This window comes from Halomonas garicola, assembly GCF_055382465.1.
In genome coordinates this window covers 1013746-1070359 of record NZ_AP043931.1, presented here as the reverse complement: position 1 = coordinate 1070359, position 56614 = coordinate 1013746, and the positions used below count along the sequence as shown (strand labels likewise).

Annotated in this window: 54 protein-coding genes and 1 tRNA gene (1 of these 55 cut by a window edge); 4 read left to right on the top strand and 51 right to left on the bottom strand. The window is 59.0% G+C overall.

Going from position 1 to position 56614, the window contains the following annotated elements; genetic code table 11:
- On the top strand, window positions 1-882 hold the 3' portion of the coding sequence (locus ACZ46Y_RS05390) for an SLC13 family permease (RefSeq protein ID WP_311957053.1). It extends 846 nt beyond the left edge of the window; 882 of the gene's 1728 nt are visible here — the last part of the coding sequence; its start codon lies off the left edge, out of view; its stop codon occupies window positions 880-882.
- A 104-nt stretch (window positions 883-986) separates the two neighbouring features.
- On the opposite strand, the gene ACZ46Y_RS05385 is transcribed toward ACZ46Y_RS05390, so the two are convergent.
- Window positions 987-1694 (bottom strand): phosphoadenylyl-sulfate reductase, encoded by a 708-nt coding sequence (locus ACZ46Y_RS05385; RefSeq protein ID WP_311950759.1) that lies wholly within the window; start codon window positions 1692-1694, stop codon window positions 987-989.
- 227 nt (window positions 1695-1921) lie between these two features.
- Here ACZ46Y_RS05385 and ACZ46Y_RS05380 point away from each other — a divergent pair, with 227 nt between their 5' ends.
- Window positions 1922-2218: a type II toxin-antitoxin system HigB family toxin gene (locus ACZ46Y_RS05380; protein ID WP_311957051.1), complete on the top strand. Its 297-nt coding sequence runs from the start codon at window positions 1922-1924 to the stop codon at window positions 2216-2218.
- Window positions 2215-2580 (top strand): helix-turn-helix domain-containing protein, encoded by a 366-nt coding sequence (locus tag ACZ46Y_RS05375; RefSeq protein WP_446497137.1) that lies wholly within the window; start codon window positions 2215-2217, stop codon window positions 2578-2580. The genes ACZ46Y_RS05380 and ACZ46Y_RS05375 overlap by 4 nt, the downstream gene beginning before the upstream one ends.
- Before the next feature lie 85 nt (window positions 2581-2665).
- On the opposite strand, the gene ACZ46Y_RS05370 is transcribed toward ACZ46Y_RS05375, so the two are convergent.
- From ACZ46Y_RS05370 to ACZ46Y_RS05175, 40 genes are all read right to left on the bottom strand, one after another.
- Complete coding sequence (locus tag ACZ46Y_RS05370; protein ID WP_311957049.1) at window positions 2666-3682, bottom strand: glycosyltransferase family protein; 1017 nt, start codon at window positions 3680-3682, stop codon at window positions 2666-2668.
- Window positions 3683-3753: 71 nt separating this feature from the next.
- Window positions 3754-6063: a glycosyltransferase family 2 protein gene (locus ACZ46Y_RS05365; RefSeq protein ID WP_311957048.1), complete on the bottom strand. Its 2310-nt coding sequence runs from the start codon at window positions 6061-6063 to the stop codon at window positions 3754-3756.
- Complete coding sequence (locus tag ACZ46Y_RS05360) at window positions 6060-7022, bottom strand: sulfotransferase family protein (protein WP_311957046.1); 963 nt, start codon at window positions 7020-7022, stop codon at window positions 6060-6062. Before ACZ46Y_RS05360 ends, ACZ46Y_RS05365 begins: the two co-directional genes overlap by 4 nt.
- 28 nt (window positions 7023-7050) lie before the next feature.
- Window positions 7051-7722, bottom strand: a complete 672-nt coding sequence (locus tag ACZ46Y_RS05355) for an HAD family hydrolase (protein ID WP_311957044.1) — start codon at window positions 7720-7722, stop codon at window positions 7051-7053.
- Window positions 7722-8423 carry an acylneuraminate cytidylyltransferase family protein gene (locus ACZ46Y_RS05350; RefSeq protein WP_311957042.1) on the bottom strand — a complete coding sequence of 234 codons (702 nt, stop codon included), beginning with the start codon at window positions 8421-8423 and terminating at the stop codon, window positions 7722-7724. Before ACZ46Y_RS05350 ends, ACZ46Y_RS05355 begins: the two co-directional genes overlap by 1 nt.
- Before the next feature lies 1 nt (window position 8424).
- Window positions 8425-10041: an aldolase catalytic domain-containing protein gene (locus ACZ46Y_RS05345; protein ID WP_311957040.1), complete on the bottom strand. Its 1617-nt coding sequence runs from the start codon at window positions 10039-10041 to the stop codon at window positions 8425-8427.
- Between the two features lie 30 nt (window positions 10042-10071).
- Window positions 10072-11643: a hypothetical protein gene (locus ACZ46Y_RS05340; RefSeq protein WP_311957037.1), complete on the bottom strand. Its 1572-nt coding sequence runs from the start codon at window positions 11641-11643 to the stop codon at window positions 10072-10074.
- A 337-nt stretch (window positions 11644-11980) separates the two neighbouring features.
- Window positions 11981-12937: a sulfotransferase family protein gene (locus ACZ46Y_RS05335; RefSeq protein WP_311957035.1), complete on the bottom strand. Its 957-nt coding sequence runs from the start codon at window positions 12935-12937 to the stop codon at window positions 11981-11983.
- Window positions 12938-12964: 27 nt separating this feature from the next.
- Window positions 12965-14053, bottom strand: coding sequence for a glycosyltransferase family 61 protein (locus tag ACZ46Y_RS05330; RefSeq protein ID WP_311957023.1), 1089 nt, complete (start codon window positions 14051-14053; stop codon window positions 12965-12967).
- The gene (locus tag ACZ46Y_RS05325) at window positions 14050-15003 is read right to left on the bottom strand and encodes a hypothetical protein (protein ID WP_460541375.1); all 954 of its coding nucleotides are present in this window, start codon (window positions 15001-15003) and stop codon (window positions 14050-14052) included. Before ACZ46Y_RS05325 ends, ACZ46Y_RS05330 begins: the two co-directional genes overlap by 4 nt.
- The gene (locus ACZ46Y_RS05320; protein ID WP_311957020.1) at window positions 15003-16943 is read right to left on the bottom strand and encodes a rhamnan synthesis F family protein; all 1941 of its coding nucleotides are present in this window, start codon (window positions 16941-16943) and stop codon (window positions 15003-15005) included. Before ACZ46Y_RS05320 ends, ACZ46Y_RS05325 begins: the two co-directional genes overlap by 1 nt.
- 12 nt (window positions 16944-16955) lie before the next feature.
- Window positions 16956-18002, bottom strand: a complete 1047-nt coding sequence (locus tag ACZ46Y_RS05315; protein ID WP_311957017.1) for a hypothetical protein — start codon at window positions 18000-18002, stop codon at window positions 16956-16958.
- 30 nt (window positions 18003-18032) lie between these two features.
- A complete protein-coding gene (gene rfbC, locus ACZ46Y_RS05310) occupies window positions 18033-18581 on the bottom strand; it encodes a dTDP-4-dehydrorhamnose 3,5-epimerase (RefSeq protein ID WP_311957015.1) in 549 nt (182 codons plus the stop codon).
- Window positions 18582-18708: 127 nt separating this feature from the next.
- Window positions 18709-20295 carry a phosphoglucomutase (alpha-D-glucose-1,6-bisphosphate-dependent) gene (gene pgm / locus ACZ46Y_RS05305; RefSeq protein ID WP_311957013.1) on the bottom strand — a complete coding sequence of 529 codons (1587 nt, stop codon included), beginning with the start codon at window positions 20293-20295 and terminating at the stop codon, window positions 18709-18711.
- Between the two features lie 134 nt (window positions 20296-20429).
- Entirely contained in the window at window positions 20430-21302 is an 873-nt protein-coding gene (rfbA, locus tag ACZ46Y_RS05300; RefSeq protein WP_311957011.1) for a glucose-1-phosphate thymidylyltransferase RfbA, read from the bottom strand.
- Between the two features lie 181 nt (window positions 21303-21483).
- Window positions 21484-22386 carry a dTDP-4-dehydrorhamnose reductase gene (gene rfbD, locus ACZ46Y_RS05295; protein WP_311957001.1) on the bottom strand — a complete coding sequence of 301 codons (903 nt, stop codon included), beginning with the start codon at window positions 22384-22386 and terminating at the stop codon, window positions 21484-21486.
- A complete protein-coding gene (gene rfbB / locus ACZ46Y_RS05290) occupies window positions 22383-23609 on the bottom strand; it encodes a dTDP-glucose 4,6-dehydratase (RefSeq protein ID WP_311956999.1) in 1227 nt (408 codons plus the stop codon). The genes rfbD and rfbB overlap by 4 nt, the downstream gene beginning before the upstream one ends.
- Window positions 23610-24047: 438 nt before the next feature.
- Window positions 24048-24797 (bottom strand): IS5 family transposase, encoded by a 750-nt coding sequence (locus ACZ46Y_RS05285; protein WP_311881913.1) that lies wholly within the window; start codon window positions 24795-24797, stop codon window positions 24048-24050.
- 81 nt (window positions 24798-24878) lie between these two features.
- Window positions 24879-25112: a hypothetical protein gene (locus ACZ46Y_RS05280; protein WP_311956992.1), complete on the bottom strand. Its 234-nt coding sequence runs from the start codon at window positions 25110-25112 to the stop codon at window positions 24879-24881.
- Window positions 25113-25147: 35 nt separating this feature from the next.
- Window positions 25148-25525 carry a hypothetical protein gene (locus ACZ46Y_RS05275; RefSeq protein ID WP_311956990.1) on the bottom strand — a complete coding sequence of 126 codons (378 nt, stop codon included), beginning with the start codon at window positions 25523-25525 and terminating at the stop codon, window positions 25148-25150.
- A gap of 169 nt (window positions 25526-25694) precedes the next feature.
- On the bottom strand, window positions 25695-25991 hold the full coding sequence (locus ACZ46Y_RS05270) for an addiction module antidote protein (RefSeq protein ID WP_311956988.1): 297 nt from the start codon (window positions 25989-25991) through the stop codon (window positions 25695-25697).
- Window positions 25988-26287, bottom strand: a complete 300-nt coding sequence (locus ACZ46Y_RS05265; protein WP_300274768.1) for a type II toxin-antitoxin system RelE/ParE family toxin — start codon at window positions 26285-26287, stop codon at window positions 25988-25990. Before ACZ46Y_RS05265 ends, ACZ46Y_RS05270 begins: the two co-directional genes overlap by 4 nt.
- A gap of 83 nt (window positions 26288-26370) precedes the next feature.
- A complete protein-coding gene (locus tag ACZ46Y_RS05260; RefSeq protein WP_311956985.1) occupies window positions 26371-26793 on the bottom strand; it encodes a glucose-6-phosphate isomerase in 423 nt (140 codons plus the stop codon).
- Between the two features lie 21 nt (window positions 26794-26814).
- Window positions 26815-27933, bottom strand: a complete 1119-nt coding sequence (locus tag ACZ46Y_RS05255) for an ISAs1 family transposase (protein WP_311956996.1) — start codon at window positions 27931-27933, stop codon at window positions 26815-26817.
- An 85-nt stretch (window positions 27934-28018) separates the two neighbouring features.
- Entirely contained in the window at window positions 28019-29101 is a 1083-nt protein-coding gene (locus tag ACZ46Y_RS05250; protein ID WP_311956994.1) for a glucose-6-phosphate isomerase, read from the bottom strand.
- Window positions 29102-29333: 232 nt separating this feature from the next.
- Window positions 29334-29513 (bottom strand): hypothetical protein, encoded by a 180-nt coding sequence (locus ACZ46Y_RS05245; RefSeq protein WP_311956982.1) that lies wholly within the window; start codon window positions 29511-29513, stop codon window positions 29334-29336.
- A gap of 30 nt (window positions 29514-29543) precedes the next feature.
- Complete coding sequence (locus tag ACZ46Y_RS05240) at window positions 29544-29798, bottom strand: hypothetical protein (protein WP_311956980.1); 255 nt, start codon at window positions 29796-29798, stop codon at window positions 29544-29546.
- A gap of 54 nt (window positions 29799-29852) precedes the next feature.
- Complete coding sequence (locus ACZ46Y_RS05235; protein WP_311956978.1) at window positions 29853-30005, bottom strand: hypothetical protein; 153 nt, start codon at window positions 30003-30005, stop codon at window positions 29853-29855.
- A gap of 24 nt (window positions 30006-30029) precedes the next feature.
- Window positions 30030-31307 carry a hypothetical protein gene (locus tag ACZ46Y_RS05230; RefSeq protein WP_311956976.1) on the bottom strand — a complete coding sequence of 426 codons (1278 nt, stop codon included), beginning with the start codon at window positions 31305-31307 and terminating at the stop codon, window positions 30030-30032.
- Window positions 31307-32584 carry a hypothetical protein gene (locus ACZ46Y_RS05225; RefSeq protein ID WP_311956974.1) on the bottom strand — a complete coding sequence of 426 codons (1278 nt, stop codon included), beginning with the start codon at window positions 32582-32584 and terminating at the stop codon, window positions 31307-31309. Before ACZ46Y_RS05225 ends, ACZ46Y_RS05230 begins: the two co-directional genes overlap by 1 nt.
- A complete protein-coding gene (locus ACZ46Y_RS05220; RefSeq protein WP_311956972.1) occupies window positions 32581-33603 on the bottom strand; it encodes a hypothetical protein in 1023 nt (340 codons plus the stop codon). The genes ACZ46Y_RS05225 and ACZ46Y_RS05220 overlap by 4 nt, the downstream gene beginning before the upstream one ends.
- Before the next feature lie 5 nt (window positions 33604-33608).
- The gene (locus ACZ46Y_RS05215; RefSeq protein ID WP_311956969.1) at window positions 33609-36440 is read right to left on the bottom strand and encodes a rhamnan synthesis F family protein; all 2832 of its coding nucleotides are present in this window, start codon (window positions 36438-36440) and stop codon (window positions 33609-33611) included.
- An 18-nt stretch (window positions 36441-36458) separates the two neighbouring features.
- A complete protein-coding gene (locus ACZ46Y_RS05210) occupies window positions 36459-37352 on the bottom strand; it encodes an NAD-dependent epimerase/dehydratase family protein (RefSeq protein ID WP_311956965.1) in 894 nt (297 codons plus the stop codon).
- Between the two features lie 163 nt (window positions 37353-37515).
- Entirely contained in the window at window positions 37516-38388 is an 873-nt protein-coding gene (gene rfbA / locus ACZ46Y_RS05205) for a glucose-1-phosphate thymidylyltransferase RfbA (RefSeq protein ID WP_311956956.1), read from the bottom strand.
- A gap of 34 nt (window positions 38389-38422) precedes the next feature.
- Window positions 38423-38740: a hypothetical protein gene (locus ACZ46Y_RS05200; RefSeq protein WP_311956945.1), complete on the bottom strand. Its 318-nt coding sequence runs from the start codon at window positions 38738-38740 to the stop codon at window positions 38423-38425.
- Window positions 38741-38862: 122 nt separating this feature from the next.
- On the bottom strand, window positions 38863-39945 hold the full coding sequence (locus tag ACZ46Y_RS05195) for a KpsE/RkpR family capsule polysaccharide export protein (protein WP_311956943.1): 1083 nt from the start codon (window positions 39943-39945) through the stop codon (window positions 38863-38865).
- Window positions 39946-40053: 108 nt separating this feature from the next.
- Window positions 40054-41085, bottom strand: coding sequence for an ABC transporter ATP-binding protein (locus tag ACZ46Y_RS05190; RefSeq protein WP_311956942.1), 1032 nt, complete (start codon window positions 41083-41085; stop codon window positions 40054-40056).
- A 182-nt stretch (window positions 41086-41267) separates the two neighbouring features.
- Window positions 41268-42071, bottom strand: coding sequence for an ABC transporter permease (locus ACZ46Y_RS05185; protein ID WP_311956940.1), 804 nt, complete (start codon window positions 42069-42071; stop codon window positions 41268-41270).
- Window positions 42072-42090: 19 nt separating this feature from the next.
- Window positions 42091-43896 (bottom strand): polysaccharide biosynthesis/export family protein, encoded by a 1806-nt coding sequence (locus ACZ46Y_RS05180; protein WP_311956938.1) that lies wholly within the window; start codon window positions 43894-43896, stop codon window positions 42091-42093.
- Window positions 43897-44328 carry a DVU3141 family protein gene (locus tag ACZ46Y_RS05175; protein ID WP_311956936.1) on the bottom strand — a complete coding sequence of 144 codons (432 nt, stop codon included), beginning with the start codon at window positions 44326-44328 and terminating at the stop codon, window positions 43897-43899.
- A 341-nt stretch (window positions 44329-44669) separates the two neighbouring features.
- Between ACZ46Y_RS05175 and glyA the strand changes: the two genes are divergently transcribed.
- Window positions 44670-45938 (top strand): serine hydroxymethyltransferase, encoded by a 1269-nt coding sequence (gene glyA / locus ACZ46Y_RS05170; RefSeq protein WP_311956934.1) that lies wholly within the window; start codon window positions 44670-44672, stop codon window positions 45936-45938.
- Between the two features lie 760 nt (window positions 45939-46698).
- Here glyA and ACZ46Y_RS05165 read toward each other — a convergent pair.
- The 10 genes from ACZ46Y_RS05165 to ACZ46Y_RS05120 form a co-directional block, all read right to left on the bottom strand.
- Window positions 46699-46775, bottom strand: a tRNA-Arg gene (locus ACZ46Y_RS05165).
- 76 nt (window positions 46776-46851) lie between these two features.
- Window positions 46852-47799 (bottom strand): AEC family transporter, encoded by a 948-nt coding sequence (locus ACZ46Y_RS05160; protein ID WP_311956932.1) that lies wholly within the window; start codon window positions 47797-47799, stop codon window positions 46852-46854.
- Window positions 47799-49754: a diguanylate cyclase gene (locus ACZ46Y_RS05155; protein ID WP_311956931.1), complete on the bottom strand. Its 1956-nt coding sequence runs from the start codon at window positions 49752-49754 to the stop codon at window positions 47799-47801. The genes ACZ46Y_RS05160 and ACZ46Y_RS05155 overlap by 1 nt, the downstream gene beginning before the upstream one ends.
- Window positions 49755-49857: 103 nt before the next feature.
- Window positions 49858-50892 carry a hypothetical protein gene (locus tag ACZ46Y_RS05150; RefSeq protein ID WP_311956929.1) on the bottom strand — a complete coding sequence of 345 codons (1035 nt, stop codon included), beginning with the start codon at window positions 50890-50892 and terminating at the stop codon, window positions 49858-49860.
- Window positions 50893-51059: 167 nt separating this feature from the next.
- On the bottom strand, window positions 51060-52211 hold the full coding sequence (locus tag ACZ46Y_RS05145; protein WP_311956928.1) for a porin: 1152 nt from the start codon (window positions 52209-52211) through the stop codon (window positions 51060-51062).
- A 276-nt stretch (window positions 52212-52487) separates the two neighbouring features.
- Window positions 52488-53315 carry a ProQ/FinO family protein gene (locus ACZ46Y_RS05140; RefSeq protein WP_311956927.1) on the bottom strand — a complete coding sequence of 276 codons (828 nt, stop codon included), beginning with the start codon at window positions 53313-53315 and terminating at the stop codon, window positions 52488-52490.
- Between the two features lie 119 nt (window positions 53316-53434).
- Window positions 53435-54013, bottom strand: a complete 579-nt coding sequence (locus ACZ46Y_RS05135; RefSeq protein ID WP_311956926.1) for a dihydrofolate reductase — start codon at window positions 54011-54013, stop codon at window positions 53435-53437.
- On the bottom strand, window positions 54010-54783 hold the full coding sequence (locus ACZ46Y_RS05130) for a thymidylate synthase (RefSeq protein WP_311956993.1): 774 nt from the start codon (window positions 54781-54783) through the stop codon (window positions 54010-54012). Before ACZ46Y_RS05130 ends, ACZ46Y_RS05135 begins: the two co-directional genes overlap by 4 nt.
- A 136-nt stretch (window positions 54784-54919) precedes the next feature.
- The gene (gene lgt, locus ACZ46Y_RS05125) at window positions 54920-55711 is read right to left on the bottom strand and encodes a prolipoprotein diacylglyceryl transferase (RefSeq protein WP_311956924.1); all 792 of its coding nucleotides are present in this window, start codon (window positions 55709-55711) and stop codon (window positions 54920-54922) included.
- A gap of 40 nt (window positions 55712-55751) precedes the next feature.
- Window positions 55752-56549 (bottom strand): sulfite exporter TauE/SafE family protein, encoded by a 798-nt coding sequence (locus tag ACZ46Y_RS05120; protein WP_311956923.1) that lies wholly within the window; start codon window positions 56547-56549, stop codon window positions 55752-55754.
- Window positions 56550-56614: the final 65 nt, after the last annotated feature.

Sequence of the window (56614 nt, the reverse complement as noted above, 5' to 3'; positions counted from 1 at the left end):
GGCCACCAGGCGAGCGACCTGCTGGCCACCAACCTGGTCGAGGTCGTGCTGTCGCACCAGTCGGAGCTCCCGGGCAAAACGCTGCAGGAAGTGGACTTTCGCAGCATGTTCAGCGCCGGCGTGGTAGGTATCAGAAGGGGGGAAAAACGCCTGGAAGGCCAGCTGGGGCATATCCCGCTGCGCGTGGGCGACTGCCTGCTGCTGGCCGTCAGCGCGGACTTCCGCCAGCACCGCAACCTTGATCGCAACTTCCATCTGCTAAGCGGTAGCTTTACTCGGCCGCAGCTTGGCCGGCGGCAAAGTCTCATGGCGCTGGGCGGCTTCGCCGGCGTCATCGGCTGCGCGAGCCTGGGGCTAGTGCCTCTGTTTCACGGCTTGCTTCTGCTGATGGCGGGGCTGCTCGCGACCCGCATTCTCACCGTGGACGAGCTCCGCCGGCGCTTTCCCTTTGCGCTATGGCTGATCATCGGCTCGGCGCTGGCCATGGCCCAGGCGCTGGAAAACTCCGGCGCCGCCGCCTTGCTGGCTCAGGGCATGCGGCAGCTATTCAGCGGCTACGGCGTGTATGCGGCCTTTGCCGGCTGCTATGTGTTTACCCTGCTGCTGACGGAAACCGTCACCAACAACGCCGCCGCCGCGCTGGCTTTTCCCGTTGCCTGGAGCACCGCCCAGGCCTTCGGCGCCGACCCGCTGCCGTTTACCCTGGCCGTGGCCTACGGCGCCAGCGCCTGCTTTTTCATTCCCTTCGGCTATCAGACGCACCTGATGGTGTACTCCCCCGGGCGCTATCGGATCAGCGACTTCCTCAGGACCGGCCTGCCGGTAAGCCTGACCTACTCCGCCGGGGTGCTGGTGCTCACGCCGCTGGTGTTTCCATTCTAGCCGGGTGAGCGCTTCGCTTGTGAATGGTTAGTAGTGAGCGCCGCTTCGCGGCTTGTGAATTGTTCTTCTCACCACTCACTATTCACCATTCACCATTCACCCCACTAAAGATGCAACCCACACTCCCGCTGCATGCCGAAGAAGCGGGTTTCTTCTTCGGTCATGCCGGGCTGCAGGGGCTGGCTGGTGTGCCAATCGCCGACCGAGGTGTAGCCCTGCTCCCACAGCGGGTGATAAGGCAGGTCATGCTCGGTGAGGTAGCGGTGTACGTCGCGGTTGTGCCAGTCGATCAGCGGATAGACCTTGTAGCGGCCATCGTCACGCTGCTCGACTACCGGGCGCTGCTCCCGGGTGCTGGACTGCTGACGGCGCAGCCCGGCAAACCAGGTGCCCACGCGAAGTTCATCCAACTTGCGCTCCATCGGCTCGACCTTCATCAGCCGGTTGTAGCGCGTCAGGCCTTCCTGGCCCTGTTCCCAGAGCCGGCCATGGCGCATCTCCAGGTGCCCCGGTGACAGCACCGGACGCGCCACCTTCAGGTTGAGGTTCAGCCGCTCGGCCAGCTCATCGACGAAACGGTAGGTCTCGGGAAACAGGTAGCCAGTATCCACCAGCAGCACCGGCATGTCCGGTACGATGCGTGTCGCCAGGTGCAGCAGCACGGCTGACTGGATACCGAAGCTGGAGCTGAGCACGAAGCTGCCGGGCAGGTTCTCCAGCGCCCACTCGACACGCGCCTCAGTCGGCAACGACTCAAGCAGTGCGCTCGCCTGGGCGGCGTCGATCTCACGCTGTAAGGCCGATAACGCCATAAGGGATTCCTTTCGAATACTGGGTATGGGCCTAGGGTAGCGTCGCAACTCAATATCCAAAAGGAATCAATATTTATCTTTTAATACTCGATTAATCTATGGTTGCCTCGGCGGCCACGCCCTCGCGAACTGAAACCGGGGCGCGGGACCGCGACTTCTCCTCACCTTCAAGCCACTTGACTCCCAAAACGGGAGAGGCCACACTTACCCCCAAACAGGGAGAATCCATGCGAGTCATTGCCAAGCGCACCTTGAGAGAGTTCTGGGAACAGGGTCACAGCGACGCCAGGACACCGCTCACCGAGTGGCACAACATGATGCTTAAAGCAGCATGGGCAACCCCGCAGGAACTGAAGGCCGAAATACGCACGGCCAGCATCCTCAAGGGTGGCCGAGTCGTGTTCAACATCGGAGGTAACAAGTACCGAGTTATCGTGGCCATCCGCTACACCCAGCAGATCGCTTGGGTGCGTTTCGTTGGTACACACGCGCAATACGATCACGTCGATGCGGAGACGATATGATGCACATCACACCCATTCACAACGAGGCTGACCTGCAGCGTGCATTCGCTCGACTGGAAGCGCTGTGGGCGGCAGAAGACGGCACCCCGGAAGCAGACGAAGTGGAAGTGCTCTCTATCCTGATCGAGAAATACGAGGACCAGCACTACCCCATCGGGCCTTCGGACCCGATTGAGGCCATCAAATTTCGCATGGAGCAGCAAAGCCTTTCACAGCGCGACCTGGAGCCCTTCATCGGCCCAAGCGGTCGCGTCTCCGAGGTGCTGAACCGCAAGCGCAAGCTCAGTCTACGGATGATAAGAAGGCTCCACGAAGGCCTCAAGATCCCCTATGAGAGCCTGATGAGTGAATCTGCTGCATGACAGCGGGCATCCAGGCGCCCGTGGATCCACGGCCCAAAGCGCGCTGGTGAATGCTCATCCCTCATCATCATTCACCATTCACTATTCACCATTCACACCTGACCACTCCCAGCCCCGCAGCCCGCTCGGCCGCAGCCTCCGCCATCCCCCGCGCCGCCTCGGGTTGCTCCAGCAGCCAGGTGATGCAGCGCTGCCAGTCGCCAGGGTCATCTTCGGCGAGCAGGCCGTTGACCCCATGCTCGACGATCTCGGTGTAGGGCGCGCGATTCGAATAGACCCCCACCCCGCCCATCGATGCGATATCCAGGAACTTGATGAATGACTTGCCCCGGTTGAATGGCGTATCCAGCAGTGGCGCCAGGCCGATATGCACCCGGTGGCGCGCTTGGTAGTCGCGAAACTTCGACCAGGACAGCGGCGCCGGGCAGTGGGTGCGCGGCAACTCGGCAAGCACGGGTGGCGCATGTTGGCCCAGCATCAGCTCCAGCTCGCTATCGTCACGCTCCCGCTGCAGCGCCTCAAGCGCCGGTGCGATCTGTTCAAGATCCGAAAGATGCGCTCGGGTACCATGAAAACCGAGCCGCCAGGGCTGCTCTGCCGAGGGGGCGGCAGCGAAATGGGTGAGATCCGGTAACGGTGCGATCAAGGGCGGTGTCATCACCCTGACGTTGCCATGGCACTTTCGCAACCGCTCGGCCAGCCCCGTGCTGCAGGCTACCACCTCATCGGCCAGCGCCAACAGCCGCGGCTGCTGCGCCGCCGCCCTGGCCATACGCGTCCGGTAGGCAGCAGGAAGCGTCTCGTCGGCTGCCGCGGCCGCCAGATCGTCATCGATCACATAAACGATTCGCCCGAAGGCGCCACACTCGCGCTCCAGCCAGCGCAGCGCCCCCTCCGGCAGGGTGCGGCACAGCACCAGGTTGGCCCCGGGCTGGCGCGACAGCACCCAGCGCGCCAGCCGCCACCGCCAACCACGCACATCCAGCCGGCCGCCATCGTGACCCTCACAACGCAAATGGGGCGCGACCGACTCGAGAAAGTAGATATCCTCGGTCGGCCGCGCCCCATCGCTCAGCACCAGCCAGCGCTCACGACTTACCATTCACAATTCACCATTCACCATTCACCATTCACCACTCACTACTCACCACTCCCCATTCACCAGCAAAGCACTCAGCGCAACGAAAAATCCTCATGCACCAACGTCAGGTTAGGGTTATAGGCTGGGTCGGTATCCAGCGCCCTGCCCCAGGTGCGGCGCATATACTCGGCCTCGCCGTTGGCGCGGGCTCGCTTGGCGGAACTGTCATCGGCCCCGCGCGAGACCGACTCATGGTGATAGAGCTCGGCGTAGGGGGTCCACAGGTTGCGGTAGCCCGCCTCGCGCACCTTCAGGCACAGGTCAACATCGTTGAAGGCGATCGATAGGTGCTCCTCGTTGAGCCCTCCGACCTCTTCAAATACTGACTTTCGCACCAGTAGGCAAGCACCGGTGACCGCCGACAGGTTGTGCGCCAAGTGCAGGCGGGTGAAATAGCCCGGCGCGTTGCGGTGGAAATACTTGTGGGCGTGGCCCGCCACACCGCCGATCCCCAGGATCACTCCCCCATGCTGCACGGTATCGTTGGGGTAGTAGAGCTTGGCCCCCACACAGCCGATCTCCGGGCGGCACGCCTGGCGCACCATCTCGTCCAGCCAGTCGGCATTGATCGGCTCGATATCATTGTTGACCAGCCCCAGGATCTCGCCACGGGCATACAGCGATCCATAGTTGTTGATCGCCGAATAGTTAAACGGCTCATTCCAGCGCAGCACCCGCACTCGATTATCGCGCTCGGAAACCTCGTGCATATAGTCCAGGGTAGCGCGGCACTGGCTCTGGTTATCGAGGATCAGCACTTCCAGGTGGGGATAGTGGGTGCGTTCGAGAATCGCATCCACACAAGGCTTGAGGATCTCCACCCGGTCGCGGGTCGGAATCAGCAGGCTGACCAGTGGCAGGCGCCGGGGTAGCGGCCAGTGCACCCGGTAGGTATTGGGGTAATGCCCCGCCTCGACCCGCGCACCGGGCACCCGCTCACGCAGATGATCGCGCACCGCCAGCAGGCCGGCATCGGTGGTGTAGCTTTTCTGCTCGCTACCCAATGCCGTGGAGCCCGCCGCGGCACGCCAGTGATAGAGTACATGGGGAATATGCACGATCTGCTCGGGCAGCAGGCGTGCCGTTACCCGCAGCACCAGGTCGTGATCCTGACTGCCCTCGGTGCCCTGACGAAACCCGCCCACCTCGCGTACCAACCCGGTACGATACACCCCCAGATGCGAGATATAGTTCTGGGCCAATAGCAGGTCGGGGTTCCACTGTGGCTTGAAGTGCGGATCGAAGCGCTCGCCCGCCTCGTTGAGCTTGTCTTCATCGCTATACAGCAGACCGGCATCCGGATGGCGGTGCAACGCCTGGGCCACGCGAAACAACGCACCCGGCGAGAGCGTATCGTCGTGATCCAGCAGCGCCACGAACTCACCCTCCACCAGCTCCAGGGCGCTATTGCTGGCCGCGCAGATATTGCCATTCTCCTCGCGAAACACCACCCGCACGCGCGCATCCCGTTCGGCATACTCGGCCAGTACCTGGCGCACCTCGGGATCGGTCGAGGCATCATCGACAATGCACAGCTGCCAGTGCGGGTAGGGCTGTGCCAGCACCGAATCCAGACACTCGCGTAACCACTCGAGGCGCGGATTGAAGACCGGCACCAGCACCGAGATCAGCGGCGTGTGCGGCAGCTGGTCGATCACCCGGCGTGCCCGCTCGGTCGTGAGCTCACGGCGCCCCTCCAGCCACTTACGGTAGCTATAGCGCGCGGTACGTCGCTCGAAGGTGGCTTCGTATTGCTCAAGGGCAAACTCGCGCCAGTGTCGCCCCGCCTCGCGCGCCTGGCGTTTCAGCAACGGCAGCACCTCGGCCTTGGTGACGCCGCGAAACTCGTGGTGCATATTGGCCAGGCGATGGGCCAGGCGATCGTGGGCAAACCCGGGGCTCAGCCAGGCAATACGCAGATGGGTGATGGTAAAGCGACCCTCGCACTCCATAGGATCGAAGCGCAGGCCCTTCAAGCGCCGCGGCACATAGAACAGCCGCTTGGTGACCCGCCCGCTCTTCAGCGGCAAATAGAAGCAGAGCTCCTCGTTTAACCCCTTGCCGGTATCCAGGTAGAGCTTGACCGCGGCGCTGGGCTGGTCGTGCTGCATGGCGACCTCCAGCATCTGCCAGCCCGGCAGCGGCAGTCCGCGCTTGAGCAGAAATTGGGGGTCGTCACCGGTCGCCTGCCACGCATAACGCGAACCCGGTGCGTCTACAGGTAGCAACTGGTGGTGAGGCGTGAGCCGATCAAGCGGAAAGCGCGCCAGAAAGGTTTCATTCAAGCCATGGGCCAGCCAGTGCGAGCTCTTGTCGAGGCGTTTGCGATTCCTTGCGTTCATCTTCCATCCGGTTTCGGTACCCGACGCGGCTTCAACGGAAACCACTGGCCAGTGAGGGAAACGCGGCATTGTACCTGATCACCGGGCTTGAGTTTTACCGGCAGATGAAAGCCCACATAGCCTCCCCGCGGCGGCAACAGCCGACACAAACCAGGGCGCAGCTCTACCGCGGTGACGGTATCCAGGTGCTTGCCGTTAGCCCATACCTCCACGACCACTGGCTCGTCACTCTCACCTTCCCACCATGCCCAGCCAGCGATACGCCCCGGCTTGACCTCCACCAGGCGCGCATGGGCCCAGGGCGAACCCTCTTGGTGCATCGTGTAACGCTGATCAAATAACGCTACGGCCTGCTCATACAGGCGGATATCGCGCTTGTTCAGCTGCTTCAGCTCGGCCTCGTCCTCGGCGGAGATCTCATGCACGGCATCCAGGCTTTTCTTGCCGCGATTATCTTCACGCTGCGGAATCGCGAGGCCATAGCGGGCGTTGAGCAGTTTCAGGCTATCGGTGTAGCGCTCGGTCAGTCCGACAAAGCCCACGGCCTCGACATCCACCCCATGCAGGATCTTGCTTTGCCGGTTATGCATTATCGGCCGTGAATAGAAATCGTGGAAGCTGCCCTTGTACTCGTAGTGACGCACGAAGTGGGCATATTCGGAAGCCATGCGCTGCAGGGGGTCGCGCAGGAACGTCAGCGTGTTACCTACACCGAAGAGGGAAACGAAGCGGCTGGCATTGACATGCCCCCCCACCATGGAAGCCCCTTGCTGGGCGCAGGCGCTCCTGAAACTCCAGAAATCTTTGGGTTCTGCATAGAGGGTATCAACGACCACCGGCGTGGTAGCGGGTGACTCCTTGCCGTAATCGTAAACAACGTTTTCGCGATTGAAGTAGCGCTCGGCACCAAGGCGAAAGCTGGTGCCGGCAGTCTTGGGAATATGGACAAAGGATAACAAGAAGGGCCACTCTACCTAGATTGAAAAATCAAACAATTTCACCGATATTCTCTGCCGTTGCAATCCCCAACTCGGCAGCCCACGCTTGCCAGCCCACCACCTCGCTCCAGCCGCTCAGAAACACGAAGTCCAGCCCGGCGGCGCTGGCCGCCTGATAATCGTACTTGCTGTCCCCCAGGAACAACGCCGGCTGCTGGATATTGGCAGAGGCCAGCTCTCGGGCCAGGATCTCGTCCTTGGTATCCGGGCTGCCGAAGATACCGCCATCGAACCACGCGGCGATGCCGCGTTGGGCGAATACGTCGCGCAGCTCGGCCTGGTCGCCACCGGAAACGATCAGCCAGCGAGCATTGGGAGTCTGTTTGCGCAGTGCTTCAAGCCCCGGGGCCACCTCGCAGCCCAAGAGCCCCTCACGCACATGGCCGGCATAGGCCTGCAGCAGCGCCTCCAGGTCGGGGCCCCGCTCGGCGGGATTCCGCTGCTCGGCGTAATTTGGTGAGGTGGTAGGTGCGATCTGTTCCAGGAAATGAGCAAACTTCCTGTAGCGCGACACCCCGCCGTTGGCGACATGGTGATCGACCATGGCCTGGGCGGCGGCTTCCCCGTAAGGCAAGGTGGCCCGGTAGAAGGCCTCGGTCTTGACCTTGTTGGAGTCCAAAACCACACCGTCGCAGTCGAAGATATAAGTGGCATATTTCATCAACTAATGACCATAGAACGAGCAATCACGCTTGCAAGACTGAAATCTTCTTCCCAATCTATGTCCAACTTTTTCAAACCTTCGCACTCATAAAGAAAAGGATTTACACCAATCCTGTCCTCCAACTCCAAATAGTTTTTTATGCTAGATATATAAAAAGAATGATTTATCTCATAAAGCGGATCCAAGTCTTGTGTGTTTGGCCAAGGGTTGATAGATCTATCAGTGTTGATAACTTTTTTTAGCTTATCACTCCACAAAAACTGCTGTACCTTATTGACAGACATCAGAGAATCATAACTTCCATTGATGACATTGTCGAAATACAATTCGATAGCTTGCTTATAGTCGGCGACAACCATAAAAGGAGAGGTCACATGCATCCAAAAAACATGATCTCCCTCTACCACGTTTGGAACATAGCTTATAAGATCCAAAACTTTCGTAGAGGAAGAGCAAAGCTTATCAGGCCTTTCATCAAGCTTGATGTTTTCTGAAAGGAAAGGTTGTGCTTGAGCTATAACCTGGGTGTCGTTTGTTGACACGACGACCTCATCGACAGCGCCAAGGTCAACAAGCTCTTTTATCTCTTTTATCTTGCACTCAAAAAGACTCTCCCCTGACTCCAAAAAAGGGCGCGTGTTTTTGTTTTTTACCCTTTGGCTTCCTGCCCGCATTGGAAGAAAAACAGAAACTCTCATTTCACACCTCGCCATAAACAGAAATCTTATTTACTGGATATCGAGTAGGCAAAATTGAGAAAAGCTCCAGACTATCTGCAGATTCTAAATATCCACCAAAAAGTTTTTCCAACTCATAATTCCTAGGGTCTCCGGCATCAAACCCATCAAACCCAGCCATCAGCACTCGGCTCGCTTGCCCACTTGTTGCCACCGCCAGGGCATAGGCCACTACCAGCGAGGTAGGCGCCGTACAGTGCGTCTCGGCAAACTCGAAACCATCCGCCTGCACGTTGAGGCCGAAGTCCAGCACCTGCTTTTCACCCAGAGAGTCACGCACATCCGCCGGCAGCATGGAATAGGGGGTGATCAGCGGCTGAGGTAGGCGCGTGTGGGCCTCGCAGTCCGCCAGCAGGCGCACGGGGTGGCAAGCCACGCGCAGGTCGATCAGCTCGGCATCGATGGCGCTCTGAGTGTTGAGAGCCAATACCAGCGGCTGATGGTCGCGAATATAGCGCTCCAGGGCATCCCGGTGGCGGGCCACGCCCGGCCCGGTTCCCAGCAGCAGCACCTCACGCCCGGCAAAGCGCTCCTTGGGTGACCACTGGCCGGTAGACTCGCCCCGGTAGAAGTGGCGTGCCGCATCCAGGGTGTTGAGGCTGAACTTCTTGCCGCCCTCCACCCGCAGGTGCTCGATCACCGCCAGCACGTCTTCCTCGCTGTAGCGGGAGTCGCTGAGCATTTCCTGGATATAGGTGGGGTGAATGCCGTACTTGCCGGCCAGGTAGTAGTAGGGGTTGGTGCCCCAGCCGTAGTGAGCCTGCATGGGCGTGAAGTGCTCGCGCAAGAGCACCATCAGCGGCACCATGTTGACCGGCTTGCCGCGGCGCTCGGCGATCTCGATGGCCAGCTCCTCGGTGCGGGCATTGCCCGGTCCGCGGCCCATGCCGGTGACGGTGGAGTCCACCCAGGTCACGCCCTCCTCCAGCGCCCGCAGGGTGTTGGAGAGTGCCAGGCCGAGGTTGTCGTGGGTGTGAATGCCCATGGCACCGGACCACTCGCTGCGGAACCACTGGATGATTTGCGCCGCCTGTTCCGGGTTCATGCTGCCCATGCTGTCGGCGAAATAGAGCGCATCCATCGGATAGGCCTTGGCCTGACGGGCGAGTGCCTTCACCTCCGCTTCGGTGCGATCCGCCACCTGCATCAGGTTGAAGCCGACCTGATAGCCACGCTCCTTCAGCCAGATGACCGCCGACAGCGCCTTCTCGAACTCATGCACGTGGCAGGCGATGCGTACCAGGTCCACAGGCGAGTCTGCTGCCGCATTGGGGAACAGCCGCTCAAGAGCCTCCTGCTGGGGCACTTCGCCCACCAGCTCGTTGCCGTTAACCATCACGCCAATCGTCAGCCCGGCCGGTATCATCAGGCTGCGGATAAACTCATCGGTGGTGAAGGCACAGGGCCCCTGGAAGCCCTGGTTCTTCAGTGTGCGGAAACCCAGTTCCACCACATCCACCCCGGCGGCCTGCATGGCGTCGAGATATTGGTGGATCAGCGCAGAAGAGAAATCCCAAGCGTTGTAGTAGCCGCCATCGCGGAGAGTACAGTCGAGAAAATTGGAAGATTTTAAATCCATAACTAACCACCGACCCCTAATAAAAATAAATTATTGAATTTTTAAAATTGATTTATATTCTTCTAATTTTTTCTTTATTACCGGACCATTCGGTCTAAGAACATAAGCCTTCTCCATCACCTTCATGGCAGTTTGAATATCACCTTCCGCCTCAAAGGCTAACGCCACTTCACGTAGAACAGCAGGTGAATTAGGTTTTTTCCCCAACCTAGCACTTAGATTAAAGAAATGCTGACTTGCAGACTCATGTTTCCTTTCAAAATTATTAAAACCATTTTTACCAACACTTTCAACAGGTGGAACATCCAGCTTGGGTATTGCCACATTTTTTATCTCACTCAGAACATCTGAAGCAAGATTAAATATATGCTGCCATGGGACATGGTAACTAATATTTTGCGCTGCAGAAGAGCTATCGCTATCAAAAAAATCTACAACATAATTTTTGCTAACCTTTTTTACGGATGAAGGGTATTCGTCAGGAAATGAAAACAGCTTGGTATTGCTATGCAGGACACCAGGCTTCCTTGCAAACCTTAACGGCACCATACAACCAGTGCCAGCATTGGCAATAAACAGATCAACAGAATCACAATAGAGAATTTTCTCTCTGTAATCCAAACCAATGAGAGAATTTATGGTTATTCCTTCAATGTCTAAAAGCCTCTTTCTTATCTCTTGAAATACTGCCTCATCCTCTTTATTTTTAATTCTTTTTCCCTGAATTGCAGTCATGCCATCCACGTAAAGAGAAACAGTATCAAAGTAAGGCTTAAGCAATTTCACAATACATATACAGCCTTCCACTTGATCTAACCAGCTTCTTTTCTGACCTGTCACACCAAACCAGAGGCAAACTGAGCTTCCCGATTCCCCTTTAGCAAACCCCTGACCTTTAAGCCTTATGGACTCTTTATAAACAAGTCTTTCCATAAGCCTATCTTTTTCTCTGGAAAGCAGAACCCCACTACCACTAATATGCAGGCTATTTATTGCATTAGGGTATAAAAAGACATGATCGCCTGGCTCAACTTTAGAAAGCTCTTCGGGAATAAAGAAAGAACCTCTATCGAGAACAGGCTTATCATGATCAAGAGCCGTTAAAACTTTCAATTGATCATAAAAATGATGGTATGGCCGGGGGTGAGAAAGAAGGAATCCAAACCCTCCTTTTTTCAAACTTATTTCAGAAGCATTAATGCTAGACAAATTTTTAATATGCGGAAATATTGGCTTTTCATTACTAAAAACACTTCTATATATATTTTTAAAAGTTATCGCCAAGTTGATCATTAAAGCACTTTGCGCCAACAGCCAAACATTCTTATTATTTTCATCTGCCATGAAAACAAAGTTCACCACACCATACTTTACATTATATAAAGCAGTTGTTTTTACACCAGTCTCTGGATGCGCCAACTCAAACTGATTGCTTCTGACCTTTTCTTGCCATAGATTAAAAAGACCTTTAAAATCACCTTTTTTTTGCATGCAAAAAATTTTAGCAGTATCGCTATATTCACCCTCTCCTTCATGGGTAATTATATTAAAACCATCTGCCCCGTTACCAAGGCATCTTAAAAAATCAGTGAGATTACTCATGAACACCTGAAAGAATTAATAAAAGAAGATTGGCTATAGATGTAAATGACGATTTTATGGTTCTTCGTCACTTCACGTGGATTTGGCCTGAAGCGCATGCAGCAGACTTACTTTCTACAGAATTTTCATGAACTAACCGAAGCTCAGGCAGGCCAACTTGGTGCTGGCGAAACGATGCAAGCTCAGAGTTAACGGGTCACTAGGACTTGGATCTACTCTACCAGCTTAAATAGGCATACTTTCAGTGAAATTAAGATGGTGAGAAACCCTCTTCGATGCGATAATAGATTTATCTTGAGGTTTTCTGCCACTCGGACGTTACCTTATCAGGAGCTATTTATTTCTTTTTGACAATACCATTCGCTAAGTACTGCCCAGATTCCGCCACGCGTGCAGACACGACATCACCAGGCTTTAATGGAAGGTTCTTACTAAAACCAACGTGTCCATTCTTTGGAGCACCGATCAAATGCAGGTCCTTTCTGTATTCCTTGGCTGGAAGGGAGCTTACAACTTCGCCGTTAACTAATACCTCAACAGCCACATGCTCAAGCCCCTGATGACTATCATTGAAGAACGCAAAGCCTTTGACTTTCCCTTCTTTAGATATCGTGACCTGGCCGTTGACTACAAAATGACCACCCCTAAAGGCCTTGAGCCTTTCCTTGAAGTAGGCTACTGCGGAATCATACAGGGTGATGTCTTGACGCTGTGTCTCTGTAGCAATTTTCCTTTCATCATCAGTAAGAGAGTATGCCGCACCTTTTTTACTGGTATTTTTATTTTCTTCTACACGATCAAGACTTACACCCTGCCAACCCTCAAACATCTCCAGACTCTCACTGTAAAACTCAGTAAGCCCTAAAAATCCAAAAGCCGGCCAGACTGCCCCCTTAAGGTGTCGAGACTGAACATTACAGAATTTTTTTACATTACAATAGTCTTCAAAACTCCCCTCAAACCTATCAAACGATCGCCTCTTCCTGTGACAATACTCCGAATAGACCCTTTGAATGGGGTCGCGAAAGAATGTACAGTATTCTGTAACACCATATATTGACTGGTAGCGAACGGCTGGATAATGCCCAGAAATAACACGAATCCCTTTAGAATCAGCCAACCTCTTTAGCGCCCACATATCATGTTGTTTATGAACATACTCCGCAATGGGCTCAGAGGTCTTCGAAAAGGTTAAGCTATAGTCATACCAAATCTTTTCGCTTCCATACTGGGAAGATAGCGCTTTCCCAAAGCTTGTTCCGGCAGTTTTCGGGATATGGACAAAAACAATCAAGCAATCACCTCTGGCATTGGGGATTAGTCATAAATGGCGCAACAAAGCTTCAATATCAACTCTATAATTATCCATACTTCCCGAGCCCGGAAAAACTGAAAACTCTACACCCGCAGCTCTCGCCACAGAGAGATGGCGAAGGTTAATGCGATCAGAACGCCCCCACATCATCACTTGGGTACCAGGCTGGCAAAATGCAATATTATGAAGCGCTGACCCATCTTCTCCAACAACAATCGAAGCCGTGGAGAAAATACGCGCCTGTTCAGCCAAGGAGTACTCCTGCGGATCGACAGATATGAAACCTATCTTCTCTAGTTTCTCTCCAAGCTCCCTTTGATTACTGGCGTATGGTGGCTTTCTTCTTACTATAAGAACCTTATCAAAGCAATTATCACCATATCTCTCCTTCATTCTTTTATATCTGGTAGCCGGCTGAGAGAAAAGATACTGTCTCAACTGGGAAAAAGCCTCAAACAATGCAGACTCTGAGTAGACTTCACCCTCTTTGGCTACCAAGGGAACAATAGCCTCTCCAAGGACGATACCTCTGTATTTATCATGCTCACTGATATCATTACGCAAGTTGAGAGCATCGATAAAAGGCCAAGCCCAGGGCGGTATTTTCCTCGTTATTATTGGAACTTTTTCCTCGGATCTATCAAGATACTTTTTTGCCAGCACCAACCTTGGCAGAAAATCAAGAAGCCAATGCCCATACACCCTGAACCCAGGAGCCGTCAAGACTATGCCACGCTCCAGGTAACATAGGTCAGATACCTTGGCGTGGGAGATCGAAGGGTCCGATAGATCACTTTCCAGCAAGGGAGCATGCCAGTTCACGGATGATCCCAAAATATATTGCCTTTCAGGAAGGCTATACATCGTAAACCGAGGACCAGTCAGCAATAACTGCTGCGCAATCAACAGCCGCTTAGGCCAGGCTTTGATATGAGCGCTACGGCCAAGTACCTTGTAATAGGCAGGAGCCCCAGGGCCGCTGCAACTAAGTTTTTCCTTATCGGCCCAAAGGTTATCGACTTCTTGGTAAAAAAGACTATCGGCCTTACCCCCTGCCTCTTTTTTAGCGTGGGATGAAATCTTAAGTGTGTTCATACTTTTTTCGCCGAAGCATTACTCATATGCTCTTCCAGCTTGATTCCTGGCGGCAAAACCTTCACGGGACGATATTCTTGACCTTGAAGAAAGCCAATATCGCCACCAAGGAACTCAGACAGCCTTGCATTATCACTCATGAAATAATCGTTCAACGCCTGTTGCTCTGGAACAGAGAAAATAACGAACTTATCATGAATATTGGGCACTTTCTCGGATAGCGCTAGGACTTCATCACGTATCCGTGAAAAACTCGCCGCATCGTTAGCCTTCCTTCCTCTCGCCTGCAGCACCGCCAGGCACCTTGTCGGGAGCGAGGGATTAACGATCCTTGGACCTGGTTCTGTCTCGGCAACATCTCGAACAGGAAGCCCGAACTTATCAAAGAAATCCTTCACCACGTTCTGGCTGTAAGGAATCACCATGATGTTTTCCCTGCCCACCACATCACTCCACTGCCTGATGTTCTGGTAGAAGTTCAGCCAGTGAATATTGCGCATGGCCAGGGTAAACAGCGAGGCGCCGTAGCGAACGTTGGGATCCTTCACCAGCTGGTTGAAGAGTGACAGCAGCAGCTCGGATTGGGCCCGAATGGTAAAGATCACTACCACTCGGCTGAAATGTTCACTCACGAAAGCGCTGAAGCGCGGGTTGTTGAAGTAGAAGGGAGACAACTCAGATGAAAGCAGCACGTTCTCGGCCGGGCTCGACACCATTTCCAGCCGGAGCTTCTCTAGGGCCTGCTCCGGGGTCATGTCGCTTTGATAGGCCCCGCTGCCCTTGAACGATAGCGCAAAGGGGTGGTGGGAGTGATCAGGCCACTGGAGGCTCTGAGGGTAGAGGATCCCCTTCTGCAACAAGTCGTCCTGCTGGAGCTGCAGCTGCAACTGGATGGCAGAGGTCCCCGTCTTGGACCAGCCAACGTGGAGATAAAGGGTGTCTTTTTTCATCATTCACCAATAAACGGATTACGGCCAACCTGGCTCACCAGCTTGCCCCACTTGAGAATCTGACCTTCATCCAGCGCATCGGGCCCTTGCAACACCTTGGGAAAGCCCAGGGCCTGCCACTTGTCCATGGGATGAAGGATATGGAAGGTCGTCAGCCCGAGATCACCGGGCAGCTGGGCATCGGCCACCACGTTGTCGCCGATGTGCAGGTAGCGGGTGATCCCCTCCTCCGCCAGGTCCTGCTTGACCATATGCCACATGGTGCCATTGTCCTTGCGTTTCTGTTCTGCGCTGGAGACGAGCAGCCGGTAGGGCACCGTGATGCCGGCCTTCTTGAGCATCAGGCCGACCTGCCCACGGGTATAGTAGGTATCGGAGATGATCCAGAGCTTGTGCCCCAGGCTGCCCAGGTTGTTGAACAGCTCCACCATTTCGTTCTTGGGCAGAATCATCTTGAGGTCGAGTTCGAACTCCTGTTGCATCCAGCGTTTGCCTTCCTCAGCAGTGACGTCAAGCTGCTTGGCCAGCTCGGCATAGATGTCGATTATCGACACATCACCCTTGAACTGGGCCCTCTTCCTCAAGGTGAACTCGGCTTCATTGCGCAGCTTGACGAAGGCTTCCGCCGACTCGACCTTCCCCGCCTCGGCAAGCTCCTGACCCAACTTCAGCTTGGCGTAGTCGGCCTCGGTATATTCACGGCGAACCAGGGTATCAAACACATCGAAGCTGATGCACTCATGGGCGCGGATGGCAGGCAGCTGCGCATCAATGCTGCTTCCCTGGTAGCTTGAGAATATATAGGTCTGGTCGCTGGTAAACTGCCCGGTGGGCGGATAGTAGTAAAACTCCCGGTAACCACGTGCTTCTGCCAGCTTGCCGATAATACGCTCCAGCGCATGTAACATGGAGCCATCATTGGGTAGCGGCTCTTCAGGGAAGTCCTCGTAGCGCCAGGAGGAAGCAAGCAGATCCTTGAGTGCGGCAGGGCGTGCCCAGAACATCCCCCCAGCCGGGTAGCTGAGAAAGCCCTTGCAGGGCTCGATGCCGTACCTATCTGACCACTCCTTCATGAAGCCCGTGTTCATGGTCGCATGATTCACCCAGGAGGGCATCATCCAGAAGGTCGTGGGGTAATAGACCCCAAGCTCATTATGCTCGGCAAACAGGTTCAGCACCCCACTGGCAACCGCTGGGTCACGGAGCAGATACTCCGTCAGATAGTCGGCCCACTGGGTCTGCTCACGCCCTGAGTAGAGCGACTTCTTGGAGTGGAGATGGCAGAAGAGGTCATACTGCTGAAGTTTCTCGGCATACTCCACCAGCCAGGGTGCAAAGTTTCGACCGCGATTGGGCACGACCCGAATCTCGACGTGCCTGACCCTGGGGTGCGCCTCGAAGACCTTCCGGGCAGTCGCAATATGCTCTTCCTTCGCAAGGGTCAGCAGTACATCCAGTTCGATGGGAAACTCGTTAAGTGCCTGAGCGAAGCGATGGATATAGTCTTCGTAGAAGATATGTAGGCAGGCAGCGATCTTGAGCTCTTGGGCAGCACCGGTAACCTGTCGCTGAGGCTCCAGGATCTGGCGCGGCGCCCAGCGTGGCTGATGCGGTGCGAACCCCCTGCCCTCTTCCCTGCCATGCATCAGGTAGTGCAGCAACGGGCTGAGTTGCCCATGGTACACATCCATATAGGTACGGTGATAGGTTTCACCATCGAAGGCCGGTGACGGATTGATGGGTGAAAAGGCAGACTTGCGAACATAGTCTCTGAAGGCATCGAGGTCGCTGTCGAACTCTCTGCCATATTGCACTGCATACCACTGCGGATCGAAAAGCCCTGAACGGATTGCCTCCTGGGAGAGGGCTTCATAGTCAATTCGTGGGCTCCCCGTCGCTCTCTTCAGACTTCTTTGCAGTGACTTAAGGCTATTGATCATGAAGGCACCTGTTTAGATTCCGAAGATTTGCAGCGGATTGACCATGCCGTTGCCGGTAATATCATCGTCGGCAGTAAACAGATGCCAGACCGCCTGAGGAATGGCGCCTGGGCGCGTCGCAAAGACCTCATAAAGCGCCTCGACCTCCTCGACGCTGTAGGTCACCTTATTGCGCAATGCTTCGGTCACGGCCTCTCTGGCGCCTTCCAGCACCGCCTCCAGGTTCTGATAGTAGCGCTGGCTGGAGGCCTCTCTGCCGTAGAAGAAGAGATAGTCGCCATCCTGGCTCTGCCGAATATCCACCACCTGGCCATGGGGCGCCGTCATCATGCATTCCAGCAGCAACGAACGCTCCAGCAGGGTATAGTCTTCCTTCCAGGCCACCCCTTCACGGAAAACCCCCTTCATGGTGGCCACCTGGTCGCCGAGAGACTGCTTGCCCGGCTTGGTGGCAACGAAATAGAGGCCCGCCGTATCGCGCTGGACAAAATGTGTGCAGAGCTTCTGGATGGAGCCGGCGTAGCCGACATCCAGCATTAACGGCATCACGCCATCTTCAGTCAGTCCCTGACTCTTGAAGTAGCCATAGGCAGCCTGACGAGTCGACGCGACCTGCTTCTGCAAACGTTCGGCATGCGGCCTCAGCCACTCCTGTACCTCATCCGCCTGTTCGGGAAGCGAGAGCTCGAAGCCAAGCACCTCGGCAGGCACTGACGCGAAGGCTTCATGCATCTGCAGGCCAAAGCGCTTCATCAGCAGCTCGAGAAGGGTGCCCTCGAACTCCATCTTCAGGGCAATATCCCAGGTCGCTGCCTCGCCCAGCATGGCCCGGAACAGCAGGGTACGCGACACCTTCAAATAAATGGGCGCCCTGTCCAGGTGAATCAGCCCCTCATCATAGAGGTGTGTGAGTAACTGGTGCAGCAGCCACCCTTCCCTGGCGAGGCATACCGGCAACTTGTCGTCCGCCTCCTGCTCAACCGCTCGTGCATACATCGTCAAGGCGGGTCCCAGGAAGGTGGCGCCAAACTCCCTCAGTGCCGTATAAGTCTCTTTCATGTTATCCCTTTCATAGAAAGAAGCTCGCTATTAGGCAAACTTCACCGCATCCACAAACGAGTCGCCCTGCCCATCCTTCTCGGAGACCCGTGGCGCCTTGTGGTCCACCAGTGGCCAAGCGATGGCAAGCGTCGGGTCATCCCAGCGGATGCAGTATTCGTCGCCGGGGTTGTAGTAGTCGGTGCACTTGTACTGGAACTCGGCCTCGTCACTGGTGACGTAGAAGGCGTGGGCGAAGCCGGGCGGTACCCACAGCAGCTGCTTGTTCTCGGCGCTCAGGGTGGCGCCGACCCACTGGCCGAAGGTGGGACTAGACTGGCGCAAGTCCACCGCCACATCGAATACCTCGCCACGGGTCACCCGCACCAGCTTGCCCTGGGGTTTCTCCAGCTGGTAATGCAGGCCGCGCAGGATGCCGTGGGCCGACAGGCTGTGGTTATCCTGAACGAAGGTGTAGTCGCCGCAGTGCTGCTCGAACTCGGACTGGCGGAAGATTTCCATGAAGAAGCCGCGTTCGTCGCCGAAGACTTTCGGGGTGAGCAGGACGACGTCGGGGATGGCGAGTTTTTCGTAAATCATAAGGACCTTAGCTGTAAGCTTTAAGCCGTAAGCTGTAAGTAAAAACCAACCGCTCGGCTCAGGTAAATGTGGGTAGTCTACGATTGATCGGGGACACCTGCGGCTATCGCGCAGCGGCACTGCGTTCCTACAGGGCGGTTTCGAGCAGGGCTTGGGCGTCGGCGATCAAGGCATCGAGGTGTTCCTCGCCCTGGAAGCTTTCGGCGTAGAGCTTGTAGAGCGCTTCGGTGCCGCTGGGGCGGGCGGCGAACCAACCGTTGGCGGTGGTGACCTTGAGCCCGCCGATGGAGGCGCCGTTGCCGGGGGCCTGGGTCATGATCTGCTCGATGGGGTCGCCGGCCAGGCTGCTGGCGGTTACGCTTTGGGCACTCAGCCCCTTGAACCCCGCCTTCTTCTCGGCGCCGCAGGGGGTATCGATGCGGCGGTAGTGCGGGGTGCCGAAGAGCTCGGTCAATCGAGCATAGTGCTGACTGGGTGACAGACCGGTGACGGCCATGATCTCGGCGGCCAGCAGGCACAGGGCGATGCCGTCCTTGTCGGTGGACCAGGGCGCGCCTTGCCGGGTCAGCAGGCTGGCCCCGGCGCTCTCCTCGCCGCCGAAGGCCAGCCAGCCCTGGTGCAGGCCTTCGACGAACCACTTGAAGCCCACCGGCACCTCGTGCAGCTCACGGTCATACGCTGCCACCACGCGGTCGATCATCGACGACGACACCAGCGTCTTGCCGATCTTGAGCTCCCGCGACCACTCGGGTCGATGCCCCAGCAGGTAGGCGATGGCCACGGCCAGGTAGTGGTTGGGGTTCATCAGCCCGCCGGCATCGACGATGCCGTGGCGGTCGGCGTCGGGGTCATTGCCGAAGGCCAGGTCGAAGCGATCCTCGATGGCCAGCAGGTTGGCCATGGCCGCGGGGCTGGAGCAGTCCATGCGGATCCTGCCGTCGTGATCCGGCGGCATAAAGGCGAAAGCGGGGTCGATCTCGGGATTCACGATCTCGAGATCGAGGCCATAGCGCTCGGCCACCCGCCGCCAGATCGGCAGCGCCGTGCCGCCCATGGGGTCCGCCCCCAGGTGCAGCCCGCTGGCCTGGATGGCGGCCATGTCCACCACCTCGCCCAGGCTCTCCACATAATGGCCAATCAGGTCCTGCTCGCGGGCCGCCTGGCGCGCCTGGACCAGCGGCAGGCGGGCGATGCCCTCCCCCTGCTCATCGTCCTGTGCCTCCAGGTAGCGATTGGCCCGCGCCTCCAGCCAGCCGGTGATCTCGGCCTCGGCCGGACCACCATGAGGCGGGTTGTACTTGATGCCACCATCTTCCGGCGGATTGTGGGACGGGGTGATGATCAGGCCATCGGCGCGCGGCGCCTCACTCTGCGCGTTATGGCGCAGGATGGCATGACTGATCACCGGCGTGGCCAGCACCTCATCGCCGGTGGCGATGACGACGTCGACGCCGTTGCCGGCCAGCACCTCCAGGGTGGTCTCCCAGGCGGGCCGGGAGAGCACATGGGTATCACGGCCCAGGAACAGCGGGCCGGTGATACCGGCCTCGCGGCGGTGATCCACCACCGCCTGGACGATGGCGGCGATATGCGCCTCGTTGAAGCTGCCGGCCAGCGAGCTGCCGCGATGGCCGGAGGTGCCGAAGCTCACCCGCTGAGCGGGGTCGTTGGGGTCTGGATGATCCGAATAGGCTTGAAGAAGAGGGTTGGGCATAGTTACCAGGATAAATTTCGCCCGATAAATCGGGCTCCTACGAGGTTGTGTGCCAGGCAGGCATTGTAGGAGCCGAATTTATTCGGCGATTGGAATGGGAACCTATCAAGGGTTATCGGCTGATAAATCGCGCGCTACGATTTCGCTATACGCAGCAGATACTCGCCATAGCCGGTCTTCTTCAACGCGATGCCGCAGGCCACCAGCTGCTCGGTGGTGATCCAGCCGTTATGCCAGGCGATCTCCTCCAGACAGGCGACCTTCAGGCCCTGGCGATGCTCGATGGTCTGAACGTACTGGGCGGCCTCGAGCAGGCTGTCGTGGGTACCGGTATCCAGCCAGGCGAAGCCGCGGCCCAGGCGCTCCACACGCAGATCGCCACGTTGCAGGTAGGCGTTGTTGATGCTGGTGATCTCCAGCTCGCCGCGTGCGCTGGGCTTGACCGCCTTGGCAATCTCGACCACATCGTTGTCGTAGAAGTAGAGGCCGGTGACCGCATAGGGTGACTTCGGCTCCTCCGGCTTCTCCTCGATGGAGATGGCTGTGCCCTGTTCGTCAAATTCCACCACGCCGAAGCGCTCGGGATCCTTGACCAGGTAGCCGAACACCGTGGCGCCGGAGGGCTGCGCGGCGGCGCGCTGGAGCTGGTCGCTGAAGTGCTGACCGTGGAAGATGTTATCGCCAAGCACCAAGCACACCGGATCGTCGCCGATAAACTCCTCGCCGATGATAAAGGCCTGGGCCAGGCCATCGGGGCTCGGTTGCACGGCATACTCGAAACGCACGCCGAAGTCCTCGCCGCTGCCCAGCAGGTTCTCGTACTGAGGCAGGTCTTCCGGAGTGGAGATGATCAGGATCTCGCGGATGCCGGCCAGCATCAGCACCGAGATGGGATAGTAGATCATCGGCTTGTCGTAGATCGGCAGTAACTGCTTGGAAACGCCGCGGGTAATGGGGTGCAGGCGAGTGCCGGAACCGCCGGCGAGGATGATGCCTTTACGTGCCATAAGAGTTTCTTCCTTGAGTGGTGCGTCGTAGGAGCCCGATTTATCGGTGGTCCGACATTTCGGCGATGGTAGCCTCATCGCGCGATAAATCGCGCTCCTACGGGGTGTGGTGGCAGCATTGCCAATGTAGGAGCCGGATTTATCCGGCGAGGGCAGTCTCTTCGCGCGATAAATCGCGCTTCTACCTGTCGAGGTGTTCGGCCAACGTCAGTCCCAGCTGCTCTTGCCAGCTGGGCAGGGTGATGCCTAGTACACGCTCCAGCTCCTGGCAGCAGAGCCGCGAGTTGAGCGGCCGGGTGGCCGGGGTCGGGTATTCCGCAGTAGGGATTGCGGCTACACCTTCGGGCGTAATGGCCAGCTCCTCGCCCAGCACTGCGGCCTGGCGGAAGATCTCCTGGGCGAAGCCATGCCAGCTGGTCTCGCCGGCGGGGGCCAGGTGGTAGATACCGGCTGGTGGCCTTGTAGGAGCCCGACTCTGTCGGGCGATGCCATCGGAGAGCGCCATTGCCGTGACCTGGGCGATCAGGCGGGCCGGGGTGGGGGCACCGACCTGGTCGCTGACCACCTTGAGCGCATCCCGCTCGCGGCCCAGGCGCAGCATGGTCTTCATGAAGTTGTTGCCACGAGCGCTATATACCCAGCTGGTGCGGAAGATCAGATGGTGACATCCACTGGCCTGCACCGCCTCGTCGCCCTCCAGCTTGGTCTGGCCGTAGACACTGAGCGGGCCGGTGGCGTCCTGCTCCCGCCACGGGGCCTCCCCACTGCCGGGGTAGACGTAATCACTGGAGTAGTGCACCAGCCACTGGCCGCGGGCGGCGCTGTACGCGGCCAGCTGTGCCGGCAGATCGGCATTCAGCCGCCGCGCCAGCGCGGGCTCCTCCTCGGCCTTGTCCACCGCGGTATAGGCCGCGGCATTGACGATCAGTGTGGGCTGGTGGGCTTCCAACCACTGTTCGACGGCTGATGCATCGGCCAGATCCAGCTTGGCCCGATCAGGCGCCAGCACCTCGCCGAGCAGACAGAGCTGACGCTTCAGCTCGAAGCCGACCTGCCCATTACCTCCCGTTACCAGAATCTTCATGCACCAACCCCCAGTCGCTCACCTTGATAGCTGCCGTCCAGCACGCGCTGCCACCAGCTCTCGTTGGTCAGATACCACTCCACGGTCTTGCGCAGACCGGTTTCGAAAGTTTCTGCAGGCACCCAGCCCAGCTCGCGTTCGATCTTGCCGGCGTCGATGGCGTAGCGCAGATCGTGGCCGGGGCGGTCTTGGACAAAGGTGATCAGGTCGCGGTAGTGCTCAAGCACTGAGCCATCCGCTGATCGCCCGATGAATCGGGCTCCTACAACATCATCGGAGTGGGTTGCCGTCGCCTTGTAGGAGCCGGATTTATCCGGCGATTCAGTATTGGCGGTGTCATCATGGGCAGGGAGAGGGCGTAGCTCCTGCAGAATCTCGCAGAGCGTCTCCACCACCTCGAGATTGGTCTTCTCGTTATGGCCACCGATGTTGTAGGTCTCGCCTACCTCGCCCTCGCTGGCGACCTTGATCAGCGCGCGGGCGTGATCGTCGACATAGAGCCAGTCGCGGATCTGCTGACCATCGCCATACACCGGCAGCGGCTTGCCGGCCAGGGCGTTGAGAATCATCAGCGGAATCAGCTTCTCGGGGAAGTGATAGGGCCCGTAGTTGTTGGAGCAGTTGGTGATCAGGGTGGGCAGGCCGAAGGTACGCTGCCAAGCGCGCACCAGGTGATCGGAGCCGGCCTTGCTGGCGGAGTAAGGCGAGCTGGGGGCGTAGGGGGTGTCCTCTGTAAACAGAGAGCTTGAAGCTTGAAGCTGGAAGCTGGAAGAAGCCCCCTCCTCCGCCAAATCTCCATACACCTCATCGGTGGAGATATGGTGGAAGCGGAAGCCGGCGGCCTTCTCGGGTTCACTCTCTTGCAGCGCCTTCCAGTAGCCCCGGGCGGCCTCCAGCAGCACCGAGGTGCCCACCACATTGGTCTGAATAAACTCGGCGGGGCCATCGATTGAGCGGTCCACATGGCTCTCCGCGGCCAGGTGCATCACCACATCGGGCTGATGCTCGGCGAAGGCGCGCTGCATGGCCGGCGCATCGCAGATATCGGCCTGAATAAAGCTATAGCGCGGGCTATCGGCTACCTCGGCCAGCGACTCCAAGTTGCCGGCATAGGTGAGCTTGTCGACGTTGACGACGCGGTGGTCGGTGTTCTTGATAAGCTCGCGCACCACCGCGGAGCCGATGAAGCCGGCGCCGCCGGTGATCAGAAAGGTCTTGGGCATGATCTGCTTCGTGATTGGTGAGTGGTGAGGGGTGAGGGGTGAGTCGTGTGCAGGCACGCTACCGCCGACCAAAGCCTCGATGAGCTTCGGCATAAGTGCCTTTGGGTGGCATGGTAACCCAGTCGACCCGGGCCCCGAACCCCACTGCGGCCTTGAGCATAATGTTCGGGCGCGTCAAGAGGAGATCGCCGACAGTGAAGGTAATCCGTTATAGCCGATGGAGAGGATCGCCCGGCCAGTCATGCACAAGCCCAGGCGGCTGCCTGGGCTTGTGTTGAGCTCCGCCGCTGGCGAAGCCATTCTCATAGTATCGAAACGATACTTGCTGCCGGCCGTCAGGCCTTCGGCTGTGCCGGGCGCAGGATCACGCGCTTGTTGCGCAGGATCTGGCCGTCCTTCTCACGCTCCACCTCGCGGATGTTAGGGCCTGTTGACGTTTCACATTGGTAGCCATAAAAAGCCGCATGCCAAGGCCACCATGCTTTCGTAATTTCGTTTGAGCTTATCGTAGCGCGTCGCAATGGCGCGATACGGTTTCAATCGAGCAAAGGCATTCTCAACCAGATGCCGGTAGCGATATAACCCTCTGTCCAGATTGGCATTTCCTTTTTTCGAGTTACGCCTGCGTGGAATGACGGCAGCCATTCCTTTGGCTTCGACCTGCTCACGGATACGTTCACTGTCATAGCCTTTGTCAGCCACCAGCGCGTCACCTGCCGGCAAACCGTCAATCAATGCCTGGGCTTCCGTGCTGTCGTGCACTTCACCCCCGGTTATTCTGAAGGCGATCGGCAACCCATAAGCATCCACGGCCAAGTGGATCTTGCTGGTATTGCCTGCACGACTTTTGCCAATGGCTTCTGCATCTTCCGTGGCAGCCCCAGTGCTATCTTGGTGAGCCTTGACGTAGGAACCATCAATAAATAGCCACTCGACATCAGGATCTTCCACCAGAGAGATGAAAATCCTCATCAGCTTTCCACTCGCTGACCAGGCGTTGAAGCGCTTGTAGACCGTGTTCCAGGGGCCAAACGCCTCCGGTAGGTCCCGCCACGGGCAGCCGGTTCGCATCCGATAAAGGATGCCTTCCACCGTGGTACGCAGATCGGTCTTGTCATAAATACCTTGTTGAAGCAGGATAGATTTCAGCTTCGGCCAGTGTTCATCCGTGAGCATTTGTCGGGGCATGGCAGGCTTGCAGTTTGTTGGCTTAGGAACCTTTATTCTGTGAGCTTGCCCCTATCCTGCCAATACCCCTGCCATGAAACGTCAACAGACCCTAATACGGCCAAAGCCGGGCACGCGCAGGCGGCCCGCCTCACGCTCGTTTACCTCGGCGGCCAGCGCCTGCAGGGTTCCGCGCACGAGGGCGGCCATGCGCTTGTCGTTCATCTTGCCGGCCAGGTCGGGGTTCTGCGCCTTCATGCGCTCCACCAGGTCGGCGGGCTTGAGGGTATCAATCTCGGTCGCTTGCCGGGTACCGACAGTTGTCTCGGTCATCATGGTCTCGTTCCTTGTCTGGGTCGTTGGGGTTGGCCTTACTCGAGAAGCCCACGCTGATTAAGAGTCCTGCGCAGCTGCTTGATGCTGCGCATCGTCTCCTCGGCCAGCACCCGCGCCGCTTCCTGGTTCTCCGCGCACTGCTGCTGCTCGAACCACTCCCGCGCCTGATCGATCTGCTCGGCCAGGGTCAGCGCCGCCAGCTCCTGCTTGAGCTGATGACTGCGGTGCTGAGTGGCCACCCAGGTATCGAACTCGGCGACCTCTTGCGCGGTCAGCTGCTCGCGCAGCTCGGCGGGCAATATAGGGCTCGCCAGCTTGACGCTACCCACCACCTGGGCCCGCCCCCGCTTGATAGCGGGGTCATATTTCATGCGGACCAGCTGGACGACCTGCTTGCGAACACGGAAATGCATGGGAGCTCCTCAAAGGCTTACACAGGCAATATATTGCCCGATCAAAAGGAGCGCAAGGTGTTTCACCCGCCAGCGCCGTGAGCTTGGAGCTGGAAGAGCGCCGCTGCGCGGCTGGAAGCTGAAAGAGAGGGCCGTGGGGAAAGAGCAACTTGCTGCGCGAATAGCGGTGTTACGCAGCCGGCTCATGCGGGCGAGCCGTCAGGTCAACGCCAAGGGCTCGCATCACGACCAGCATGGTTTTCAGCGTGGGGTTCCCCTGCTCGCTGAATGAGCGATACAGCTGCTCGCGGGAAAGCCCGGTTTCCCGGGCAAGCTCGCTCATGCCTTTGGCACGTGCTGCCACGCCCATCGCCTTGGCAATGTAGGCGGAGTCGCCCGTTTCCAACGCATCCGCCAGAAACACCGCAATCGCCTCCTCGCTTTCCAGGGCGGCTGCCGGATCGTAGTCAAAAATCTTATCGCTCATGACGCCTCCCACTCTGCTGCAAGCCGCTGTGCTGTCTCGATATCGCGCTGCTGCGTACTCTTGTCGCCACCGCAAAGAAGAATGACGATTTCGCTGCCGCGCTGCTTGAAATAGACACGATATCCAGGGCCATGATGAATGCGTAGCTCGCTGACACCCTGCCCTACGGGCTGAACATCGCCTGGCAAGCCATTGGCGAGACGGAAGACACGCGCCGCTATCAGCGCCTTGGCGCGTTGATCCCGCAACTTGCGCTCCCATTTCCGGTACGTGTCGGTCTGTTTGATATCGAGCATGATGCAAGTGTAGTTTATAAACTACAGCACCTCAATGGCTGCCTCGCTCCGGCTCGTTGGCCGCGCAGCCGGGCACTTTCCGCCTACGAATGCTTCAACAAATGCTCCACCATCGCGCGGGTAGCGGCATCATCAACCCAGTCGCCGGCGGCGTCGCCTTCCGCCAGGCTCTGCTCCAGGCCCTGGGCCAGGCGCTTACCCAGCTCCACCCCGGGCTGGTCGAAGGGATTGAGCCCCCACAGCAGCGATTGAACGAACACCTTGTGCTCATACATGGCGAGCAGGGCGCCCAGGTTCCAGGGCGTCAGCTCCTCCATCACGAGCACCGAGCAAGGCTGGTTACCGCGATAGCCGCGAGCCATATGGGCCTGCAGCGAGGCAGGTATGGCGTCGTCGCCCAGGGCCATCAGTTGCGCCTGGGCCAGGCAGTTGGCGAGGGTCAGACGCTGCTGCGCACTCAGGGTCTCCCGCAGGGCCTCGGGGGCTTGGGCATGGCGGCGCGCCACAGGGAAAACGCATGAAAGATCCTACACCGCGAGAATGTCTGCCAGATAGGTCTCATCCAGCGCCGCTTTCTTCTGTTTCCGCCGGATTCCGCCCTTGAAACGCTTCTCCCCTTTCAGGTAATTCAAAGCGATATGTCGGACCCTGGCGAGATTTTCTGCCGCCCGTCCGCGATGGATTTTGCAGGCATCCTCTCGCAGTGCCACGTCCAAGGACCAGTGGAGCTTCGCCTCAATATGCCAGTGCTGACGAGCCGCTTCGGCGAGCTTCTTGGCGCTCAGGTCGGCAGAGCTGATGTAGTAGCGGATCATCGGGGCTTCCGGCACCTCATCACCTTCCTGGCGGAAACTCATCACCACGCCTACCGATTTCAGGCCCGGCCATTCATAGCTAAGCTTCTGAAATTCTTCAGTAACCTCGCTGACAATATGGTATCTGGTCTCTTGCCGGCCTCGGTTCTTCTCATCCGTGACATAGGCGTCACCCTCGAAGCTGGCGACCTTGGCCATGGGGAATGCGGCCTCGAAGGCGTCAGCCAAGGCCGGCTGGTTGTCCTTCACGGACAGCAGGTAATCGGCGCCCTTCTGCAGGATCTGAGTGGCGATCTTCTTCTGGCACCCCATGGCATCGATCGTCACCAGACAGCCTTGCAGGTTGAGAAGCTTGAGCAGCTCGGGAATCGCCGTTATCTCGTTGGATTTCTCCGCCGTCTTGATCTGCCCCAGCACCACACCATTCGCCGCACTGAAAGCGCTGACCATGTGGATTGCCCCTTTGCCCTTCCCTCGGCAGTACGAGCCGCGCAGGGTCTTGCCATCGATGGCAACCACCGCCCCATCGGTGACGTCATGACAAGCCTTCATCCACTCGGCAAAGGCGGTTTGGACCTGCTTGGCATCCACCATCGCCATCACCCGGGCCAGGGTGTCATGGCTCGGTACGCCAGCCTCAAAATCACCGTACTGGCGAAGAAAATCCAGCTTTGCGTGGCCAAAATCCTCTATCTCGTCCCACCCCTCCGCACCACAGATCACTGCACAGACCGTCAGGAAGAGAATATCCGACAGCTGATGCTGCACTTTCCACGCCTGACGGAAGTCGGGAACGATCGATAGATGGTGCATAAGGGACGGCGTCAGCATCGGGTCATCCATGAGAAAAAGTCGTTAGATGACCACATTAGCTCCTACTGGTAAAGCGCTACGAAGCCCGTCGTAGAGCGGTTTTTCATGCGTTTTCCCTGCGGCGCGCCACGGCAATGAAGTCGGCGCTCACGGTATGGCTGCCCTGGTGCAGCAGCTGGTAGAAGGCGTGCTGACCGTTGGGCCCTACGTCGCCCCACAGGATCGGGCAGGTGGTGTGCTCGACGCTCTGCCCATCCCGGCCCACGCTCTTGCCGTTGGACTCCATCTCCAGCTGCTGCAGGTAACCGGGCAGGCTGGCGAGCCGACCATCGTAGGGAAGCACCGCATGGGAGGGGATGCCCAAAAACTGACTGTTCCAGGCGCCCACCACGGCCATCAGTACCGGCAGATTGCGTACGGTGGGCGCCTCGAGAAAGTGGCGATCCATGGTATGGGCACCGGCCAGCAGTTCATCGAAGGCCGGCATGCCGATCTGAACCGCCAGGCTGATACCAATGGTCGACCACAGCGAGAAGCGCCCGCCTACCCCCTCCGCAAAGGTCAGCCGGTGCGCCTCGGGAATGCCCAGGGCAGCCATCTTCTCCGGCCGGGCGGAAACGCCGATCAGCTGCTGGCGGCAGATCGCCTCACGGCTTGCCCCCAGCGCACTGCTCAGCCATGTCAGGGCCGTTTCCAGGTTGTAGCGAGTATCGGCGGTAGTGAACGACTTCGAGGCCATCACCAGCAACGTGGCCGCGGGGTCGAGTCTTTCGAACAGCACCACCAGCTGGCTGGCATCCATGGTGGAGACATAGTGCACCGAGGGGCCGCGGGTCGGGTGCGTCTCTTCCAGCGCCTCTGCCACCAGCCGCGGGCCGAGATCCGAGCCGCCCACGCCGATATGGATCACATGACGAATCGGCTGCCCCGTCACACCACGCCACTGCCCGGCACGCAGCCGTTCGACCAGCAGCGCCATACGCCGGCGCTGCTCGGCAGCAAAGGTCACCTCCGCCTCACTGCCCGCTACAGGCGGTGTTTCCTGTGGCCAGCGCAGGGCGGTATGCAGCGCCGGGCGTCCCTCGGAAGGGTTGACGATGCCCGCGGCGAACAGCGCCTGGCGCTGCTCGGCCAGGCCGCAAGCCTCGGCCCACTCGGCTAGATGCTCGAGCGTCTCCGGCTGCAGGCGCTGGCGAGAGAGATCCAGCCGCCAGTCACCGAACGAGACCTCGAGTCGCCGTTGACGCGCCTCGGCCTCTGGCTACCTGTCAGCAGGTCGGCCTGGCAGAGCGATGACAGGTGGCCGGCCTCCCCGTGCAGTTTGTCGATAGTGGCAGTGGTCGTCACCGCTGCTAACTCCTCTTCCTTGAAACGCATGCTGATATCCTCTCCGCTCTGCCCTGCTTGCGGGCGCGTTGTTACAGCTGCCGAGCTCTGAGCCGCTGCATCGTCAGGTGTGCACCGCGCCACATGCGATAGAACATGCCCGCGGCCTCGGCCAGGGCCTTTTCATGGCGCATGGCCTGCCGATGCGCCTCAAGTGCCTCGAGCCGCTCGCCGTTGGGCAGGGTATGCTCGATACGCTCCAGCAATTTCATCAGCTGTGGACGCAGGCGATACGCACCTCGCTACACATCGGGCAGCTCACGCATGAAAGCGACTCCCTCGACGTAGCCCTCTACCAGCTCGGTCGCCAGCTGCTCGGCGCTGCGTGGCGTGCGGCTGCAGCGGCCGGAGAAGTTGTACCTGGCCGCTCGCTCGAGATTTTGCGCATTCAGGTAGCCCGGCCCGGCGAAGTGGTCATAGATAAATACCGGCGTACGCGAGGCCAGGCAGTACGGCACCGTCTTGCCGATGGAGATGACGACATCGGCATCCAGCAACGCCCTTGGGCCAATGCGGCCATAGCTGTCGCCGCCACGCCCATGCCCCCACTGTCAAGCTAGTTGGAGTGTCAGCGGCTGGCCCACGAAGTTGGCGGTGATCACCACCTCGTGGCCGGCATGGATGAACAGCTCGGAAAACTCCTGGATCACCAGCTTGGAGCCGGCGATCTCCTGGAACTGGTTGGTGCCCAGCAGGATTCTCATAGAGTTGTTACCCTAAGCGACCTGTTACCCTTCAGGCCCACCACACAAACGGGCACTCAGTGCACGCAATCCCGCGACATCGGGCCGCAGTGCACTCGCAGCCTCTGCACAAAGGCAGGCCTGTTCACGGTGACCATTGCGCTCGAACGCTACCGCCAACTCCCGTAGCGCCGCGGCTGGGCCCATTTTCTGGCCGGTCAAGCGCTGCACCTGCTCCCGTGTAAAAAAGCTGCTTTCTGAGCACGGTGCCGGGGTGACACCATTGGAGGCTCTGCCGGTGACGGTGACGCGCAGTTTTTCCATCCAGTTGGCGATCTGCTGAGGGGTCGGCTCGACCGTATGCGCCTGCTCGCGGACGAAGACCTCCAATGCCTGTCGGGATTCCTTTGCCACATCCAGCAGATCCTGCTCACAGGTGATGGCATCGTCATCCGTCGATCCGGCATCTTGGAGTGGCTGCCCCAGGCGCGATTCGATCCATTCCAGGTCGGCTGCCTCACGTTCCAAAATCGGCCTAACCAGGGAATCGGCGAAACGCAGCTTGCGTTCGCCGAAGCCAGCGAGCATGTTCACCAGACGGTTGTTATCACTCGCCTTTCCAGGATAGGGCTGGTAGCACGGCCCCTCTTGGCGAAAGAAAAACAGCGCAGCCGTTGCCTCCAGGCTGAGGGATTCGTTGACCCGGCGGATTTCCGTGGGATCAATAGGGGCACCAAGGAACTGGAAGAAGTCCTGCACCACATCGCCGTCGGCCAGTTTTTTGTGATCGAATGGCCGCAGGGTGACATGCTCCCGGCCAAAGATCTGGTCAAACTTCTCAAGCTTTGCGCGATACCGAGGCCACAACTTGTTGAGATCCAGTCGTGATTGACCATGATTCTTGACCAACTGGACGAAGGCCGAAGCAATGAATGAAGCAGGCGGTCTGATGTAGCCGATAATCTCGACACGGTCGAAGGCCCTGCTAAACTCATCACGCAACCGCCTCAAGCCCTCTTCGCCAAGGTGATAAAGATCCTCGCCAGAGATGACCTGCTGCCCCCCTTGGGCCTTGATAGCAGAAACTTCCCGCCCAACAGCCTCGTTGAAGGCCTTTACCTGATCGGGCGCCCGTCCGGCAGCTCGATGACCGGGCCATTCATATGGATCAGTACTGAAATACGAACGTAGCTTGCCCCCTTGGTTAGCCACGCCCAGATCCGCGTAGCGGAAATCCACATGCCTGCCCTTGGCAAACAAAGTATCCTGGATAGAGGACGAACCCGTCTTGGGCATGCCAATATGAATGACCAATCGTGACATCAGCTAGCCCCCTTTGTGCTCGGATGCGTCGGTGCCAAGTTGCCGGCAACCACCTTGCGAGCCTGCGCTCTTGCCGGACCGATCAGGCGGCGAAAAGCGGTTGCGGCCTCCGGTTCACTCTGCGTGAACAGGCCTGCAGCTTGTTCTAAAATTGATACGGGATCTGCTTCACGAAAACCGCCTAAGACCTCGCTCGAATCAGCAGTACCTTGTTCCTGATAAACTAGTGCGTTTTGGGCAGTCAGCAAGCCCAAGCGATTGACCAATTCAGGTGTGGATGGCTCGCCGTTATGCTCTATCGCTTCGTCTTCCAGAAGCTGCCAGAGCGATCGCCCATTGGCTACCGCCACCTCCAGCAAATCCGCTTCGGTTCCAATACTGGCCTTTGCAACACGTGGAGCGTCCTCAATCGATTGGCCCAGTCGGTCATTAATCCAGTTAAGGTCAGCTTGGTGTGCCTGCAAAACCGGCTGAACCAGTTTCTGTGAGAAGACGAGCTTTTCCGAACCCAGCTGAGAGGCCGCCTCTACCAGGCGGTTGTTATCGGTTGTGTAGCCACCATACGGTGCGGCCTTTTGCAGCTTTCGCATTGCAAACAGGGAAGCACATGCCTCGAGAGAAATAGACTCATTAGTACGAACCAAGTCCTCTTCTGTTAATTCGACCCCTGCTCTCCGGGCAAAATCAAGCACCACATCACCTTGATATAGCGAGCCTGGCAGGAAAGGTACAAGGTCAACCTTCTCTTTTCCAAAGACTCGGTCCAGTGTCTGGAACCTCTTGCGGTAATGCGGCCAAAGTTTCTTCACATCCAGGCCGTACTGATCTCCACCTTTCAAACGTTGCTGAAATGCAGACTGCATATAAGCCACTGGAGGCCGAACATATCCGACAACCCGTACTGAGCAACAATAGCGCGAGAGTATGTTTTTTAGGCGGCCTAACATATTCTCAGTCATGCCAGGTGCACTTAGATCTTCGGCCGAAATAATAAGCACACGAGAATCAAATACAGAAAGAGCATACTCAAGATCTCGCTCAAATCGTTTTTGAATCTCTTTAGCCTCTTGTTTCGTTCGACCATTTAGCTTGTGAGCATGGTACTCCTCTGGCTTTTCAGACAGTAGAGTCATAAAAAAACCCGAGTGATTCGGGGAATTCAGCTTCAAGTAACCCGCCGGCGCACCAGGCTCCGAAGCAAGATTATGTAGGGTCGCCTGGATAGAGCTCGAACCGGTCTTATGCATCCCGACATGCACGATGGCCTCTTCGATCATTCCGTGTCGCCTTTTTTTTTCAACTGCGCCTTCAAGTCTTCAACCTCGTGCCACAAATGAGTGATGAGCTGCATCATCGCCCGGTTGGTATCCAGCGGCGTAGTGGTGTAATCCTTGAAGCGTGGCGTTGCCAGGTCGAAACCACTCTGCCCGCCTGTCGCGAACAGTGTGTTTATCCGTTCGATTTCATCGCGGTGTCTTTCGACGTACTCAGCCACCTCGGCTTCATCCGGAAGCAGGCGGTTGTAGGGCGGAGACTTCGGCATCTTCTCATAGAGCCCGGCCTGCTTGAGGAGCGGCTCCAGCTCGTCAGGAAGTACCGTCCCTTCGGTCATGGAGTTATGATAGGCGAACAAGGCCATGGCTGCTGGAGGCGGGGTGTCGTTTTCCCGCAGTGATGGGACCTCTTCTTCGCTTAGGCCGAGGGCGTCACGCACGAACTGAGCGCTAACGTCATTGATGTCATCGAAGTTGAAGAAACGAGCCTCGTCGGCAAGAGCCGCCCATTGCTCTGCCATTGGTGTCACGACATACGGCTTGTCCTGTACCCAGGCGCGGAAGGGCTTGAGCGGGCCTCGGTAGGCCTTGTGCTTGATGCCCCATTGCAGGTAGGCGGAGAGGATCCAGCTGTCAGGCCGCCGAATATAACCGATGACCCGGATGTCATAGCGATCACGCAGTGCATCGAGTGCCGGCTGCACGTCCTCGAACCGGTCGAAGAGGGATTCGTTAGACCAGATGAGAGTGTGGAGCTCGGTGGGCAACTGGTCATCGGCGTATTGAAGGGCATGGGCCAACTCAGAGTTAGCTTGCACACGCTCCTTGTTAGTGTACGCGAACCAGCCATCCACGACATGCCAATCGTATTGTGCGGTCGGTAGGTTAAGGTGTTCCAGCATCAGTCCGAGGTACTTGATGCCATGCCGCTCCAAGGTGGGCCGCGCCACCCGCAGCGTCTTCTGGATCGAGGAGCTGCCGGTCTTGCCCATTCCGACGTGGATGATCAGCTTACGCTTCATTATTATCACCAATGCGTTCCATGAGTGTAGACTCGGCGTACCTCATATTCGTTCTCCATCACCAGCTGCGGAAGAATACGTTCGAAGGCATGCAGGACACTGCCATCGTAAGGAACTGGCTCGTCTAGTGCAAAAATATCATCTTTCCATTCCAATAGGTCTTTCAGGGCAGAGGCACGGGCCCAGAACATCGTTCCTAGGGGAAAGTGTCGATAATGTGTCCAGCGCTGGTAGCCTAGTGGCTCAAGCAACTGCTCTATCCAGGGACCATTAGAGGCTTCGTCAACCAGATGGCTATCCTCAGCAAAGACAATCCCTACCTTGTCATCCTTAAATAAGCCAAGAACCTCATTGGCTGCTTCCTCTGAACCAATCAGATTGCCTAGCAAATAGCGGCGCCAACGGTCCCCTACCCCATCCGCATTATCGCTCGACTTCTTAGTATGAAAGTGACCTACAACATCGTAATTACCATATATTTCTTCAACAAACTGACGATGAAATGGATAAACATCCCGGCCACAATTATCAATCTTTCGTGTAAAGACCCGCCCAGTTACTGACTCTTCTAGCGCTTTCAAGGACCCTTCTGACAGCTCAACAACATGCGACACGAAGAGATCGACATCAAGGTGCTTCAAAGCTTTAAAGTAAGCACAATATTCAGGAATCAAGTCGGCAAAGAAAACATGAAACTGGAGAGCAACGCTTCCTGAATACTCGTGGACACCGCTACCCGTCAGTATTTTCACTGACATGCCAGGCACATCAGTACTCAACACGCCCCGCGTCAAGTCTTCGAAACTAATAGAAGTTTCTTCCAAAGAATCTAGAACTCGCTGTATATCTGAGCCAGGGAATGGTTTTGCAAGGGCAATACCTTTTCTTAGCAGATTGAGAAAATGACTCGCTTTATTTCCTTCTTCTGTGAAAGCTAACCCGTAAAAGCCCGTGTTGAATTTCACAAGAAACTCAGGGGAAAGCTCAGCCTCTCTCGTTTCGGCTCTGCGCAGCCTGGCCTCATCGATAGACTTGACAAGTCCATCGACATATTCATCGAAATCAAGATGCTGACGACAAATTTCCGAGTTTTTCCCATCCCTAGACTTGAGATTATCAAGATTGTCTGCCAGCAGCATACCAAGATGGTATGGATCACCGTAATCAGCAATCACAGCGCGAGCAGAATGCTTTTCAACGAAATCGGCGATGCCGCTTGAGTCTCTGAACACACCAATACCACAGTCTACATTCAGTGCATCAACAGCGACATTGGGAAATGGATCAAGCCGCGAGGTGAGCAGATAAATGTCGGCCTCACGTAACGCTGCCGACACATCCTTCACGGCTCCTGGAAAATGTACCTGATGTTTCATTCCTGTACGATTGATGTAAGCGTCTAGCCACACACTGACCACGGTATCATCTTGATGATACCCATTGCCGAGCCAAACGAATTGCAGTCGTTCGGCCACAGGGTCCTTCCTGTCAGAGAGAATCTGATAAAGATGATGGCAAGCTTCGAGAAACCAGTCGACGCCCTTACGGGGCTGCACATGACCGGCACCTGCGATGATCACCGAGTCTTCCTTTAGTGAAAGTGCTTTCCTGAGTGACCACTCGTGATCTTCATCTGATCGATAGCCGAGATAGCCTTGTGGCCGAATTCTTATATTATTGATTGAGTGCTTTACCCCAGCTTTCTCTCTCAGCTCATGAATCCCGGAACGAGCCAAGCTCTCTGCTGGGTAAATCACGATATCGGATGTCATCAGCATTCGGCCTATCTTGCCGACCGGCCTTGTATACTCTGCGAACTCATGTACAAGGCTTAGAGTCGGCAACCCCATGCTCGCCGCAGCATCAGCCATGCTCATCGACTCTACCGAGTTTAACACGACTGCCTGAATATCGTGGAGAGAGAGCAAGTGCCGCAATGTATACTCCAGTGCCGCTACCCCGTTCTCGGCAGGAGCATCCAGATGAAGCATTCCCGCTTCAACAAAATACGGCCGCAAATCACCTCCCTTCAACGTTGCGGTTATTACATTAAAGCGCTCCGACAGCCTGCGTGAAACTTCGAGAGCCACAACAGGAGCCCCCGTCGCTGAAGCCTCATGGCTAACAACCAACAATGTATCAGTGTTTTCTTTTTCTTTTTCCTTCCCTAAGGTTAGCCTTTCATCAATATCCAGCCATCCAGTGCGCCCTTCTCCATGGCCATGTAAAATAAAGTGCTGAAATGAGTTGATTGGTGCGTTCTTAATATCTGGGTATACTGCTTCATAAAGCTTTTGATCAAAGAACCCTTCGATTCTTGCCACCGAGAGTTCCGAGTCTTTTATCAAGTCATCCAGCCATTGGGAAAGCTCCTCTTCTGCAGCATCTTTCGGAAGCACTTCACTCTCGAAAAGAAGCTTCCTGAGGTGGTGCTTCATCGGATTTTCTACAGGCTCTTCACCTTCAACTCCAGACTTACTTGCATCTTCCGAGATTTCTTTATGAGCCCCTTCTTCTTGTGGATCACCGTCTTCGCCTACATATCTTTCATCATGTACAGGCTCTTTGTCTTCAGGTGATACAGGAAGGCTCTCTCTCCCCTCACCTTCCCCGAACAATATATAATGAACGAGAGGGTTGACGCCTTGCTTCTTAACATCGGGGTTCGCTTGGAGGTAGAAACTAGAGTCGAAATACCCTGGAACGACTAGCGGATATTTTTCATACTGATCAAGAAAAAGGAGAACCGGGTCTTCGACATCCTCCGACAGGTTTCGTCTATATTCAGCCCAGTCAACCCCACTATTCCTGAGAATTTCATAGTGGACTTTTTCCAAAACTCATCCGCTCCTGATTTATCGTATTTTAGCGTTAAAAGTATGTAGCTTTTCTTTTAAATATTCCTCTGGCGTCATTCCAGAAGTTTCAACACAATAGTTTTTTTCCAACTTTTCAGTTGCGACAGCGCTAACCACAACATCTGAAGCTTTCGGCATCACACGCTCTATGCGTGCTTCAGGAAGCATCGTCTCAACAATTTTGACTATACTATTTAGGTTTGTTTGCTTTCCCGAACCGACATTAAATGTTCCTTGGACCAGGCCATTAGCCATCTTGATCAGAGTCTTCGCCATGTCCGGTGCAAACATGAAATCTCTACAGGCATCCGGGTGAAACCCTACCTTGATAGGCATCCCGTGGGTTGCCCTATGCAATAAGACATCTATCAGTCCGTGTCGAGGATGGTGAATATTTCCGAAAGGATTCGACACCCTTGCACAACTTAATCTCACCCCCGTGTCGGCCGAAAACTGTTGATAAAGTGCCTCTTCTATGACCTTAGCCTTACCATACCAAGACCGAGGATTAACCATATCAGTTTCACGACTTGGCCTTCCAGGAGCTTCACCATAGACAGTGCCAGCTGATGAAATATGCAGCATACCGGCGGGAGGCACCGAACGGAGAAGCTGCATCACTTGATGTGATGTTCCCCAGAATTCATCCATCGCGGCCCTAAGGTCATTTTCAAAGTCATTTGGCTTTAAGCCACCCATAGCATTTATTACGACAGGATGACTCCGCAACCATTTTTTTATCTCAGCCTCATCGCCCAGAGGTACCACATTACCCCTTTCAGCAACTGGCCTCCTTGCCACCCCCAACCATTCAATTCCCTGAAAATCCAATTCTTTAGCAATGTTTGAGCCAATGAATCCTGTGCAGCCCAGCAATATTACGCTTGTCATCGCAACTCATACCTTTCTTTGCTGGATCTCTCCCGAAGCTTATCCACCACCAGCACTCCCATTTCGCCTTCGCGTGATATATTTCAGAAAAATGAAAGAGCCTGTTCCTGGCTTTTACCCCAGCACTTAAAAACAAGAAACCGACTCTGCATTACATCATTTCTTAGATTTTGCTCACACGTAATAGGTATTGACCGTATCCAGTCTTCTTAAGAGATTGACCACAGGCCACCAGATGCTCGGTACTGATCCAGCCGTTGTGCCAGGCGATCTCCTCCAAACAGGCGACCTTGAGGCCCTGGCGGTGCTCGATGGTCTGCACGTACTGGGCAGCCTCCAGCAGGCTGTCGTGGGTGCCCGTATCCAGCCAGGCGAAACCGCGGCCCAGGCGCTCCACCCGCAGGTCGCCGCGCTCCAGGTAGGCGTTGTTGACGCTGGTGATCTCCAGCTCGCCACGTTCGCTGGGCACCACCTGCTTGGCGATCTCCACCACGTCGTTGTCGTAGAAGTAGAGCCCGGTGACCGCATAGGGTGACTTCGGCTCGTCGGGCTTCTCCTCGATGGAAATGGCCGTGCCCTGGTCATCGAACTCCACCACGCCGAAGCGTTCCGGGTCCTTTACCAGGTAGCCGAACACCGTCGCTCCGCTATCCTGGGCGGCGGCGCGCTGGAGCTGCTCGCTGAAGTGCTGGCCATGGAAGATGTTATCGCCAAGGACCAGGCACACCGGGTCATCGCCGATAAACTCCTCGCCGATGATAAATGCCTGGGCCAGGCCATCGGGGCTCGGCTGAACGGCGTACTCGAAGCGCACACCGAAATCCTCGCCGCTGCCCAGCAGGTTCTCGTACTGAGGCAGGTCTTCCGGAGTGGAGATAATCAGGATCTCGCGGATGCCGGCCAGCATCAGCACCGAGATGGGGTAATAGATCATCGGCTTGTCGTAGATTGGCAGCAGCTGCTTGGAGACGCCGCGGGTGATGGGGTGCAGACGGGTGCCGGAACCGCCGGCAAGGATGATGCCTTTACGTGCCATGGGGATTCGTCCTTGAGTGGTGAGGAGTGAGGCGTTAGCGGCCAGCGGGGTTGAGTCCGATGCGCTGGACGAGCTGGCCATCCTTGGGCCTCTCGACCTGGCGAATGACGAAAGTGCCGACGCCATCGATACGCAGGCGGCGCTCGGGGACTTCGTCCAGCTCATTGCGCATCGCACGCAAGGTGCTTTCCACCAGGGCGGCGGCGCGCTTGTCGCTGATGCGCTTGAGGGCCTCGGGCTCCTCGGCCTTGATCCGCTCGACCAGGGTGGCGGGGTCGAGCTGGTCCAGCGGAAGCTCCTTGGCGGGGGTGGGCTTCTTGGGTTCTGCTGCTGGCTGGGGGGTATCAGTCATGGTTGGTCTCCTGTGAGTTGTGAATGGTGAGTGGTGAATGGTGAATGGTGAGTGGAACTATTCACTATTCACCATTCACAAGCGAAGCGCTCACAAGCCGCGAAGCGGCGCTCACCATTCACTCAATCCCGGTGATCACGGATGATCAGAATCATCATGCTGGCGATCAGGGCGAGGAACAGCGTGACGATGGCGAAGACGCTGGCGTTGTAGAGCCGATCCGGCTTGGTGGCGTATTCCGGGAACAGCGGGCTCTGCAGCACGCTGACCTGCTTGAGCTTGCGGGCGGCTTCCAGGCGGGTGTTCTCCAGGGCGGCCAGGGCGCTGGAGTAAGTCTCCTGGGCGAACTGAGCCTTGAGCTCGAGGGTTTCGTACTGGGAGGAGATGCGGTTGAGCGATTCGCCGGTGGCCTGGGCCAGGCGGTCGCGCTGTTTCTCGATCTGCTCGCGCAGGGCCTCGATCTCGGACTGCACCCGACGCATATCGGCGGACTGTACGCTCTGGTAGCTGGAAAGCGCCTTGCGCTGGGCCTGGATACGGGCCAGCTCGCCCTCCAGGGTGGCGACCACCTGGTTGATGCTCTCCACCGTGCTGGTCGGCGAGACCAGGCCTTCCTTGTTCTGGAAGGCGAGCAGATCGGCGCGCGCATCATCGAGGCGGTCCTCCAGGCGGCGCAGCTGCTCCTCGAGGAACTCGACCTGCTCGAAGGCGAGGCGCTGGCCCATGTCGTTCATATGCGCCTCACCGGCTTCCAGCAGCAGCTGCACCATCTTGTGGGCGAACTCGGGAGTGTAGGCCTGCACCTCGACGTTGAGCACGCCGGCGTATTCGTCCATCTCCACCGTGACGCGGCGCAGGTAGTACTTGTGGAGGTCCTCGATGGGCGCTTCGGCGTCACCCAGGCGCGCGAACACATCACCGTTCTCGCTGTAGTGGCTTCGAAAGTCCAGCTCCTCTTCCACCTCCTTGAGCATATCTACCGAGAGCAGGTACTCGCGCAGCAGCAGCAGGTCCTTGTCGCCGGAGGCGCCGGTAAGGATGGAGGAGAAGCTGATGTCGGGCTGGGCGATCTGGGGGCTCTCCAGCACCACGGTGGCACGGGAGAGGTAGCGATCCTCGGCCCACAGGAACCAGTAGAGGCTAACCAGCAGGATGGCGAACAGGGCCGCGGCCCAGTGAGGTTGGGACTTGATGAATCCTTTCATGGGAAAAGGCTCGGTTCGAATTGTAGGAGCCGGATTTATCCGGCGATGAAGTGGATTGGATGGTTACGGAGCCTGGATCGCCCGATAAATCGGGCTCCTACGAGGTGGTCAACCATCGTTCTGCGGCGGCTGCAGTGCCTGCACCCTACGCCGGGCCTGCATCAGCCTCTCGCGGGCAGCGCGGAACTCATCGCCATAGGGCTTGCGTTCATGAGGAGGCAGATCGTCGGCCTTGGCCTGGTCGAAGGCGGCCTTGGCGGCATCGAATTCGGCCTTGATCTGGCGGAGTTGCTGGCGTGCCTGGGGGAGCGTCAAGCCTGTGGGGATCTCGACGTCGTCTGGCTGGGCGGCCTGGACTGCAGGCTTGGCCTGCCCGGCGGGCTTGGCAGCGGCGCCCTGCCCTGCCGCCTTGGGCTTGGCCTCCGCCTTGGGCTTGGCGGCGGGCGGCTCGGGGGCGGTGCCGTTTGCCTGGCGGGCGGCGTCGGTCTCTGCGTGGTAGGCGGCGATGGCGTCGTTGATATCGTCGTACCAGGTGGCGCGGCCATCCTTGAGGTAGATGCCGGACTGGCAGAGGTCCTTGAGGATGCCTTCGCTGTGGCTGACCATCACCAGGCTGGCCTGGCCGACCTTCTCCTTGAAGGCCTTGGTGGCCTTGGCCTTGAAGGCGCGGTCGCCTACCGAGGTGGCCTCGTCGGAGAGGTAGATATCGAAGTCGAAGGCCAGCGAGAGGCCGAAGTTGAGGCGAGCGCGCATGCCACTGGAGTAGGTCTTGATGGGCTCATCGAATGCGTCACCGATCTCGGCGAAGGCCTCCACCTTGGCGATGATATCGTCGACGTTATAGCGGCCACCATGCACCCGAGCCACGAACTTGACGTTCTGGCGTCCGCTCATGCTCCCCTGGAAACCACCCGCCAGGCCGATGGGCCAGGAGACCCGGCTATAGCGATGGATCTCGCCGCGGTCAGGGGTATCCATGCCAGCAATCAGCTTGAGCAGTGTCGACTTGCCCGCGCCATTGCGACCCAACAGGCCAACGCTGACGCCGGTAGGGATGGTGAGGTTGATATCCTCCAGCACCCAGTCGTAGACCTTCCGCTGGCGGTGATAGCGCTTGTAGAGGCCGTTTATCTGGATCATTGGTAGTGAGTGGTGAGTGGTGAGCCCGGCCAAGCCAGGAGATAGTAGTTTTAAGCTTGAAGCTGGAAGCTTGAAGCTGGAAGAAAAATCCTTAAACCGATGTTGGGATTGGGTTACTTCCAGCTTTTAGCTTCCAGGAGCGAAGCGACGCTCTTCCAGCTAAGTAGCCGGGCTCCGCCCGGCTACTTGGCCTTCAGCTTCTCCTTGAATCGGACATGCATCAGCAGCCCAAGCGTGAGGGTAATCAGGGTAAACATCCAGAAGTAGCTGGTACTGGTACCGTGCACCACTTGGTAGCCTTCGAAGAAGCCGAGACGCAGCAGTTCGAGGCCATGCACGATGGGGTTGTACATCAGATACTCGAGCAGCCAGTGAGGCAACTGGTTGAGCGGGAAGATGACCCCGGAGAGGATCAGCAGCGGCATGTTGACCATCTTGATGACCGTGCCTACCTCGGGCACCAGGGTGCCGGCCACCGAGGTGATCAGCCCCAAGCCAAGACCCAGGCACCATAGCGAGATCCACCAGATCATGGCCCTGATGGCGTTATCGGGGTTCATGTCGACGCCAACCATCAACCCGCCGACGATAAAGATCAGGAAGATGAAGGTGCGCAGCATGCCCTCGAGGAAGTGGCGCACCAGCACCGGGTCGAAGGGTTGCACCTGGCGGTAGGCGAACAGCGCGCTGTTGGCATCCACTGCGCCCAGGCCGCGCATCATGCCCTCGCGCACCAGAAAGAAGCCCATCAGGCCGATGATCATCCAGGGGATGAACTCGGCGTTGACGATGAAGCGGTCCACCCCCCGGATATAGGTACGAATACCTACCATGATCAGGGTGAAGGCCAGCGGCTCGAAGATCATCCAGAACCAGCCCATGCGGTCGGCCATGGTGCGCGAGATTGCCTCGCGCATGAACATGGCGTACCAGACGCTGCGGGTTACCTGCCACGGCGTGCGGGAGTTGTGCTGATCTGTGGGCATGATCGCGCTCGTTTCCCCGTTAAATATCCAGCGCCACCTTGGTGGCCACCGCGATCTGGTAGAGGATCTGGGTCAGGCTCTTGGTGAGCTGCAGGTTGTGCGTGGGCGCCTTGGGCATCACCAGGATTTCATCGCCGGGATGGAGCCTTGCACTGCTCGCGCTGACCACGGCGCCGTTCTGGCGTACCAGCAGGATATTGTCGTCGTCAGCGCGCTGGGTAAAGCCGCCGGCGCCGTCAACGTAGTCCTCGACGCTCATGCCCGGACGATAGACCACGGCCTGGGGCACGACCACTTCCCCGCTGATGAGCAGCGAGTCGCTTTCTTCGGGAATCGTGACGGTATCGCCGTCGCGCAGGCGAATATCGGCAATTCTGCCGTCGTGGGCCACCACCAGCCGGCCGCTGGGCTCAAGCTCCCGGGCGCGCTTGATGAAGTCCTGAATCAGTTCGGCTTCCCGGGCGCGCACCTGAGCTTCTTCATCGGTGCTTGAGGGCGCGCCGAGGTAGGTGGTTTCCAGGCGCCGGAGGCTGTCTTCCAGCGACTCCGCCTGCTGTTTTTTCACGCTTTCGCGCTGCAGGGATATGTTGTTGACTGCGGTCATGTCCTTGGGCACGGCAACGGCGTCCAGCAGCTCGCCCAGACGGGCGTTGCGCGGCAAAGCATAGCGCGACGGCCCGAGGTAGCTGCCCTCAAGCTCGACCACGATAGTTTCGTTGCGCTCGTCGGCGCTGAACATGACTTCATCGCCGCTTTGCACCGTCTGGTTACTGAAACGCGGGAGCGGAAAGTATTCGGCAATGGGGCCGCCGCTACGGCTGCCGCGTAGCAGCACGTGGGATACACCGCTTTCCAGCCGGGCAAGTTCAACAAGCCGGGAGCCGCTCAGCGCGCTGCCTTCCAGCTCATAGCGGTACTCCTGGCGCACGTCACCGGTCACGGCAATAGCCGGCCCACGCTCTTCCACCACGATGGTATCGCCGTCCTGGAACTGGATTTGCTGGATGTCACCGCTGAGCAGAAAATCGTAGAGATCCACCGTGGCGATAACGCGACCGCCGCGCTTGACATGCACCTTGCGATAGCTGCCCAGGTCCTGATCGATGCCGTTGGCCTGATCGAGGAAATACAGCAGAGAGTCGCTTGGCGTACCGGCGTAGCGGCCGGGGTTTTCCACGTAGCCGGTAACATAGACGGCAACCGGCTGCACGCCCTGCAGGTTGGTGTATACCTGCACCTGCTCGGGGTACATCGAGGTAATGGCCTGGCGTACGCTGGAATCGACCTGGGCGCTATTCTGCCCTTCGATATCCAACGGCCCGTAGCCGGGGATGAAGATGTTGCCCTGAACGTCAACCGGCAGGGCGCGATCCAGGCTCACCGCACCCCAGGCCCTGACGGTGACCTGATCGCCGGGTTTAACGCGATAGCGCGGATTCATGCCGTCCCCCATGGCGCCGCGGAATCCGCCTTCAAACAGATTGGCGCCAAACGGCTGCAGGCTGTCAATCAGCTCGTCCTGCTTCTCCTGGGAGACCGGGCCGTAAGTCCCGCTCCGCCAGTCAGCCCTGGGCTCGTCGGCCTCGCCCTGTTGGTTACGCTCGCGGTCCTGCCTGGCACTGCTGGCCTGGCCGGTGCTATCGCGCTCGGACTCCTGGGGCACAATGCTGTCGGGGAGGCTTAGCGTCTGGGCGCTTGCCGTGACAGGCAGCAGCGCGCAGCCCAGGGCAATAACGGCCAGCCGCGCGGCGGCCTGACACGCCTTACCCGCCGGCCGGCGATGGGGAGCGTGCCTCGTCGAAACTCTGGATAAACGCGATATCATTTACAGGCGCCCCTCTGCCGTTTGCGTGACCAGGCGCTGCTCTACCCAGCCGTTGTCCGTGCGACATACCAGCGCTTTGCGTGTTTCCCGGGATGGCGTCACGATGCGTAATTTGCGGCACTCGCGGCCGCTGGCGGCAAAATAGCGCGACTCGGCCACCACTTCCACGTTGTTGCCCCAGGGGCTGGTCGCCACGGTCACGGCGCTGTCGCCCGGTGTTTGGTCAAGAAAACCGTTGAGCGTAGCGTTTTCGATCGGCCGGGCGCCGTCGTGACTTAGCACGTAGCCGCGATCACCGCCCGATGCGCCGTAAGGCCCCTGGGCACAGCCGGTCAGCAGTACGCCGGCGGCCAGCACGCTAGCCATACGGTAAACGATCAGGCGCACGCTCAGGCGGCGCGTCGGTGAAGACATTAGATTATGTTTGAACATGCGGGGGATTCCATCAAAAAGGCACGCTACCGCCCGGGGATTGTACCGGGCGCATTCCCTTGCCCTACCGATATGACGATGTTTGGCTGAAAAAAGGCTGCAATGTACTACATTCAGTTACCGACGTCTTCCTCCCGAAAACGCCCGCACGTAGTGTATGGGCATAGGCGAGTGAATGCTACATCTATGGCAAGGGGTAAAGTAATGAGCGATGCGGCCATACGGCCATGAGGCGCATTCACTCACCCGCTGCGAAACATGCGATGAAACCCGCCTGGCGCTGCGTTATGATGACCTTCTGGTTTATTTCTGTTTGCCCTTCGTTACGAGGTTTAGCGCCGATGTTTAGCCGCAGCATGACCATTGCCGGGTTTGATGACGCCCTTTACGACGCCATGCAAAAAGAAGTGCAGCGTCAGGAAGATCACATTGAACTGATCGCCTCTGAAAACTACGCAAGCCCCAGGGTGATGGAAGCCCAGGGCACGCAGCTGACCAACAAGTACGCCGAAGGCTATCCGGGCAAGCGTTACTACGGCGGCTGCGAGTTTGTGGATATCGCCGAGAGCCTGGCCATTGACTATGCCAAGGAGCTTTTTGGCGCGACCTACGTCAACGTCCAGCCGCACTCCGGCTCTCAGGCGAACGGCGCGGTGTTCCAGGCGCTGGCCAAACCCGGCGATACCATCCTTGGCATGAGTCTCGATGCCGGCGGCCACCTGACCCACGGGGCCGGGCCCAACTTCTCCGGCAAGCATTACAACGCCGTTCAGTACGGCCTCGATGAGCAAGGTCTGATCGACTACGACCAGGTGGCCGAGCTTGCTCGGGAGCATAAGCCGAAGCTGATCATCGCCGGTTTCTCGGCCTATTCCCACGTGATTGACTGGGCGCGCTTTCGCCAGATCGCCGATGAAGTGGGCGCCTACTTCCTGGCGGACATGGCCCACGTCGCCGGGCTGGTCGCCACCGGCCTCTACGCAAGTCCGCTACCCCACGCCCACGTCGTCACCTCGACCACGCACAAGACCCTGCGCGGCCCCCGGGGCGGTATCATCCTTTCCGCCGAAAACGACGAAACCATGGAGAAAAAGCTCCAGTCGGCCGTCTTCCCCGGCGGCCAGGGCGGCCCGCTCATGCACGTTATCGCCGCCAAGGCGATCTGCTTCAAGGAAGCCATGGCGCCGGAGTTCAAGGCCTACCAGGAGCAGGTGGTCAGAAACGCCCGGGCCATGGCCGACGTGTTCATTGAGCGCGGTTTTGACATCGTCTCCGGCGGCACCGAGGATCACCTCTTCCTGCTGTCGCTGATCAAGCAGGGCGTCACCGGCAAGGACGCCGACGCGGCCCTTGGCCGGGCCAACATCACGGTCAACAAGAACGCCGTGCCCGGCGACCCGCAAAGCCCCTTTGTCACCTCGGGCCTGCGCATCGGCACCCCGGCGGTCACCACCCGCGGTTTCACCACCGACGAATGCCGCCGTCTGGCTGGCTGGATCTGCGACGTGCTCGACGTCCTCGCCAACGGCGACGACACCGCCACGATTGAAGCCAGCGTAAAGGAACAGGTCGCCGAGCTGTGCGCGCAGTTCCCGGTGTATACAGACTGAGAGCAATGCTCACCGCGCCCCTGCCCTGCAGGGGCGAAGCACTTTGCTTCCTGCATCATGGCGAACGGATCACTTTACTTCCCGGGTCGTGGCGAACGGAGCACTTTACTTCCCAGTCATTGCGAGCGCAGCGTGGCACTCCCTGTGTCATGGCGAGCGAAGCGTGGCCATCTCGGGTTTCGTTGCCGGCGGCGCCGCATGAGATCGCCACGTCGCTGCGCTCCTCGCGATGACAGTAGTGGGCAAGGCGCACACGCCGTCTGTGTCATGGCGAGCGAAGCACTTACTTCCTGCGTCATGGCGAGCGCAGCGTGGCCATCTCGGGTTTCGTTGCCAGCGGCGCAGCATGAGATCGCCACGTCGCTGCGCTCCTCGCGATGACAGTAGTGGGTATGCGCTCCTCGCGATGACGATAGCGGGAAAGGCGCACACGCCGTCTGTGTCATGGCGAGCGAAGCACTTACTCCCTGCGTCATGGCGAGCGCAGCGTGGCACTCCCTGTGTCATGGCGAGCGAAGCGTGGCCATCTCGTTCTTTCCGGCCGCTCACAAAAAGCAGATCGCCACGTCGCTGCGCTCCTCGCGATGACAGTAGTGGGTATGCGCTCCTCGCGATGACGGTAGTGGGTATGCGCTCCTCGCGATGACGGTAGTGGGTATGCGCTCCTCGCGATGACGGTAGCGGGCAAGGCGCACACGCCGTCTATATCAGGCCGCAGGACTACCGCTCTTTTGAAGCTAAATAATACGGGAGGAAAAACTGGCGCCCCTACCAGGATTCGAACCTGGGGCCTTCCCCTTAGGAGGGGGACGCTCTATCCGGCTGAGCTATAGGGGCAAACGGGCAGGTGCTTGAAAAAGCGCGGGCAGTATAACGCCACCGGCGGCGCGCGCCAACCGCTGAGGGCGGTTTCTTATACCCAGCCGGCAAGCTGCAGGGTAAAAATGCCGAGGGTGACGGTCACGCTTGCGGCCAGGGTGGTCATGGCGATGATGTTGGCGGCAAGCGGGGCATTGCCGCCCAGCGCCCTGGCCATAACGAAGCTGCCGGTGGCCGTAGGCGCGGCGAAGTACAAAAACAAAAGGCCCAGCTCGCGACCGTGAAACCCGCTTGCCAGCGCGGCAAGTGTGGCCAGCGCCGGCAGCCAGAGCATCTTGAACAGGCTGGCGCTCACGGCGCTGCGCCCGCTGGTGCGCAGCGCGGCCAGGGAAAGCGTACCGCCAATGCAGATCAGCGCCAGCGGTAGCGTGAGCGAGGCGAACAAGTCGCCGGTGTGCATCACCCAGCCGGGCAGCGTGATATCCAGCGCGGCAAACGGCAGCGCCGCGATCACGGCGATGATCAGCGGATTGGTGGCAATGTTGCGCCCAAGGGTGGTGGCGCTGCCGGTAGGCCCGGGCTGATGCACGATCAGAGCAACCACCGACAGGCTGTTGTAGAGCACGATCACCAGGCCAAGCAGCACGCTGCCGGCCGACAGGCCGTAGTCGCCGTACATGGCATGAGCCAGCGCCAGCCCCACAATGCCGCAGTTGCCGCGAAACGCCCCCTGAATATAGGTGCCTCGGTCAGAGGGCGGCACGCGGTAGCGCGCCCACCCCCAGCAGAGGGCAAACTGCACCAGGGTCGCCAGGGCAAAAAAGCCCAGCAGCGGCAAGTTAAGCGCCTCGCCAAGGTCGGCGCGAATCAGGCTGAGAAACACCAGCGCCGGCAGCGTGGCCTTGAAAATCAGCGACGAGGCGGTCGCTACAAAGGCCGCGTCGATCCAGCCGATGCGCCTTAGCCCCATGCCCACAAACACCATGACGAAAACCGGCAGCGTCACCTCAAGCGTGCGGGTCAATATCTCCAGCAGCGGCATCAGTCGGGCTGCCCCGGCCGGTCGTCACCGTCGGGCATGCTGACAATCAGGGCGTTACGCCCCAGGGCCTTGGCCTCATAGCTGGCGGCGTCCGCCCGGGCAAGCGCTTTTTTTACCTCCTGGTCGCCGGGGCTGAAGGCGGTGACGCCCATGCTCAGCGTCACGCGGAACTCCCGGCCCTGGGCGGACACGGCAATATCGGCAACGGCCTGGCGCAGGGACTCAGCTATGGGCTGCGCCTGGGCGAGCGTACAGCTGGGTAGCAGCACGGCAAACTCATCGCCACCCGGGCGAGCAGCGTAATCGCTTCGGCGTACCTTACGGTTCAATACCAGGGCAATGCGGCGCAGCATCTCATCGCCCAGGGCGTGGCCGCCCTGGTCATTGATAGGCTTGAAATGGTCAAGGTCAAACATCAGCAGCGCCGAAGGCGTGGCGGTTTTCTTGTATTCGGCAAAGGCTTCGTCCAGCCGACGCTCGAATCCGCGGCGGTTCAGCAAGCCGGTGAGCGGGTCGTGCTCGGCCTCCCAGCGCGCCAGCGCTTCCTGTTCGCGGCTTTGGGTAATATCTTTCATGGTGCCCACCAGGTCCAGCGACTGCGCACCCCGGGAAAGCACCACAAACCGGGAATGAATTTCCAGCCAGAGTATGATGCCGTCCGAGCGAATAAAGCGCAGCTGAAGCACAAAGTCGTTGCGCGTCGCCAGGCTGTCGCGCCACATGTCGACAATACCGTCGCGGTCATCGGGGTGAACATGGTCGAGCCAGCGGGCCGTCGTCAGGGTGGCGGTAAAGCCCAGCATCGCCAGCAGAGCGGGGTTCATATAGGTGATGTCGCCGTCGAGGTTGGCCACGAACATACCCTCGGGCGTGGCGTTGAGCATCTCGTCAAGAAAGGCCCCGCGCTCCTTCAGGCTATGCAGCAGCGTCTTGCGCTCGGCCTCGACCTGGTTGAACGTGCAGGCAAGGTCCTGAAACTCCACCGCCCCGCCGGCGAGATCGATGCGCTCGCGGCGCTCCTGGCCGACTTCGCCAATCTGCTTTTGCAGGTGCCGCAAGGGCTTCAGCATATGCCCCAGTACCCACCACAGCAGCGGCAGCATGCAGAGCCCCATTAGTACCCAGACCCACCATAGCTGGCGGATAAAACCGGCAAGCGGCGCCTGAACCTGGTCAAGAATCGTAAAGCGCCCCACTATCCAGCTGGCCGGCCATACCTGCTCGTAGAGCTGCAGCCCCTTTTTGCCGTTAAAAAGCTCGCCGACGGCTTCGCCCTCCCAGCCGTGCATAGCACTGACAAGCTCGGGATTATCGACAAGGGTATCGACGCTCGCCATGATGTTGTCGTGCTCGGGGTGGTAAAGCACCTTGCCCGACGCGGTGAAGACCGCCACGTAGCTGCCGTGACTCACCTGCCTGGCCAGGCGAGTAAAGAGCCCGCCGCTGTCCAGGCTCATGAAGCCGCCGACCATGCCGGCAAAGTTACCGCCGGCGTCCCGGCGCGGCACGCCGATCAGCACCAGAGGCACCCGACTAGCCCGGCCGATAAAAGGCTCGCTGACGTAAGGATAGCCGGTGCCCTTGACCATGCGGAAGAATTCGCGGTGGTTGATATTAAAATCGCGACGCGCGGCGAGCACCGGCCAGTCGGCCACCAGATTGCCCTCGGCATCGCTGATCACCAGCCCTTCGAACCACTCAAGCAGCGCCTCGTTGTGCCGCAGCCGGCGCTTCAGCGAGTCCGTGGTATCCGGCGTGTCGGCCACCTCGGCCAGGTGCTCAAGGGCACTGATGCGCGAGTTGACCTGCTGCGTGATTTCATCGGCCAGCATGGCGGTTTCGTAGCGCAGGTGCGCGACGCTGGTTTCCTGGGCCATGTGTTTGCCCAGGTACCAGGCGATGCTTAACACCAGCGCCACGACAATCAGCCAGGTACAGGCAAGGCCGAACAGCATCCGCCCCCGAAGCGAGCCAAACGCCCTGGCGGCTTTCAGCCGCCTAATGGCAGGCCGCCATGGCGTATTGAATCCCCATCCCGGCAAACGCACCCCATCCTGGTCAGTCGAGCTGGCGCACCTTGAGCTCGTAGTTGTTCACGCCGCTTCTGGCGCCGCTGAACTTCTGCCCCTTGACGCGGACGCGGTACTCGCCCGGCGCCAGCTCGGTACGCAGGTCGACATCGCCGTCGAAGCCTTCGCCGGCGTCCCTGGCGACCACGTTGCCGTCGCTATCCAGCACTTCGGCTTCGATGCGGTAGCTGCCTTCGTTGCCGGGAAAGGTCGAGGTCGTGACGGCCACGGTGCCCTTCTCCAGCACTTCAAAGGTCATGACCTCGCCGCTGGCACGGATTTTGACGTCGGCGACGACCTCTTCAAAGCCCTGCTGCCGCGATGCCTGAGCCGTCTGATCGGCGCCGGTATCCGGGGCCTTGCCCGCCTCGCTCTGATTTTGCGCGGCCGGCGCGCTCGTGCCTGCCTCGGCTTCAGCGCTGGCCGCTGCCGGCGCTTCTGCCCGGGGCGAGCGCGACGACGGCGGCGCTACCGCGGCCACTGCGCCTGGGCGGCGCACCATGGCGGTTTTACTGCCGCCGGGCCGGCCGCCGGAAAAGGCGATGCCCTCGCCGCGGGATACGCCGCCGGCCACGTCAGTACCCTCTACCGTCACGTAGAAGCTGTTGCCCTCGGCGTTGCCGCTGGAGCCAAACTTGTGGCCCTCGACCCGCAGCGTGTAGTCACCCTTTTCCAGCCGCTGGGTAAGCGTAAGCCCGCCGGCGTTGCCCAGCCCTTTATCGCGCGCGACCACGCTGCCGCTGTCGTCCAGCAGCGTCGCGGAGATGCGGTAGTCGGTGGTCTCGCCGCCCGGCACGTGGCTGGCAAACGTATAGGTGCCGTCTTTTTCCACGGTGAAGTCGTGCTCGTGGGCCCGCCCGTAGAAAAAGCTGCGGCTGCGGGCGTCGTTGTCGGCCTTCAGGTAGCCCGTCAGGTCTATCTGCTTGCCTTCTTCGCGGAAGCGCTCCTGCACGTCGCTGGCAAGGGCCGGGGTGCTGGCCACGCCGAGGCCCAGCGCCAGCGTGATGATAACTGCGGGTTTCATGGGCGGTACTCGCTTGTCGGGTAACGGAAAAGAAAACGTTCGGCTTAACCTAACAAAAAAAGCCGGCCCTCGGGGGCCGGCTTTGCTTTTTTAAACCCTGGGTTTAAACCCAAGGGGCTTTCTATCATCGATAGTGCCGCCCCTGCTACCGGGTTCAGGGAAGCGATTTAGAACAGGTAAACCGCACCTACGGCAACGCCGTCGTCTTCATCGTCGTTGCGATCGTACAGGGCGCCTTCAACGAAGGTGTACATCGCGTCGGAGACGTTGTAGGTCGCGCCGAGAACGACTTCGTTGTAGCTTTCGTCTTCGCGCTCGCTGGGCCAGTCGCCGTGCGTAGTGGCGTCCTTGAACGTATCGGTGAAGCTGTCGCCGCCGACGTCAACGTACTGGTAGGCGCCGTAGATGTCGCCCATGCCGTAGCCGTAGCGCGCGCCCAGGCCGTAGTAGTTGGTGTCGGCCTGAAGGTCGTTGCCAGCCTCGAAGCGCTCGAGCTTCAGCGCCATGCGCAGGGTGTCGACGGTGTACTGGGCGGTAATGCCGTACTGCTCGCCGGCGTCAAAATCGCCGCTAACGTCATTGCCGTTGGTGTCTTTGCCAGCGTAGGTACCGTCGTTGTTGTTGAGGTCGTCGTAGACCGCGGCGATGGAGAAGGCACCGGCGGTGTACTTGGCGCCGCCGAAGAAGGAAGCGCTGCTGCTGCTGTCATCGCTAATGGTTGCTTTAGCATCCCCATTAAAGTCGAATTCTTTATTGCCACGATCTTCAGCGTCGCCTTCGTACTGGGTGCCCACGGCGAACTGGAAGCCGTTGAACGACGGCGAGGTGTAGGTCACCTTGTCGCCTTCGCGGTTTTCGAGACCCGCGATGCGGCCGTTGGAGTCGGATACGTCGAAGTATTCGTTGTTGGTGATCGGGTCCTGGATCCAGTCGTCGATCAGCGGATCCCAGGAGCCCACGCGCAGGTCACCGAAGTTGCCCTTCAGGCCCAGGTAGGCCTGGTCGCCGTCGGTCAGACCGTTGCCCGGCCCTTTGGCTTCGTCGGCCTCGTGCTCGAACTCGGCCTTGAAGTAGCCCTGGAGATCGCGGGTGATCAGGTGCTCACCGGCGAAGCCCACGGTAGAGCCGTTGTCGAACAGCTCGTCGTTGGATTCGACGCTGCCGTCGTCCTGGCGGGTTTCGATGTCCTTGTAGGCAAGCTGGATGTTGCCGTAGAGGTCGAGTTTGGTGCCGTCTTCGTTGTAGATGGTGGCAGCCTGGGCGCCGGCAGAAACGAAGGCAGCACCCGCGATAGCAGTCGCCAAGAGTGTCTTTTTCATGGGATCAGTTCCTTAACTAGCCTACTGTTTTGATCGTCTATGGGCGCTTGGCCCGCTACTGGCTTGAAAGCATGCTGTTCTTTTATTTCCGCCGCGTCGCAACGCCGGAATACGTCATGTTTTTGCTCAAGCCTGGTGATATTCCAATGCTCGCAGGAAGAACTCTATACCGGGTTTCGCGGGAACGCAATAGAAAAAAACACTGTTTTCTTATGATTTGCCTACTTCCTACGGAACCCGCGGCCGCTTTTCTTTGTCTCATGCGCGCCTAATACCTCACCCCCGCCCGCCAAAGCGGCGCTGCAGGCTAGCGAGCTTTTCTTCCAGGCTCGGCTCTTTTTTTGCCGGCTGCGACATTTTGTCGTTTTGTGGCGCTGCCGCCCCGCCTTGCTTTTTGCCGGCCGGGGCGTCGGCCCTGGCGGCCTTGCCCTTGTGCGGGCGGCGAGGTTTTCCCCCGGGCGCCCCGGCGTTCCCCCGGCGGGCTTTCGCCTCTGCCCACCGGCGGTATTTTTCCTGCGCGGTCCGGGCCGCGGTGGCGTCCACCGTGCCGGCGGGGTTGCCGTCAAGGTCGATACGCGGCGCGCCTTCCTTCAGCGCCCTGGCGTAGCGGGGGCGATTGACGTAGCCGGCGAGCGCTCGGCGGATCAGCTTGTTGGACCAGGGCTCCCGGGCGGCCAGGTCGTGATGAATGCCCACCTTCAGCGGGCGGACCTCGGCGGCGGCAAACGCCTCGGGGTAGCGCGACTGCCACTGCTTGAGCAGCGCCTGGGGCGCCGGCGGCGTTTCCTCGGTGGCGGCGTTCTTTTCCGCAGCGGCTACCGCTGCCGAGCCCTCTGCTTCGCCCGGCACTGACGTTTCTTCCGCCGCTGCGGCTTCTTCCGTTGCCGAGCTTTCTTTTGCCGCCGACGTTGCTTTCGTCGCCGTTGCTTCCGTCGCCGCTGAAGGGGCCGCCGCTTCGTTGAGCTCGCCGGTATCGGCCGTCGGGCGCTGCGCCAGGCGGCTTTTCAGACGCCGGTTTTCGTCGCGCAGCGTCGAAAGCTCGGCCCGGGCCTCCCCCAGCCGAGCCTCCAGATCGTCCAGCAGATGCGTCACGCGTTCAGGCATCCGTCGCTTCCTCTTTGTTCTTGAGCCGTTCGTGGGTCGTGTCACTCGTGTGGGCGCCGTTGCACGGCATTTTTGCTACTTTCCCTACTGCTTTCTCAAATGCCAAATCTGCCCGGCTGCTATCCATTCTCCTGCGACTCTGCCCGGCGCTGATATACCACAAAAGCATAGTCGGGCTGGCCCTTTGCTGCCGCGCCGGCGTCGCGCCGGGTTTCCTGCCACTGCGCCGGGTCAACGGCGGGAAAGTGCGTGTCACCCTCGATGTCGATGTCCACTTCGGTGAGGTAGAGCCGCTGGGCGTAGGGCATCGCCAGGGCGTAGATTTCACCGCCGCCCATGACCATGATCTCGTCGGCCGCCTCGACGGTGGCGTAGCGGTCGGCCAGCGCCAGCGCATCCGCCAGGCTGTGGCACACCTCAACGCCGGAGTGGGCAAACGCCGTATCCCGAGTAATAACGATATTGCGCCGGCCGGGCAGCGGCCAGCCAATGGAGTCAAACGTCTTGCGCCCCATCACCAGCGGCTTGGCCTGGGTTATGCGCTTGAAGAACTTAAGGTCCTCGGGCAGATGCCAGGGCAGCTCGCCGCCTACGCCGATGACGCGGTTGCGCGACATCGCGGCGATCATCGCCACGGGGACCAGCGGCGCCGGGTCCGGGTTTGTCAGCGCAGCACCTTGACTGTTCCGGGAATTCATACGGCTACCTGTGCCTTGATGGGCGGATGGGCATCGTAGCCCTCCAGCTGAATATCATCGAAGGTAAAAGCCAAAAGATCGTCCACTTCCGGCGTCAGCGCAAGCCGGGGCGGCGCCTTGGGCGTGCGCGCGAGCTGCTCCCGGGCCTGCTCCAGGTGGTTATCGTAGAGGTGGGCATCGCCCAGGGTGTGGATAAACTCCCCCGGCTCAAGCCCCACCACCTGCGCCACCATGCTTAACAGTAAAGCGTAGCTGGCGATGTTGAACGGCACGCCGAGGAAGATATCCGCGCTGCGCTGGTAAAGCTGGCACGACAGCCGGCCGGCCGCCACGTAAAACTGGAACAGGCAGTGGCACGGCGGCAGCTGCATTTCGTCGACCTGGGCCGGGTTCCACGCCGAGACGATGAGCCGGCGGGACTGGGGGTTATGGCGGATCTGCTCCACCACCCGGCGTATCTGGTCCACGTGGCCGCCGTCCGGGCGCGGCCAGCTGCGCCACTGGTAGCCGTAAATCGGGCCGAGATCGCCGTTGTCATCGGCCCACTCGTTCCAGATGCGCACGCCGTTGTCCTGCAGGTAGGCGATGTTGGTGTCGCCGCTCAAAAACCACAAAAGTTCGTGGATGATCGAGCGCAGGTGCAGCTTTTTGGTGGTCACCAGCGGAAATCCGCGGGCGAGATCAAAGCGCATCTGGTGGCCGAACACCGAGCGCGTGCCCGTGCCCGTGCGGTCGTCGCGGTCGGTGCCGGTCTCCAGCACATGGCGCATCAGGTCGAGATAGGGTTGCTCAAGAGAGGGCTGTTCGAGGGCCGGCTGGTTGGCGGACACAAGGCGCTCCTGTTGACAAAGACGAGTGACAAAGACGAGTGACAAAGACGAGTTAGCGGTACGCCGTGCCGGGCCGTTACGGCAGGCGCGCGTCCACCGGCTGCTGGCGCGACCAGGCCACCAGCAGGAGGCCAAAGGCCATCATCGGCAGCGTAAGCAGCTGGCCCATGGTCAGCCAGCCGAAGGCGATAAAGCCGATATGCGCGTCCGGCAAGCGGACAAACTCCACCGCGAAGCGAAAGACGCCGTAACCGATGAGAAACAGCCCCGACACCAGCCCGCGGCGGCGCGGTTTGGCCGAAACCCACCACAGCAGCGCAAACAGCACCGCGCCTTCCAGCAGCGCCTCGTAAAGCGCCGAAGGGTGGCGCGGCTGCCCGTCGGTGCCGGGAAACGGCATGCCCCAGGGAAGCGCGGTCACGCGCCCCGGCAGCTCGTGGTTGATGAAGTTGCCGATGCGCCCGGCACCCAGGCCGATGGGCACCAAGGGGGCAATAAAGTCGGTCAGAGTAAAAAACGCCAGCTGCTTTTTACGCGCAAACCAGCCGGCCGCCAGCAGCACGCCAATCAGCCCGCCGTGAAAGCTCATGCCGCCGTCCCAGACGCGGAAAATCCACAGCGGATCGGCGGCCCACTGGCCCAGGCCGTAAAACAGCGCGTAGCCCAGCCGGCCGCCGAGCACCACGCCCAGCGCGGCGTAGAACAGCAGGTCGCTGACGTCATCGCGAGTCAGGCCAAAGCGCGGCGCCCGGCGCCCGCCCAGCCACCAGGCGGCAACAAAGCCGATCACATACATCAGCCCGTACCAGTGCACCTGCAGCGGCCCGAGCGATACGGCAACGGGGTCAATATCGGGGTAGGCAATCATACGAATCTCGAGCAGCAAACAGGGAAGGAAATCACGGGCGTTAACTCATGATAAAGCGCACGCCGACCACGATCAGCAGGACGGCAAAGGCGTAGCGCATTATCCGCGCGGGCAATACGTGGGCGAGCTTCACGCCCACCCGGGCGAAGGGCACGCTTGCCAGCACCACGCCGAAAAACGCCGGCCACATGACAAACCCGGTGGCGGCATCGGGCAGCAGCGGGTTGCCCCAGCCCACGACGATGAACGTCAGCGCCCCGGCCAGGGCAATGGGCAGCCCGCAGGCGGCCGAGGTGCCCACGGCCCGGGTCATGCTCGCGCCGCAGCGCGAAAGCCAGGGCACGCTGAGCGTACCGCCGCCGATGCCGAACAGCGCCGAAATACCGCCGATGACCACACCGGCCACGCCCATGGCGAGACTTCCCGGCGGCGTACTGCCGGGCTTGGGCGCCAGCCCCAGCAGCATCCTGATGGCCACCAGCACCACGAACGCGCCGAACAGCGTGCCCAGCACGGTGGCCGAGAGCCCGCCGGCGACGAAGACCCCGAGCACCGCGCCCAGCACCAGCCCCGGCAGCAGCACCTTGAGCCAGGGCAGGTGAATGCTGCCCCTATGCCAGTGGCCGTACGCCGACGACGCTCCGGTAACCACAATGGTGGCAAGCGAGGTGCCCACGGCCAGATGCACCACTACGTCGGGGGCGATGCCCTGCAAGCCGAAGGCAAACACCAGCGCGGGCACGATGATGATACCGCCGCCCACGCCGAACAGGCCGGCGAGCGTACCGGCCGCCGCGCCCAGCGCCAGATACCCCAGCAGGGTCAAGGCAATACTCATGGCACAGGGGCCTCCTCTGTTACGCTGTCGAGCATGTGATGATCCATCAATAGAAACGCCGGGGG

What these genes read in the sequence shown, in the direction of transcription:
- ACZ46Y_RS05325 (WP_460541375.1), bottom strand. Translation starts at nt 15,003, where the DNA reads ATGAAAAAAGACACCCTTTATCTCCACGTTGGCTGGTCCAAGACGGGG.
- ACZ46Y_RS05130 (WP_311956993.1), bottom strand. Translation starts at nt 54,783, where the DNA reads ATGCGCCATGTGCTGGAGACCGGCACCGACCGCGACGACCGCACGGGC.
- ACZ46Y_RS05275 (WP_311956990.1), bottom strand. Translation starts at nt 25,525, where the DNA reads ATGCATTTCCGTGTTCGCAAGCAGGTCGTCCAGCTGGTCCGCATGAAA.
- ACZ46Y_RS05225 (WP_311956974.1), bottom strand. Translation starts at nt 32,584, where the DNA reads ATGATCGAAGAGGCCATCGTGCATGTCGGGATGCATAAGACCGGTTCG.
- ACZ46Y_RS05140 (WP_311956927.1), bottom strand. Translation starts at nt 53,315, where the DNA reads ATGCCTGAACGCGTGACGCATCTGCTGGACGATCTGGAGGCTCGGCTG.
- ACZ46Y_RS05370 (WP_311957049.1), bottom strand. Translation starts at nt 3,682, where the DNA reads ATGGTAAGTCGTGAGCGCTGGCTGGTGCTGAGCGATGGGGCGCGGCCG.
- ACZ46Y_RS05355 (WP_311957044.1), bottom strand. Translation starts at nt 7,722, where the DNA reads ATGAAATATGCCACTTATATCTTCGACTGCGACGGTGTGGTTTTGGAC.
- ACZ46Y_RS05160 (WP_311956932.1), bottom strand. Translation starts at nt 47,799, where the DNA reads ATGCCGCTGCTGGAGATATTGACCCGCACGCTTGAGGTGACGCTGCCG.
- ACZ46Y_RS05185 (WP_311956940.1), bottom strand. Translation starts at nt 42,071, where the DNA reads ATGCCCACAGATCAGCACAACTCCCGCACGCCGTGGCAGGTAACCCGC.
- rfbA (WP_311956956.1), bottom strand. Translation starts at nt 38,388, where the DNA reads ATGGCACGTAAAGGCATCATCCTTGCCGGCGGTTCCGGCACCCGTCTG.
- ACZ46Y_RS05230 (WP_311956976.1), bottom strand. Translation starts at nt 31,307, where the DNA reads ATGTCACGATTGGTCATTCATATTGGCATGCCCAAGACGGGTTCGTCC.
- glyA (WP_311956934.1), top strand. Translation starts at nt 44,670, where the DNA reads ATGTTTAGCCGCAGCATGACCATTGCCGGGTTTGATGACGCCCTTTAC.
- ACZ46Y_RS05235 (WP_311956978.1), bottom strand. Translation starts at nt 30,005, where the DNA reads ATGAGAATCCTGCTGGGCACCAACCAGTTCCAGGAGATCGCCGGCTCC.
- ACZ46Y_RS05350 (WP_311957042.1), bottom strand. Translation starts at nt 8,423, where the DNA reads ATGAGAGTTTCTGTTTTTCTTCCAATGCGGGCAGGAAGCCAAAGGGTA.
- ACZ46Y_RS05330 (WP_311957023.1), bottom strand. Translation starts at nt 14,053, where the DNA reads ATGAACACACTTAAGATTTCATCCCACGCTAAAAAAGAGGCAGGGGGT.
- rfbD (WP_311957001.1), bottom strand. Translation starts at nt 22,386, where the DNA reads ATGAAGATTCTGGTAACGGGAGGTAATGGGCAGGTCGGCTTCGAGCTG.
- ACZ46Y_RS05315 (WP_311957017.1), bottom strand. Translation starts at nt 18,002, where the DNA reads ATGAAAGAGACTTATACGGCACTGAGGGAGTTTGGCGCCACCTTCCTG.
- ACZ46Y_RS05180 (WP_311956938.1), bottom strand. Translation starts at nt 43,896, where the DNA reads ATGATATCGCGTTTATCCAGAGTTTCGACGAGGCACGCTCCCCATCGC.
- ACZ46Y_RS05195 (WP_311956943.1), bottom strand. Translation starts at nt 39,945, where the DNA reads ATGAAAGGATTCATCAAGTCCCAACCTCACTGGGCCGCGGCCCTGTTC.
- ACZ46Y_RS05345 (WP_311957040.1), bottom strand. Translation starts at nt 10,041, where the DNA reads ATGGATTTAAAATCTTCCAATTTTCTCGACTGTACTCTCCGCGATGGC.
- ACZ46Y_RS05120 (WP_311956923.1), bottom strand. Translation starts at nt 56,549, where the DNA reads ATGAGTATTGCCTTGACCCTGCTGGGGTATCTGGCGCTGGGCGCGGCG.
- ACZ46Y_RS05150 (WP_311956929.1), bottom strand. Translation starts at nt 50,892, where the DNA reads ATGAAACCCGCAGTTATCATCACGCTGGCGCTGGGCCTCGGCGTGGCC.
- lgt (WP_311956924.1), bottom strand. Translation starts at nt 55,711, where the DNA reads ATGATTGCCTACCCCGATATTGACCCCGTTGCCGTATCGCTCGGGCCG.
- ACZ46Y_RS05135 (WP_311956926.1), bottom strand. Translation starts at nt 54,013, where the DNA reads ATGAATTCCCGGAACAGTCAAGGTGCTGCGCTGACAAACCCGGACCCG.
- ACZ46Y_RS05270 (WP_311956988.1), bottom strand. Translation starts at nt 25,991, where the DNA reads ATGAGCGATAAGATTTTTGACTACGATCCGGCAGCCGCCCTGGAAAGC.
- ACZ46Y_RS05280 (WP_311956992.1), bottom strand. Translation starts at nt 25,112, where the DNA reads ATGATGACCGAGACAACTGTCGGTACCCGGCAAGCGACCGAGATTGAT.
- ACZ46Y_RS05175 (WP_311956936.1), bottom strand. Translation starts at nt 44,328, where the DNA reads ATGTTCAAACATAATCTAATGTCTTCACCGACGCGCCGCCTGAGCGTG.
- ACZ46Y_RS05265 (WP_300274768.1), bottom strand. Translation starts at nt 26,287, where the DNA reads ATGCTCGATATCAAACAGACCGACACGTACCGGAAATGGGAGCGCAAG.
- ACZ46Y_RS05375 (WP_446497137.1), top strand. Translation starts at nt 2,215, where the DNA reads ATGATGCACATCACACCCATTCACAACGAGGCTGACCTGCAGCGTGCA.
- pgm (WP_311957013.1), bottom strand. Translation starts at nt 20,295, where the DNA reads ATGCCCAACCCTCTTCTTCAAGCCTATTCGGATCATCCAGACCCCAAC.
- ACZ46Y_RS05200 (WP_311956945.1), bottom strand. Translation starts at nt 38,740, where the DNA reads ATGACTGATACCCCCCAGCCAGCAGCAGAACCCAAGAAGCCCACCCCC.
- ACZ46Y_RS05385 (WP_311950759.1), bottom strand. Translation starts at nt 1,694, where the DNA reads ATGGCGTTATCGGCCTTACAGCGTGAGATCGACGCCGCCCAGGCGAGC.
- ACZ46Y_RS05210 (WP_311956965.1), bottom strand. Translation starts at nt 37,352, where the DNA reads ATGACAAGCGTAATATTGCTGGGCTGCACAGGATTCATTGGCTCAAAC.
- ACZ46Y_RS05245 (WP_311956982.1), bottom strand. Translation starts at nt 29,513, where the DNA reads ATGAAATTGCTGGAGCGTATCGAGCATACCCTGCCCAACGGCGAGCGG.
- rfbB (WP_311956999.1), bottom strand. Translation starts at nt 23,609, where the DNA reads ATGCCCAAGACCTTTCTGATCACCGGCGGCGCCGGCTTCATCGGCTCC.
- ACZ46Y_RS05380 (WP_311957051.1), top strand. Translation starts at nt 1,922, where the DNA reads ATGCGAGTCATTGCCAAGCGCACCTTGAGAGAGTTCTGGGAACAGGGT.
- rfbC (WP_311957015.1), bottom strand. Translation starts at nt 18,581, where the DNA reads ATGATTTACGAAAAACTCGCCATCCCCGACGTCGTCCTGCTCACCCCG.
- ACZ46Y_RS05285 (WP_311881913.1), bottom strand. Translation starts at nt 24,797, where the DNA reads ATGCCCCGACAAATGCTCACGGATGAACACTGGCCGAAGCTGAAATCT.
- ACZ46Y_RS05340 (WP_311957037.1), bottom strand. Translation starts at nt 11,643, where the DNA reads ATGAGTAATCTCACTGATTTTTTAAGATGCCTTGGTAACGGGGCAGAT.
- ACZ46Y_RS05365 (WP_311957048.1), bottom strand. Translation starts at nt 6,063, where the DNA reads ATGAACGCAAGGAATCGCAAACGCCTCGACAAGAGCTCGCACTGGCTG.
- ACZ46Y_RS05320 (WP_311957020.1), bottom strand. Translation starts at nt 16,943, where the DNA reads ATGATCAATAGCCTTAAGTCACTGCAAAGAAGTCTGAAGAGAGCGACG.
- ACZ46Y_RS05220 (WP_311956972.1), bottom strand. Translation starts at nt 33,603, where the DNA reads ATGAAGCGTAAGCTGATCATCCACGTCGGAATGGGCAAGACCGGCAGC.
- ACZ46Y_RS05190 (WP_311956942.1), bottom strand. Translation starts at nt 41,085, where the DNA reads ATGATCCAGATAAACGGCCTCTACAAGCGCTATCACCGCCAGCGGAAG.
- rfbA (WP_311957011.1), bottom strand. Translation starts at nt 21,302, where the DNA reads ATGGCACGTAAAGGCATCATCCTCGCCGGCGGTTCCGGCACTCGCCTG.
- ACZ46Y_RS05155 (WP_311956931.1), bottom strand. Translation starts at nt 49,754, where the DNA reads ATGCTGTTCGGCCTTGCCTGTACCTGGCTGATTGTCGTGGCGCTGGTG.
- ACZ46Y_RS05145 (WP_311956928.1), bottom strand. Translation starts at nt 52,211, where the DNA reads ATGAAAAAGACACTCTTGGCGACTGCTATCGCGGGTGCTGCCTTCGTT.
- ACZ46Y_RS05255 (WP_311956996.1), bottom strand. Translation starts at nt 27,933, where the DNA reads ATGCTGACGCCGTCCCTTATGCACCATCTATCGATCGTTCCCGACTTC.